At 50.9% G+C, this 42,408-nt stretch carries 36 protein-coding genes, 6 tRNA genes and 1 riboswitch (1 of these 43 only partly in view); of the genes, 32 read left to right on the forward strand and 10 right to left on the reverse strand.

Annotation, left to right across the window (positions count from 1 at the left end; all coding sequences use genetic code 11):
• From I2B62_RS07775 to ligA, 10 genes are all read left to right on the forward strand, one after another.
• A protein-coding gene (locus I2B62_RS07775) for an ABC transporter ATP-binding protein (protein WP_195268413.1) crosses the window boundary here: on the forward strand, window positions 1–1,387 show its 3' portion. Its footprint begins 356 nt before the window's first position; 1,387 of the gene's 1,743 nt are visible here — the last part of the coding sequence; the start codon falls outside the window, past its left edge; its stop codon occupies window positions 1,385–1,387.
• 450 nt (window positions 1,388–1,837) lie between these two features.
• Window positions 1,838–4,495 (forward strand): DNA polymerase I, encoded by a 2,658-nt coding sequence (polA, locus tag I2B62_RS07780; RefSeq protein ID WP_195268414.1) that lies wholly within the window; start codon window positions 1,838–1,840, stop codon window positions 4,493–4,495.
• A 61-nt stretch (window positions 4,496–4,556) separates the two neighbouring features.
• Window positions 4,557–5,171 (forward strand): dephospho-CoA kinase, encoded by a 615-nt coding sequence (gene coaE / locus I2B62_RS07785; RefSeq protein WP_195268415.1) that lies wholly within the window; start codon window positions 4,557–4,559, stop codon window positions 5,169–5,171.
• A gap of 55 nt (window positions 5,172–5,226) precedes the next feature.
• Window positions 5,227–5,316 (forward strand) — tRNA-Leu (locus tag I2B62_RS07790).
• A 264-nt stretch (window positions 5,317–5,580) separates the two neighbouring features.
• Window positions 5,581–7,683, forward strand: coding sequence for a hypothetical protein (locus I2B62_RS07795; protein WP_195268416.1), 2,103 nt, complete (start codon window positions 5,581–5,583; stop codon window positions 7,681–7,683).
• Window positions 7,684–7,685: 2 nt separating this feature from the next.
• Window positions 7,686–8,369, forward strand: coding sequence for a response regulator transcription factor (locus tag I2B62_RS07800; protein ID WP_195268417.1), 684 nt, complete (start codon window positions 7,686–7,688; stop codon window positions 8,367–8,369).
• The gene (locus I2B62_RS07805) at window positions 8,356–9,699 is read left to right on the forward strand and encodes an ATP-binding protein (protein WP_195268418.1); all 1,344 of its coding nucleotides are present in this window, start codon (window positions 8,356–8,358) and stop codon (window positions 9,697–9,699) included. Before I2B62_RS07800 ends, I2B62_RS07805 begins: the two co-directional genes overlap by 14 nt.
• A complete protein-coding gene (locus I2B62_RS07810) occupies window positions 9,696–10,835 on the forward strand; it encodes an iron-containing alcohol dehydrogenase (protein WP_195268419.1) in 1,140 nt (379 codons plus the stop codon). The genes I2B62_RS07805 and I2B62_RS07810 overlap by 4 nt, the downstream gene beginning before the upstream one ends.
• Before the next feature lie 20 nt (window positions 10,836–10,855).
• A complete protein-coding gene (gene pcrA / locus I2B62_RS07815) occupies window positions 10,856–13,060 on the forward strand; it encodes a DNA helicase PcrA (protein ID WP_195268420.1) in 2,205 nt (734 codons plus the stop codon).
• A gap of 30 nt (window positions 13,061–13,090) precedes the next feature.
• Window positions 13,091–15,091 carry an NAD-dependent DNA ligase LigA gene (ligA, locus tag I2B62_RS07820; RefSeq protein WP_195268421.1) on the forward strand — a complete coding sequence of 667 codons (2,001 nt, stop codon included), beginning with the start codon at window positions 13,091–13,093 and terminating at the stop codon, window positions 15,089–15,091.
• A 45-nt stretch (window positions 15,092–15,136) separates the two neighbouring features.
• On the opposite strand, the gene I2B62_RS07825 is transcribed toward ligA, so the two are convergent.
• Window positions 15,137–15,757 (reverse strand): class I SAM-dependent methyltransferase, encoded by a 621-nt coding sequence (locus tag I2B62_RS07825; protein ID WP_195268422.1) that lies wholly within the window; start codon window positions 15,755–15,757, stop codon window positions 15,137–15,139.
• 192 nt (window positions 15,758–15,949) lie between these two features.
• Between I2B62_RS07825 and gatC the strand changes: the two genes are divergently transcribed.
• From gatC to I2B62_RS07880, 11 genes are all read left to right on the forward strand, one after another.
• Window positions 15,950–16,237 carry an Asp-tRNA(Asn)/Glu-tRNA(Gln) amidotransferase subunit GatC gene (gatC, locus tag I2B62_RS07830; protein WP_013379276.1) on the forward strand — a complete coding sequence of 96 codons (288 nt, stop codon included), beginning with the start codon at window positions 15,950–15,952 and terminating at the stop codon, window positions 16,235–16,237.
• 10 nt (window positions 16,238–16,247) lie between these two features.
• Window positions 16,248–17,711 carry an Asp-tRNA(Asn)/Glu-tRNA(Gln) amidotransferase subunit GatA gene (gene gatA / locus I2B62_RS07835; protein ID WP_195268423.1) on the forward strand — a complete coding sequence of 488 codons (1,464 nt, stop codon included), beginning with the start codon at window positions 16,248–16,250 and terminating at the stop codon, window positions 17,709–17,711.
• Window positions 17,712–17,728: 17 nt separating this feature from the next.
• The gene (gatB, locus tag I2B62_RS07840; RefSeq protein ID WP_195268424.1) at window positions 17,729–19,168 is read left to right on the forward strand and encodes an Asp-tRNA(Asn)/Glu-tRNA(Gln) amidotransferase subunit GatB; all 1,440 of its coding nucleotides are present in this window, start codon (window positions 17,729–17,731) and stop codon (window positions 19,166–19,168) included.
• Between the two features lie 68 nt (window positions 19,169–19,236).
• Window positions 19,237–19,959, forward strand: coding sequence for a ribonuclease PH (gene rph, locus I2B62_RS07845; protein ID WP_195268425.1), 723 nt, complete (start codon window positions 19,237–19,239; stop codon window positions 19,957–19,959).
• Between the two features lie 20 nt (window positions 19,960–19,979).
• On the forward strand, window positions 19,980–20,579 hold the full coding sequence (locus I2B62_RS07850) for an XTP/dITP diphosphatase (protein ID WP_195268426.1): 600 nt from the start codon (window positions 19,980–19,982) through the stop codon (window positions 20,577–20,579).
• Window positions 20,580–20,597: 18 nt separating this feature from the next.
• A complete protein-coding gene (locus tag I2B62_RS07855) occupies window positions 20,598–21,098 on the forward strand; it encodes a metallophosphoesterase (protein ID WP_195268427.1) in 501 nt (166 codons plus the stop codon).
• A 155-nt stretch (window positions 21,099–21,253) separates the two neighbouring features.
• Window positions 21,254–21,327 (forward strand) — tRNA-Gly (locus I2B62_RS07860).
• A 14-nt stretch (window positions 21,328–21,341) separates the two neighbouring features.
• A tRNA-Arg gene (locus I2B62_RS07865) sits at window positions 21,342–21,418 on the forward strand.
• 20 nt (window positions 21,419–21,438) lie between these two features.
• A tRNA-His gene (locus I2B62_RS07870) sits at window positions 21,439–21,514 on the forward strand.
• A gap of 9 nt (window positions 21,515–21,523) precedes the next feature.
• Window positions 21,524–21,599: transfer RNA gene (locus tag I2B62_RS07875), tRNA-Gln, on the forward strand.
• Between the two features lie 167 nt (window positions 21,600–21,766).
• Window positions 21,767–21,842 (forward strand) — tRNA-Lys (locus tag I2B62_RS07880).
• Between the two features lie 363 nt (window positions 21,843–22,205).
• Here I2B62_RS07880 and I2B62_RS07885 read toward each other — a convergent pair.
• Window positions 22,206–22,919, reverse strand: coding sequence for a 4Fe-4S binding protein (locus I2B62_RS07885; RefSeq protein WP_195268460.1), 714 nt, complete (start codon window positions 22,917–22,919; stop codon window positions 22,206–22,208).
• A gap of 81 nt (window positions 22,920–23,000) precedes the next feature.
• The gene (locus I2B62_RS07890) at window positions 23,001–23,600 is read right to left on the reverse strand and encodes a nitroreductase family protein (RefSeq protein WP_195268428.1); all 600 of its coding nucleotides are present in this window, start codon (window positions 23,598–23,600) and stop codon (window positions 23,001–23,003) included.
• 170 nt (window positions 23,601–23,770) lie between these two features.
• On the opposite strand from I2B62_RS07890, the gene I2B62_RS07895 reads away from it, so the two are divergent.
• Complete coding sequence (locus tag I2B62_RS07895; RefSeq protein ID WP_195268429.1) at window positions 23,771–24,211, forward strand: hypothetical protein; 441 nt, start codon at window positions 23,771–23,773, stop codon at window positions 24,209–24,211.
• 51 nt (window positions 24,212–24,262) lie between these two features.
• Here I2B62_RS07895 and I2B62_RS07900 read toward each other — a convergent pair whose 3' ends face one another.
• The 3 genes from I2B62_RS07900 to I2B62_RS07910 form a co-directional block, all read right to left on the reverse strand.
• Complete coding sequence (locus I2B62_RS07900; protein ID WP_195268430.1) at window positions 24,263–24,763, reverse strand: hypothetical protein; 501 nt, start codon at window positions 24,761–24,763, stop codon at window positions 24,263–24,265.
• A gap of 165 nt (window positions 24,764–24,928) precedes the next feature.
• Window positions 24,929–25,594 (reverse strand): orotate phosphoribosyltransferase, encoded by a 666-nt coding sequence (gene pyrE / locus I2B62_RS07905; RefSeq protein WP_195268431.1) that lies wholly within the window; start codon window positions 25,592–25,594, stop codon window positions 24,929–24,931.
• Between the two features lie 66 nt (window positions 25,595–25,660).
• Complete coding sequence (locus I2B62_RS07910; RefSeq protein ID WP_207735966.1) at window positions 25,661–26,752, reverse strand: hypothetical protein; 1,092 nt, start codon at window positions 26,750–26,752, stop codon at window positions 25,661–25,663.
• A gap of 338 nt (window positions 26,753–27,090) precedes the next feature.
• Between I2B62_RS07910 and I2B62_RS07915 the strand changes: the two genes are divergently transcribed.
• The 8 genes from I2B62_RS07915 (at window position 27,091) to I2B62_RS07950 (ending at window position 33,772) form a co-directional block, all read left to right on the forward strand.
• A complete protein-coding gene (locus tag I2B62_RS07915; RefSeq protein ID WP_195268432.1) occupies window positions 27,091–28,125 on the forward strand; it encodes an ATP-binding cassette domain-containing protein in 1,035 nt (344 codons plus the stop codon).
• Window positions 28,115–28,774, forward strand: coding sequence for a methionine ABC transporter permease (locus I2B62_RS07920; RefSeq protein ID WP_195268433.1), 660 nt, complete (start codon window positions 28,115–28,117; stop codon window positions 28,772–28,774). The genes I2B62_RS07915 and I2B62_RS07920 overlap by 11 nt, the downstream gene beginning before the upstream one ends.
• A gap of 74 nt (window positions 28,775–28,848) precedes the next feature.
• Window positions 28,849–29,628: a MetQ/NlpA family ABC transporter substrate-binding protein gene (locus tag I2B62_RS07925; protein WP_224168793.1), complete on the forward strand. Its 780-nt coding sequence runs from the start codon at window positions 28,849–28,851 to the stop codon at window positions 29,626–29,628.
• Between the two features lie 167 nt (window positions 29,629–29,795).
• Window positions 29,796–30,650 (forward strand): shikimate dehydrogenase, encoded by an 855-nt coding sequence (locus tag I2B62_RS07930; RefSeq protein WP_195268435.1) that lies wholly within the window; start codon window positions 29,796–29,798, stop codon window positions 30,648–30,650.
• A gap of 13 nt (window positions 30,651–30,663) precedes the next feature.
• Window positions 30,664–31,245 carry an HDIG domain-containing metalloprotein gene (locus I2B62_RS07935; protein ID WP_195268436.1) on the forward strand — a complete coding sequence of 194 codons (582 nt, stop codon included), beginning with the start codon at window positions 30,664–30,666 and terminating at the stop codon, window positions 31,243–31,245.
• A gap of 91 nt (window positions 31,246–31,336) precedes the next feature.
• A complete protein-coding gene (cobT, locus tag I2B62_RS07940) occupies window positions 31,337–32,389 on the forward strand; it encodes a nicotinate-nucleotide--dimethylbenzimidazole phosphoribosyltransferase (RefSeq protein WP_195268437.1) in 1,053 nt (350 codons plus the stop codon).
• A 30-nt stretch (window positions 32,390–32,419) separates the two neighbouring features.
• Window positions 32,420–32,857 carry an ACT domain-containing protein gene (locus tag I2B62_RS07945; protein WP_195268438.1) on the forward strand — a complete coding sequence of 146 codons (438 nt, stop codon included), beginning with the start codon at window positions 32,420–32,422 and terminating at the stop codon, window positions 32,855–32,857.
• Between the two features lie 261 nt (window positions 32,858–33,118).
• Window positions 33,119–33,772 carry a TetR/AcrR family transcriptional regulator gene (locus tag I2B62_RS07950; protein WP_195268439.1) on the forward strand — a complete coding sequence of 218 codons (654 nt, stop codon included), beginning with the start codon at window positions 33,119–33,121 and terminating at the stop codon, window positions 33,770–33,772.
• Window positions 33,773–33,829: 57 nt separating this feature from the next.
• Here I2B62_RS07950 and nudC read toward each other — a convergent pair whose 3' ends face one another.
• The 4 genes from nudC to I2B62_RS07970 all read right to left on the reverse strand — a co-directional run bounded on the left by nudC (window position 33,830) and on the right by I2B62_RS07970 (window position 39,754).
• Window positions 33,830–34,657, reverse strand: coding sequence for an NAD(+) diphosphatase (gene nudC, locus I2B62_RS07955; protein ID WP_195268440.1), 828 nt, complete (start codon window positions 34,655–34,657; stop codon window positions 33,830–33,832).
• 217 nt (window positions 34,658–34,874) lie between these two features.
• A complete protein-coding gene (locus I2B62_RS07960) occupies window positions 34,875–36,293 on the reverse strand; it encodes a glutamate decarboxylase (protein WP_195268441.1) in 1,419 nt (472 codons plus the stop codon).
• Window positions 36,294–36,373: 80 nt separating this feature from the next.
• Entirely contained in the window at window positions 36,374–38,002 is a 1,629-nt protein-coding gene (gene gadC, locus I2B62_RS07965; protein WP_195268442.1) for a glutamate:gamma-aminobutyrate antiporter, read from the reverse strand.
• A 192-nt stretch (window positions 38,003–38,194) separates the two neighbouring features.
• On the reverse strand, window positions 38,195–39,754 hold the full coding sequence (locus I2B62_RS07970; protein ID WP_195268443.1) for a GGDEF domain-containing protein: 1,560 nt from the start codon (window positions 39,752–39,754) through the stop codon (window positions 38,195–38,197).
• A gap of 393 nt (window positions 39,755–40,147) precedes the next feature.
• On the opposite strand from I2B62_RS07970, the gene I2B62_RS07975 reads away from it, so the two are divergent.
• Window positions 40,148–41,080, forward strand: coding sequence for a magnesium transporter CorA family protein (locus I2B62_RS07975; RefSeq protein ID WP_195268444.1), 933 nt, complete (start codon window positions 40,148–40,150; stop codon window positions 41,078–41,080).
• Between the two features lie 71 nt (window positions 41,081–41,151).
• Window positions 41,152–41,282, forward strand: a riboswitch (FMN riboswitch).
• An 89-nt stretch (window positions 41,283–41,371) separates the two neighbouring features.
• Window positions 41,372–41,935 carry an ECF transporter S component gene (locus I2B62_RS07980; RefSeq protein ID WP_195268445.1) on the forward strand — a complete coding sequence of 188 codons (564 nt, stop codon included), beginning with the start codon at window positions 41,372–41,374 and terminating at the stop codon, window positions 41,933–41,935.
• Window positions 41,936–42,408: the final 473 nt, after the last annotated feature.

The following is a 42,408-nucleotide window of genomic DNA, read 5'->3' on the forward strand; positions in this document are numbered from 1 at the left end:
CGACCTGACCACCACCATCATGGCTGACTGCGCCGCCATGGAAACCGCCTTTTCCCACTACATTCCGGAATTTATCGCGGCGGTGGCCTCGGTTATTCTGGCCGGTATCGGGCTCATTATCATGGACTGGCGCATGGCCATGGCGCTGCTGTGGGTGCTGCCGGCAGTGCTCATCATCATGGCGCTGAGCAGAGCGCGGCAGCACAAGGTGGGCCGTGAGCACAACCGGGTAAAGCTGGACTGTGCCGACAGCATTCAGGAATGTATTGAAACCGTAAGGGAAATCAAGGCCAACAACCAGAGCAGCCGTTACCTGAAACAGCTCGATGACCTGCTGGACAAAAATGAGAAAATCCAGATCAAGGCCGAGCTCAACACAGCCATGTTCGTGGTGACCTCCCAGATGCTGCTGCGCGTGGGCATTGCCACCGTGGTGCTTGCGGGATCCGTGCTGCTGGTCAGCGGCCAGACCGATTTCCTGACCTTTCTGGTGTTTTTGATCGCCGCGACCCGCGTCTTCGACCCATTGTCCGGCGCGCTGGTAAACCTGGCGGCCATTTACGCGACCATGCTGACCGTGGAACGCATGAAGGAGATCGAGGAACAGCCCGTCCAGACGGGCGACGAGCAGGCAGACTACCAGGGCTACGACATTGCCTTTGACCAGGTGGGATTTGCCTATAACAGCGGCGAAACCGTGCTCCAGGACGTCTCCTTCACCGCCTGCCAGGGGCAGGTCACCGCACTGGTGGGGCCCTCCGGGGGCGGTAAGAGCACCGCGGCCAAGCTGGCCGCCCGCTTCTGGGATATCCAGAAAGGGCGGATCACCGTAGGCGGCACAGACATCAGCGCTGTCGAGCCTGAAACGCTGCTGAAAAACTTTTCCATTGTTTTTCAGGACGTGGTGCTTTTTAACAATACCGTGCTCGAAAACATCCGGATCGGCCGGAGAGACGCCACCGACGAGGAAGTACTGGAAGCAGCCCGGGCCGCCCAGTGCGACGCCTTTGTCATGAAGATGCCCGACGGCTACCAGACCAAAATCGGCGAGAACGGCTCCGTCCTGTCCGGCGGGGAGCGCCAGCGCATCTCCATCGCCCGGGCGCTTTTAAAAGACGCGCCGATTATCCTGCTGGACGAAGCCACCGCCTCACTGGACGTCGAAAATGAGTCTCAGATCCAGCGGGCCATCTCCAACCTGGTTAAAAACAAAACTGTACTCATCATCGCCCACCGCATGCGCACCGTGGCCGGAGCCGACAAAGTCGTCGTGCTGGAAAACGGCCGGGTCGCCCAGCAGGGAACGCCCAAAGCCCTCATGGAACAAGGCGGCCTGTACCGCCACATGGTCGAGCGCCAGCAGCAAAGCGAGGACTGGGCCATCTGAATAATTAAAGAAGGAAAAGTCCATTCGCCAAAGAATGGACTTTTTTTAGTCCCCAATCCCTGTACATTTAAGCCGCTTTTGGTATAATGAAGCTGAGTCCAAATTTCCAAAGGAAATTTGGCAGGGCAAGGGAGCGTAAGCGGTTGCCCGGCAACGAAGCGAACGCAGAGGACGAGGAAATTTTCCTGAAAGGAAAAAAGAATTTCCGAGGAGTCTGTGCTCCGAAGAACGAGTCCAAATTTCCAAAGGAAATTTGGCAGGGCAAAGGAGCGTAAGCAGTTGCCCGGCAACGAAGCGAACGCAGAGGACGAGGAAATTTTCCTGAAAGGAAAAAAGAATTTCCGAGGAGTCTGTGCTCCGAAGAACGAGTCCAAATTTCACCCCAACCCCTCAACCCGTATGGCAGCGATACGGGATCATCGACCAAAAATAAATCCATGGAGGATTCACGTGAATAAAAAAAGTATCTTAATCGACGGAAACAGTCTGGTCTACCGCATGTTTTACGGCGTGCGGGAAATGTCCAATTCCAAGGGCGTGCCGACCAACGCCATCTACGGCTTTGTCAACGTGCTGGTCAAAATCCAGAATGAGTACAAGCCCGACTATCTGGCCGTGGCCTTTGACCTGAGCACCCCGACCTTCAGGCACAAGGAGTATGCGGAATATAAGGGCGGCCGCGATAAAATGCCCGAGGATCTGCAGGTGCAGATGGACCTGCTCAAGGAGCTGCTCGGCAAAATGGGGATTCCCATGATCACAAAAGAGGGCTACGAGGCCGACGACATCATCGGCACCCTCTCCAAGCAGGGCGAAGCCAGAGAGACTAAAACCCAGATTATCACAGGGGATAAGGATTCCTTTCAGCTGGTGGATGACTACGTCAACGTGCTCTACACCGCTACCCGAAGCGGCACCCAGTTTGCCACCGTGGACGACGCCTACATTATGGAGCGCTACGGCGTGACGCCCAAGGAGCTTATTGATGTCAAGGCCCTCATGGGCGACCCCTCCGACAATATCCCGGGTGTGGCCGGCGTGGGCGAGAAGACGGCCATCAAGCTCATCAAGGAATACCACAACATCGACACCCTGTACGAACACATCGACGACCTCAAGGGCAAGCAGAAGGAAAAGCTGGAAACCGGCAAGGAATCGGCCTTTGCGAGCCGTTTTCTGGGCACCATCTGCCTGGATGTGCCCCTGGACCTGTGCCTTGACGATCTGGCCTTTAAGCCGATCTTTACCGAGGAGAGCGTCGAAATGCTCAAGGACCTGGAGTTTAAGTCCATCCTCAATAAAATTCTGCCTGATGACGGCGAGGGCGACGAAGCGGTGGCGGCCAGCGATATCCAGTACACCATCATCGGCACCACCACAGAGATGATCACGGTCATGAACCGCCTGGCCAGAGAGCTGAAGCTGACGGTTTACGCCTACCGCGAGGACGACCGCGTCTGGGTGGCCGCCTATATCGGCGGCGTGTATTACTTTGTGGAAAAGCCCGCCATGGTCTCGGCCTTTTTCAGCGGTCTCGGTGAAATCCCAGAGGCCGACAGCCTGCAGACCGTTGGGCATGACCTCAAGAACCTGACCCATATTTACCACAGCCAGTGCTCGGTCATTGTCAACTACACTTTTGACACCTACATCGGCGCCTATCTGCTGAACCCGTCCGACCAGCGCTATGATCTCCAGACCGTTGCCATGAAATACCTGGGTGACACCGTCCAGAGCGAGGAGGACTTCTTTGGTAAGGGCAAGACCCTGGTGCGGGCAGAGGACATGGAGAGCGCCCGGCTGGCCGCCTTTATGGTCAAAAACTGCGAGGTGATCCACCGGCTCGAAAAGCCCCTGGCCGATAAGATCGAAGCCGACGGCATGACCGGCCTGTTCCAGAACATCGAGCTGCCCCTGCTCAAAATCATGGCTTCCATGGAAGAACTGGGCTTTAAGGTGGATATCCACCAGCTTGAGGAACTGTCTGTTGAGTTTGAGAAAAAGATCGAGACCCTGACCGCGGAAATTTACGAGCTGGCCGAGGAGGACGACTTTAATATCAACTCTACCAAGCAGCTGGGTACGATCCTTTTTGACAAGCTCAAGCTGCCCGTGGTCAAAAAGACCAAGACGGGCTATTCCACCAACGCCGAGGTGTTAGACCAGCTGGTGCTGTTCCACCCCATTATCCAGAAAATCATTGATTACCGCATGATTTCCAAGCTGGATTCCACCTACGGCAAGGGCCTGATCAAGCTGGTAGACCCCAAAACCCACAAGATCTACTCCACCTTTAACCAGACGGTCACAGCCACCGGGCGTCTGAGTTCCTCCGACCCCAACCTCCAGAACATTCCAGTCAAGACCGAGATGGGCCGGGAAATCCGAAAGGTCTTTGTGCCCTCAGCGCAGGACCGGGTGCTGGTGGATGCCGACTACTCCCAGATCGAGCTGCGTGTGCTGGCCCACCTGTCCGGGGACGAAAACCTCATCGACACCTTTGTGAAAAACCAGGACATCCACACCCGCACGGCCTCCGAAATTTTTAACGTGCCCATGGACGCGGTGACCAGAGAGCAGCGCAGTCACGCCAAGGCCATCAATTTCGGCCTGATCTACGGCAAGCAGGCCTTCAGCCTGGGTAAGGACCTGGGCATCACCCGGAATGAGGCCCAGTCCTACATCGACCTGTATTTCTCCAGATACCCCAAGGTGCTGGAATACATGGAGAATATCAAAGCAGAGGCCAAGGAAAAGGGCTATGTGACCACCATCTGGGGGCGCAGGCGCTACATCACCGAGATTAATTCCCGGAACCGCATGCTGGTGCAGGCCGGGGAGCGCATGGCGCTGAACACCCCGATCCAGGGCGCCGCCGCCGACATCATCAAGATCGCCATGATCAAGGTCTACGACCGACTGGAGCGAGAGGGACTGAAATCTGAGCTGATCCTCCAGGTGCACGATGAGCTCATCATCGACACGCCAAAGGCTGAGCAGGAAACCGTTATGCAGCTGCTGGTAGAGGAAATGGAAAACGCTGTGGACCTCAAGGTGCCGCTGACCGTGGACGCCCATGCCGGGGATTCCTGGTACGCGGTTAAATAGAGCAAACAGAGCCAACCCGTACCGCGACGGTACGGGTTGGCTTTCTGAAAGGAGCAAGCCAATGAAAATTATCGGATTAACCGGAGGCATCGCCTCGGGAAAATCGACGGTCTCCGCCATTTTCAGGGAGGACTACAGCCTGCCGGTCATCGACGCCGACCTGCTTTCCAGAGAGGCCGTGCTGCCGGGCAGCCCCGGCATGCGGCAGATCGAGGCCGCCTTCGGGCCGGAGGTTATCCTGCCCGACGGCAGTCTGAACCGCAGCCGCATGGGCGGGCTTATCTGCGACGACGACGCGGCGCGGGACCGGCTGAACAGCATTCTGCACCCGGCCATCAAGGATCTGTACCACGCCAGCCTGGACCGGCTGAGGCAAAACGGAAGGCCGCTGGTCATCTACGACTGCCCGCTGCTCATCGAGGCCGGACAGCGCGGCGAGGTTGACGAAGTCCTGCTGGTGGTGACCGACGAGGAGACAAGGCTTAAGCGCATTATGCAGCGGGACGGCGTGGATCAGGGCCTGGCAAAAAAGAAAATCGACATCCAGATGCCGGATGAAAAAAAGATGAAGCTGGCGGACACCATTCTCTACAACAACGGCACCCTGGATGAGCTCAAAAGCTGTCTGGATTTTTATATCAAAGAAAAATTAAAAAATGCTTGCATTATGAGCTAAGACCGTTTATAATAAATAAGGTCACGGGCTGGTCGTTTAACCAGTCCATATCTATGCGAGGATGGCGGAATTGGCAGACGCGCAGGTTTGAGGGGCCTGTTGGAACTTATCTCCAGTGAGGGTTCAAGTCCCTTTCCTCGCACCATTTTAGAAAAGCATAAAACCATGGAAGCGTATTCCGTGGTTTTTTTATTTTGCAACCCGTACCGCCGCGGTACCCCTTGAAAATATTTTTCCTGTCAGAGAGAGTGTTTCTCTGGTTTTTTGAGCTTTGGCCAAATCTTCCCCACTTTTTCTCTACTTTATTTAAGGGTTTTATGATAAACTATAATGAACTATGCAAAGTGTTAGATATGGATGCAGGATTTTTATCAATAGATCTATTTCAATCGAAAGGAAGGGTGTTTTAATGAAGAATTGTTGTGAAAAATGCGGAAAAGAACTGGGGTTTTTTGAGCGTTCTTTAAAAATAAACAATTCACGGATTAACATACAATACGACGCGCTCTGCAGCGAATGCCACAAGACCATCAAGGAGGGCATTGACCAGATCGACGAAATGTACCAGCGTGTTATGGGAAACCTCAAGGAAAACTACCACGCCACCAACATGGCCGCCGTGGATATTGACACCTTGATCTTTCTGGCGGTCGAGGCGCTGCTGGTCATCGAGCCCAATTATTTTTCAGATAAGACCAGCCTGAACCAGACCATTATCAACCGGACCGACCGCGTTATCAACAAGCAGAACGACATGGCCAAGATTGTCTACAAGGTGCTGCTCTACGGCTTCTTCGACAATCTGGAAAACAACGGGCTGGACAAGAGCAAGAATTTTGTCAGCTACATGATGCAGAATACCCTGTACATGGAGCAGCTGTCCATGAACTGCAGCGAGGAAGTGCCGCGGACCTACGTCAACGCCTTTTTCTCCCGCAAGGGCTTTATCATGGAGCGCATTGAAAAGAAAACCCTGCTCTATGTCATGATCAAGGACGAAACCGTCATTGACTACGAAATGAAGCAGACCGAGGATTACTACCTGATCGACTTTAAAAATCTTTTCTATACCGGCGATCCGGGGAAAAATGTCCAGTGCTACGTGAACGGCGTGGAGAACGCCAGGACCATCACCAAAACCATTGACAATTTCAATACCAAGACCACCAAAAAAGAGGAGCGCCGCATACGCGACACCTTAAACATCATTAATGAAAAGGTCGTGAAGGACCTTAAGACCCTGAAGCCTGATGAAGCCATCGACACCATTCATCTGGACTGCGTGCTGCTCTGCATTGCCAAAAACCTGAGAAAAGACCCCGAGGGGCGCAAATCGCCCATACAGGCCCCGGACGGCCTGGCAGTGGATCTGCTCTGGAAAAAATATACGGCGAACCTGGCGCTCATGGGCATTGACAGCAAGGAAAAGGCCGCCGAGTACATTGCCAAGAACTGCCTGTACGCAGACGGCTTCCATGTAAAATACGGCAAAAAAGACCCGGAGACCGGCTGGGCTTTCTTTACCACCAAGGGCTACATTGTGGCCTTTGACCAGAGCAAGCGCCTGTTTTTTATGTACACCGACGACTATCCCAACGATTTGTACTTCCCGTGCAACGAGATGATGTACAACGGCAGACAGTACCTCCAGCTGCCAATGGAGGAGGAGGTGCCCAACGAGAACGAGCTGGACGGCATTCTTTTCTTCAGCCGCGATGTCAAGCTGATCATGGGTATCAGCCATTATTTTGAGCGCAACAACATGTTTTACCAGATGGAAAACTTCATCGAGGTTGAGGAGGCCGTCTACGGCGATCCCGAGCAGCTCATGGAGGTCAAGCGGATTTCGGACCACCTGTTCCGGGATTTCGGCTACATGCCCTTCTGCCTGTATGACGAGTGGTATGTGATCCAGAAGGAGCTGCGGCAGGACGATATACTCCTGAACCGCCTGATTCCTGAAAAGAGCGGCCTGCGCAAGCGCTACGCCACCGGCGACGTCATCTACGCGCCCAAGATTCTCGACGCCTTTAAAAACGGCGCCAAAGAGCTCCAGGACAATCTGGAGATCGGGGGCGAGAGCATTGCCAAGGGGCTGCTGTGGTGTTATTTCAAGGCCTCTCTTATCGACACCCTGTCCAAGGAGTGGGTCCGCATCGGCGGCGATATCCTGGCAGCAGGGGACGATCTGGTTACCGCTTTCTTTAAATATTCCAGCCTCAAGACCATCGAGCCGGAAAAGACCTACTATATCGGGCTGTTCATCTACTATCTGATGGATAAAAACATTCTGCCGGATACGGATTTCCTGGACAACTATGAACGGGCTGTGCAGACCTTCCTGGAATGTAAGCGGGAGGTTGACCGCACCCTGGCCGAGCAGCCAGAGGAACAGCCGGCAGAACCCATAACCCGGGAAATAAATACCGAAGCTGGGCAGCCCCGGCCCGTTCAGGATACGGAGCCGGTATTCCGCCCTGTGAACTGGGAAGACGACAAGCGGGGTGAATGAGTATGCGCGTTTTACTGGTAGAGGATGAGGTATCCCTGGCAACCGCCCTTGGGAAGATCCTCGAAAAAAATAAAATTCTGGTCGATGTGGTTCACGACGGCATTGAGGGCAAGCTGCTCAGTGAGAATGACGTTTACGACGTTATTGTCCTGGACATTATGCTGCCGGGCATGAGCGGGCTCGATATTCTCAAGTCCATCCGCGACCGCGGAAAGAACGTGCCTGTGCTGCTCCTGACCGCCAAGGACAGCACCGCCGATAAGGTAAAGGGTCTGGATATGGGCGCTGACGATTACCTCGTCAAGCCCTTTGTCACCGAGGAGCTGCTGGCGCGCATCCGCGCACTGGGCCGGCGCCCCTGGGAGGTCTACCAGGACAACGCCATGACCTTTTCCGATTTATCGCTCAATATCAACAACGGCGAGCTGCTCATCGACGGCGCGCCCATCAAGCTGACCTCCAAGGAGGCCCAGCTGCTGGAAATGTTTATCCGAAACCCGGGTATGACCATCTCAAAGGAACAGATCCTCGACCGGATCTGGGGCATTGAAAGCATGGCCATGGAGAACTCCGTGGAGATTTATGTCCACTACCTGCGGAAAAAACTGAAGAAATCCCGGACGGTCATCAAGACGATCCGTGGTCTGGGCTATGTGCTGAAGGAAGAGGACAATGCTCAGTCTTAATAAATTAAGATTAAACCTGACACTGATGAATACCGCGGTCCTGATAGGATTGTCGGTATTTGTCGCTGTTTCGCTCTATTTAACCATCAACATGGACATGGAGTCCAGCGTGAGCAACAACCTTGAGATCTACTGCTCCCAGCTGGCCAACAATGTTGAGCAGCTCCAGACACAGAGAAAGGGCGGCGAGGTTTCGGCAGAGGCCCAGAAAGGCTACCAGGAGTTTAAGGACACCCTGGTGCACAACAGCATCGCCTTTACCATCTGGGATGACACCTTTAACGTGATGGACCAGTCCGAGTCTCAGCCCTTGAATTCGGATCAGCTTTTCCGGCTCATCAACCTTTATTTCAACGGCAACCGGGACAAGTACCTGATCAGCGACTACGAGACCGACGACAACAATCTTAAAATCTGTACCTATGTTACCGTCAGCAAGGATGGTGAAATGCGGGTGGTGCAGGCCATGAAAAATATGGATACGGAGCGCGGCGTGCTGAAGAACGCGGTCCGCATGATCTTTATCGTGGTGCTGGCCGGTACGACCCTTTCCTTGCTGTGCGGTTATTTTCTGTCCGGCAGGGCGCTGGTGCCGGTGCGAAAGAGCATGGACCAGCAGCGGGAATTCCTCGCCGACGCGTCCCACGAGCTCAGGACACCCATTGCCGTGATCCAGACCAATCTGGAGGTGGTAAAGGCCAGCGGCGACGAAACCGTTGAGAGCCAGGCCGCCTGGCTGGATAACGCCTATGACGAGACCAAGCGCATGCACCACATTGTCGAGGACCTGATGTTCTTAGCCAGGGCCGATTCCGGCGACGTGCACTTTGAGCCCGCGCCGGTGGATATGGGCTACCTGATCATGGAGGTCACCGAGCGGTTTATCCCCATGGCGGCCCAGAAAGCCATTACCATTCTCAGCAAGGTGCCCATGGAGGAACTGAACGTGATGGGGGATGAAAAGCAGCTGACTCAGCTCATGGTTATCCTCATCGACAACGCCATCAAATACAGCGAGCCGGGCGGCGGCGAAAGGAATCAGACCATCGTTGTCCAGGCAGAGCGGATCGAGGAAGGCATTGAGGTCTGCGTGGCGGATAAGGGCATCGGCATATCCAGGGAGGAACAGGAAAAAATCTTCCAGCGCTTCTACCGTGTGGATAAGGTGCGCTCCCGGGCAGAGGGCGGCACAGGCCTTGGCCTGTCCATCGCCTACTGGATTGTTCAGAAGCACAAGGGCATGATACGGGTGGAAAGTGAAGAAAACGCGGGAACCAAAATGATCATCGTGTTCCCGGCTTATGAAGGACCAAAGGAGGCAAATGAATGAAAGAATTAAAGTTTAACGGCAATAAGCTGGTCACAGGACCAGGCGCCATTGATTATATTAAGAATCTGGAGGGACAACGCATCTTTGTGGTGACCGGAAAGTCCGCCATGTTCAAAAACGGAACCATCGGCCACATCAAGGAGACCTTCGCAGCGCAGGGAAAAGCTTGCGAGGTGTACAGCGGCATCGGCGGCAACCCTACCACCGACGAGGTGCTTTCCGGCCTTGCGGCCATGAAGGCCTTTGACCCGGACACCGTCATGGCAGTGGGCGGCGGCTCCTCCATCGACGCCACCAAGGTCATGACCCTGATGTGCGAGTACCCAGAGCTTACCCTGGAGGACATCCGCGGCGGCAAAGCGCCGGCTGCGCGCAGGAAGCTTCAGTTTATCGCCGCGCCGTCCACCTCCGGCACCGCCAGCGAGGTCACCCGGGCAGCGGTCATCACCTTTACCGAGGAAAACATCAAGGTGGGCTTAAAGACCACCGCCTTTATCCCTGACATCGCCATTCTCGACGGCAATCTGACCCTGTCCATGCCCAGACACGTCATGGTGGAAACCGGCATGGATGCTCTGACCCATGCGGTGGAGAGCTACATCAACAAAAACAACGACGATTTCTGCAAGTTCATGTCCAAGGGCGCAGTGGAGGGGCTGTGCACGTACCTGCCGCTCTCCTACGAAAAGGGCGATCTTGAGAGCCGCCAGAAGGTGCACAACTTCCAGTGCCTGGCCGGTCTGGCCTTCCAGAACTCCGGTCTGGGCATGGATCACGGCATCGCCCACGCCTTTGGGGGGCGCTTTGGCACCAGCCACGGCCTGCTCAACGCAGTGGCCCTGCCCTATGTGCTCAAATACAACGCCCGGGACGCGGCAGTCAGGGCAGACCTGGACGAGCTGTCAAGAATGACTGGGGCCGATATTATCGAAACCATCGAGGGCTTTAACGCGCAGTTCGGCGTCCCCAAAACCTTTAAGGAAATGGGGCTCACCGAGCAGGACTTTAACACCCATTACGAAAGCCTTCTGGACAATTCCATGAAAGGCTCGACCGCCCGTAATCCGGTGCCGATGACCCGTGAGGAAATGGACAAGGTCTTAAAAAGCATCTATTACGGCGATATTCTGTTTTAAAGAGAACAAGCGGAGGAACAATGAGTTTATTAGACGGACTGAACGAACAGCAAAGGGAAGCAGCAGCAACGACAAAAGGGCCGGTCCTGATTCTGGCCGGCGCAGGCTCCGGGAAAACCCGGACCATTATCCACAGAATCGCTTATATTATCGAGAGTAAAAAGGCCTGGCCGTCACAGATACTGGCCATCACCTTTACCAATAAAGCAGCGGGAGAAATGCGCGAGCGTATCGCGGCCATGAACGTGGAGGAAAGCGACCGCATCTGGATGTACACCTTCCACGCCATGTGCGCCCGCATCATGCGTATCCACAGCCAGTGGCTGGGCTACAGCGACAACTTTGTCATCTACGACACAGACGACCAGAAGCGCCTTTACAAGGCCCTGATCAAGGAGCTGGATTTTAACGACAAGATGTTTCCGTTCCAGTATGTTTCGGGCCAGATCTCAACTGCCAAGAACAACTTCTGGACGCCGGAGGACTACCTGAAGAACAACCCCGGCGAGTTCCGGGCCGAGAAGGTGGCCCAGTACTACCGCCTGTATCAGGACACCCTGAAAAAGAACAACGCCATGGACTTCGACGACCTTATCTACAATACCCTGGTGCTGTTTAAGGGCTTTCCCGAAATTTTGGAGCAGTACCAGAACCGGTTTAAGTACATTCTGGTCGATGAGTACCAGGATACCAACCACAGCCAGTACGAGCTGGTCAACCTGCTAGCCGCGGGGCACCGTAACCTGTGCGTGTGCGGGGACGACGACCAGAGTATCTACATGTGGCGCGGGGCCGACATCAACAATATCCTCGACTTTGAAAAGGACTATCCGGACGCCAAAGTGGTCAAGCTGGAGGAAAACTACCGTTCCACCAGCGTGATCCTGGACTGCGCCAACAAGGTCATCGCCAACAATACCGGCCGTAAGGACAAAAACCTCTGGACCAGAAATCCGGGCGATGACAAGATCATCGTCTCATCCTTTAACCAGGGCTATGACGAGGCCCGTTTTGTGGCCCAGGAAATCGAGAACCTCCGGGCCGAAAAGGGCTATACCTACGGCGACTTCGCAGTGCTCTACCGCACCAACGCCCAGTCCCGTCTCTTTGAAGAGTCCTTTATGCGCGAGGGTATGCCTTACCAGCTTATCGGGGGCACGGGCTTCTACTCACGTATGGAAATCAAGGACATCATTTCCTACCTCCATGTGCTCATCAACCCGCTGGACAACATCGGCTTCATGCGCATCGTGAACGTGCCCAAGCGCGGCATCGGCACCGCCACCCTGGAGAAAATCCGGGAATTCGCCGAGTTCAAGGGCTGGAGTCTCATGGAGACCTTCTACCACTGCGAGGAAGTGCCAGAGCTCAGCTCCAGCGTGCGCAACAAGGTGCGTGAGTTTGCCGTCGTCATGGAGGAGCTGCGGGACCGCTGCGAAACCGACTCAGTCAGCGAGCTCATTGACCATGTCATCAAGGACACCGGCTATCTTGAGATGCTGGAGCTCGGCAAGCTGGACCACAGTGAGAGCCGCATCGAAAACCTTGAGGAGCTGATCTCCTCCGCTGTGGAATTTGAAAAGAACAGCGACGACCAGAGCCTGACCGCCTACCTGGAAACCGTGGCCCTGACCGCCGAGACCGACAAGTACGACAGCGAGGAGGGAAAGATCCTGCTCATGACCCTGCACAACGCCAAGGGGCTCGAGTTCCCAGTGGTCTTCCTGCCAGGGGTGGAGGAGGGCATCTTCCCACACGGGCGCTCCATGGACAACCCCGAGGAGATGGAAGAGGAACGCCGGATCTGCTATGTGGGCATCACCCGCGCCAAGGAGCGGCTGTATATGTCGTGGGCGGCAGAACGCACCGTTTACGGACGCCGCCAGCCCCAGATGCAGTCCCGCTTCCTCAAGGAGCTGCCCACGGAATGTCTGGAGCTGAACGTCCAGAAATACGAGCGCAACGAGATCGTCGAGGAAGCCTCTGTGGAGAAAAAGACCTACAGCTTCTCCGACCATCTGCAGCATAAGCCCAATGTTTATAAATCCGCAGCGCCTAAAAAGGTCAAGGAGGAAAGCTCCGGCGCCTTTAATCTCAGCGATAAGGTCAAGCATAAAAAATTCGGCATTGGCACCATTGTCGAGGTAAAACCCAACCAGGTGTCAATCGCATTTCCGGGAGTGGGTATAAAGAAACTGGACCCGTCTTATGTAACAAAAGCCTAGGTCTAAATTTTGCGTTGAGGACAATGACTTATGAATGAAGAATTAAAACAGGCTGAAGCCAAAATCAGCCAGCTGAAAAAACAAATTGAAGAAAACAACGTCCGGTATTACGATAAAGACGCGCCCGTCATCTCAGACTACGAGTACGACCGCATGATGCAGGAGCTCATTGGTCTGGAGACCGCCTATCCGCAGCTTCTGACCCCTGACTCGCCCAGCCAGCGTGTGGGCGGCGCGCCGTCAGAGGCCTTTGAGAAGGTGAACTACACCACGCCCAAGCTCAGCCTCAGCAACGCCTTTAATGCCGGGGACCTAAGGGAGTTTGATACCCGTATCCGCAAGGCCTGTCCCGATGTGGAGTACTGCGTTGAGCATAAATTTGACGGCCTGACCGTGGTGCTGGACTACGAGAACGGCCTGTTAGTCCGCGGCTCGACCCGGGGCGACGGCGTGACCGGCGAAAATGTGACCCGGAACCTCAAAACCGTCAAGACCATTCCCCTGCGCCTCACAGAGCCGGTGACCCTGGAGGTCCGGGGGGAGGTGCTGATCTACAAGGCGGACTTTGAGAAACTGAACGCCGCGCGGGAGGAGCAGGGCGAGCCCCTGTTTGCCAATCCCAGAAACGCGGCCGCGGGCTCGATCCGCCAGCTTGACCCCAGGCTGGCGGCCGGGAGGCCCCTGGACATCTTTGTGTTTAACCTGGAATACTGTGAGGACCGGACCTTCGAGACCCACAAGGAAAGCTTTGATTTTCTCACACACTGCGGCTTTAAAACCAGCGAGGTGAAGCTCTACAGAAATATGGAGGACATCATCGCCTATATCGAAGAGATGGAGAACGGCGGCCGGGAGGCCCTGCCCTACGAGATCGACGGCATGGTTATCAAGGTCAATAGCCTGGCAGAGCGCGAGCGGCTGGGGGATACCTCCAAATCGCCAAGGTGGGCCATCGCCTACAAGTTCTCGCCGGAGCAGACCGTGACCACCGTGAAGGACATTACCGTGCAGGTGGGGCGCACCGGCGCGCTCACGCCAGTGGCGGAGCTTGAGCCCGTGCTGCTGGCCGGCTCGGTGATCGCCCGGGCGACCCTGCACAACGAGGACTATATCCTCGACAAGGATATCCGGATCGGCGACAAGGTCGTGATCCAGAAGGCCGGGGATGTTATCCCCGAGGTCGACCATTCCATTCCCGAGGAGCGCACTGGCGCGGAGGTCATTTTTACCATGCCCACCCACTGCCCGGTCTGCGGCTCCAAAACCTACCGGGTGCCCGGCGAGGCAGTGACCAAGTGCCTGAACATGGACTGTCCGGCCCAGGTGTTCCGCAAGATTGTTCATTTCGCCTCCAGAGACGCCATGAACATCGACGGCATGGGCCCTGCGGTGGTCAGACAGCTGCTGGATAACAAACTGATCGACACTATTGTGGATATCTTCCATGTTTCGGAGCGGCGTGAGGATCTGACCGGACTTGAAAAAATGGGTGAAAAATCTGTGGATAACCTCATAAACGCCATCGAGGATTCCAAAAGCAGACCCCTCTCCAAGGTGGTTTTTGCCCTGGGAATCCCGCTGGTGGGAGCCAACGGGGCTAAAATACTGGCCTCCCACTTCGGCAGCATGGACGCGCTCATGGAAGCCTCAGAGGAGGAGCTGACAGAAATATATGACATCGGCGGCAAAATGGCTGTGGAAATTGTGGATTTCTTCAGGACCGACGCCAACCGCCGCATTGTGGACGGCCTGCGCGGTGCTGGTGTCAATATGACGGAAAATACCGCCACCGCCACTGCGGAGCTGGCCGGGAAAACCTTTGTCCTGACTGGCACCCTGCCCACCATGGGCCGCCGCGAGGCCAAGGAGATTTTGGAAAGCCACGGCGCCAAGGTGTCCGGCTCGGTCAGCAAAAAAACCGACTATGTGCTGGCCGGAGAAAACCCGGGCTCCAAGGCCGAGAAAGCCCAAAGCCTGGACGTGCCCGTCATCGACGAGGAAGCCTTTAAAAAAATGGTCGGCCTGGAATAAAGAAAAAATCAAGGGGTATCGTGGCGGTACCCCTTGATTTTTAGATTAAGCCGCCGGCCTGGCAGCCACAAGGCAGTAGATATTGTTTTTGAGAAGCTCCACCATTTGGAGGTTCTCAAACCCGGCGATTTCGGCCACGCGGGCCAGATCCCCGGCGGTGTATTTCATAAAGCCCTGGCGGGTGACGGGCAGACGGTCCAGCCAGGCCTTTGTGTAAAAAGCGTTGGCAAAGACAGCGCCGGGCTTCAGCACCCGGTAGATTTCCAGGCAGCCCTTTAAGGGGTCCTCCCAGAAATAGATAGTGTTGACCGTGTAGACAAAGTCGAAAAATGCCGTTGGAAAAGGAATCTGGAGGGCGTTTCCCGGCCCAAGGGCCAGCCGGTCCTGCGCGATGAGCGCTTCGCCTCGGCGGGCGGCCAGCTCCAGCATATCGGCCGAGGTTTCAATCCCGTAGAACTGGCCGGGAAAACGCCGGGCGAACTGGCAGAGGAGCTGCCCGTTTCCAAAGCCGATATCCAGGCTCCGCTCTGGATTTACCTGTGTGAGCACAGATTCTATGCTTTTGTACTGGGGTATGTTGAGCCGGTTCATCAGAAAGGTGGATAACTGGCCCCCGAGCCCCCTTGGGTTGGCAAACTGTGTGCCTGTGTATTTGATGATGTTCATAATCGCCTCGCTAGAATTAATATATGAATAATTGTTCATATATAATTATATATGAAAGGCTCCGGGCTGTCAACCGGGCGTCAATCCGTACCGCCGCGGTACGGGTTGAATTTTACTGAAAATAATTTACATTTAAAGGGTTTTGAATTATAATGATATAATGAGAAAAATTTACCCGAAAGGAATGAAATCATGAGTATTACCAGAGAAGAAGTTACCTATGTCGCGGATCTGGCCCGCCTTGAATTCACCGAAACGGAAACGGACCGTCTGGCGGATGAGCTGGGCGCAGTCCTTGATTATGCGGCGACTTTGAATAAATTAGATACATCAGACGTAAAACCCACAGAACATATTCTGCCGGTGCAGAACGTTTTTAGAAAAGATGAAGTGAAGCCTTCACTGCCAATTGAAAAAGTCCTGGCCAACGCGCCGGAATCAGAAGCCGGCTGCTTTAAAGTGCCGAGAGTGCTGGAATAGGAGGATCGAATTGGAATTATCACAACTGACCGTCCATGAGATCAATGGGCTGATTGAAAAGAAAGAAGTGTCCGTCAAAGAGGTCACCCAGGCAGCGGTTGACCGTATCGATGTAGTCGAGGATAAGGTCGACGGCTATCTCTGCCTGACCACTGAGACCGCCATGAAAGAGGCCGGGGAGCTGGACGCGCTCATCGCGAAGGAAGGCAGGAAGGATGTGCTCGAGGGCATTCCCTACGCCTTAAAGGATAACATGTGTACCGACGGTATCCAGACCACCTGCGCGTCCAAAATTCTGGCCGATTTTGTGCCGCCCTACAACGCAGAGGTCTATGACCGCCTGCTGGCCCAGAAGGGCATCCTGCTCGGAAAGGCCAACATGGATGAGTTTGCCATGGGCTCCTCCACCGAAAACTCCGCCTTCAAGGTCACTAAAAACCCCTGGGATCTGTCTTGTGTGCCCGGCGGCTCCAGCGGCGGCTCCGCAGTGGTGGTGGCCTCCGATATGGCTTATTACTCACTGGGCTCCGACACTGGCGGGTCCATCCGCCAGCCCGCGGCCTTCTGCGGCGTGGTTGGTATGAAACCGACCTACGGCCTGGTTTCCCGCTACGGCCTGGTGGCTTTTGCGTCTTCCTTAGACCAGATCGGCCCCTTTACCAAGGACGTTGAGGACTGCGCCATCGTGTTAAACGCCATCGCAGGCCATGACCCTAAGGATTCAACCTCCCTCAAGGTTGATAAAAAGGACTATACACAAAACCTGAAGAACGGCGCCAAAGGCATGAAGATTGGCGTGGCTCAGGCATTTATGGGCGAAGGCCTTCAGCCAGAGGTGCGTGCGGCCATCGACAGCGCCATCGACACCTACCGCGCCATGGGCGCGGAAATCGTGGACGTCTCCTTTGAGTATCTGGATTACGCCCTTTCCGCCTATTACCTGATCTCCTCCGCAGAAGCCAGCTCGAACCTGGCCCGCTACGACGGTATCCGCTACGGCGTCCGCGCCGAGGAATACGCCGATCTGGTGGATATGTACCGCAAAACCAGAACCCAGGGCTTTGGCGATGAGGTCAAGCGCCGCATCATGCTGGGAACCTATGCTTTAAGCTCGGGCTATTACGACGCCTATTACAAAAAAGCCATGCAGGTTCGTACCCTGATCATGGAGGACTTCAAAAGTGTTTTTGATTCCTGTGACGTCCTGCTGACGCCAACCACGGCCAAGACCGCCTTTGGTATCGGCGAAAAGACCGGTAATCCGCTGGAAATGTACCTGACGGATATTTACACCGTTCCGGTGAACATCGCTGGTATTCCGGGGATTTCGATCCCATGCGGCTTTGATGGGGACGGCATGCCCATCGGCATGCAGCTGCTGGGACCAGTACTGAGCGAAGAAAAGATTCTGCAGGCAGCCTACGCCTTTGAACGTGAAACCGCGTTTAAAGACCAGAAGCCAAAGCTTGTATAGGTAAAGGAGGAATAAAGATGGAATACGATATTGTCATCGGGATGGAAATCCATGCCGAGTTAGCCACAAAGTCTAAAATTTTCTGCTCCTGCTCTACCCAGTTTGGTGCAGATGAAAATACACACACCTGCCCGGTATGCCTCGGTATGCCCGGGGTGCTGCCGGTACTCAACGAAAAGGTTGTTGAGTATGCCGCAAGAGCCGGACTGGCCCTGAACTGCCATATTGCGAATTTCAGCAAAATGGACCGTAAAAACTACTTCTACCCCGACCTGCCAAAGGCCTATCAGACCTCCCAGTTTGACCTGCCCATCTGTACCGGCGGGGTGGTGGATATCGAAGTGGAAGGCGAAAAAAAGGAAATCGGCATCACCCGTATCCACATCGAGGAGGACGCCGGCAAGCTGCTTCACGAATCCGCCGACGGCACCCTGGTCGATGTGAACCGCTGCGGCGTGCCGCTCATCGAGATCGTCACTGAGCCGGATATCCGCGGAGCGGAGGAAGCCCGCGTCTTTGCGGAAAAAATCCGCAATATTTTGGAATACGTGGGCGTTTCTGACTGTAAAATGGAGGAGGGCTCCATCCGTTTCGACGTCAACCTCTCGGTCAAGGAAAAGGGCAGTGATGTGCTGGGAACCCGTACAGAGATGAAGAACCTGAACTCCTTCCGAGCCCTGGTGCGCGCGGTCCAGTACGAGAGCAAACGCCAGATCATCGAGCTTAAAAAAGGCCACCGCATTATCCAGGAAACCCGTAAGTGGGACGATGTCAAAGGTGTCAGCTCCTCCATGCGAAGCAAGGAAGAAGCCCACGACTACCGCTATTTCCCGGAACCGGACCTGGTGCCCATCGTCGTTACCGACGAGACCATCGAGCAGATCAAGTCTGGACTGCCGGAACTGCCGGAGGCCAAGCGCGCCCGCTACGTGGCAGAGTACAAGCTGCCGGACTACGACGCCGGTGTTCTGACTGCCTCCAAGGTGACCGCTAAATTCTTCGAGGAAACCGTTGTGCTGTACGACGAGCCCAAGCAGATCTCCAACTGGCTGATGGTGGATATCCCGGCCATGCTCAAGGAAAAAGAACTGTCAATGGAAGATATTCCCTTCACTCCAGCCGAGCTGGCTGAGCTGTTAAAGCTCATCAAGGACGGGACCATCAGCGGGACCATCGGCAAAAAGGTTCTGGTGAAGATGTTTGAAGAGGACAAAAACCCCAAGGCCATTGTCGAAGAAAACAACTGGGCCCAGATGAGCGATACCAGTGAGCTGGAGAGCATCATCGCCCAGATTATTGAAGACAACCCGAAATCCATCGAGGATATCGGAGCCGGTAACCAGAAGGCTTACGGCTTCCTGACCGGTCAGGTCATGAAGGCCACCAAGGGGCAGGCAAACCCACAGGTCGCCAACAAGATCATCCGCGAGCTGGTCGCCAAAAAACTGGAAAGCTGAATACTATGACAGAATACAACGGGCGGTCCTCAGATCGTCCGTTGTTGTGATTAATAAAGGAGAAAATTTTGAATCGAATTGACGGAAGAACAAATGCGGGCCTGAGACCTGTGAGCATCACCCGGCATTTTACAAGAAACGCCCAGGGCTCGGTGCTCATCGAGGTGGGGAATACCAAGGTCATCTGCACCGCCATGGTGGAGGACAAGGTACCGCCCTTTTTAAGAGGTGAAAAAAAGGGCTGGGTCACCGCTGAATATGAAATGCTCCCAAGCTCCACCGGCTCCCGGAAGGGGCGGGACCGCAGCCGCGGCAAAATTGACGGCAGAACCGTTGAAATCCAGCGCTTGATTGGCCGGAGCCTGCGCTCTGTGATCGACATGGAAAAGCTCGGCGAACGCACCATATGGATCGACTGTGACGTGATCCAGGCCGACGGCGGCACCCGCACGGCCTCCATCACCGGAGCCTTTGTTGCCCTGTACGACGCAGTCAGCTGGCTCATGGAGGAAAGTGTCATTGACGCGTGGCCCATTAACGGCTACGTGGCGGCCACCAGTGTCGGGATCAACCAGAATGAGCCCATTCTTGACCTCTGCTATGAGGAGGACTCCACCGCCGAGGTCGATATGAACATCGTCATGACCGACAAGGGCGAGATCGTGGAAATCCAGGGAACCGGAGAGGAACGCCCCTTTACCAAGGATGAGTTTCAAAAGCTCCTAGCTCTGGGGGAAGACGGCGTGAACAAACTGATAAGCATTCAGAAAGAGGCGCTGGGAATAAACTGAGCGCCCGGAAAGGGATTGTGATGAAAACCATCGTGCTTGCAACCGGAAATAAAGACAAGGCCCGTGAAATCAAGGCCATGCTGGACCATAAATTTGAAGTAAAGACCATGAAGGACATGGGAATCGACGTCGAGATCATCGAGGACGGCGACACCTTTGAGGACAATGCCCTGATCAAGGTGAGAGCCATTCAGCCCTTTGTGGAGGACTCTGAAATGATCATCATGGGGGATGACTCCGGCCTGTCGGTGGACGCGCTGGACGGCGCGCCGGGCATCTACTCCGCCCGCTATGCCGGGGAGGACGTAACCTACCGTGATAACAATGAGAAGCTTTTAAAAGAAATGCAGGATGTACCTGAGGAAAAACGCGGCGCCGAATTTGTCAGCGTGATCGCCATGATTCTGCCGGACGGCCAGGAGCTGACTGTCAGAGGAACCGTCAGAGGCCGGATTTCCTTCGACTTTATGGGTGAGGAGGGCTTTGGTTACGACCCGCTCTTTATCGTGGAAGAAACAGGCAAAAGCTATGCGCAGATGGCGCCAGAGGAAAAGAATGATATCAGCCACCGTGCCAGAGCGGTAGCGCGCGCAAAGCAGATTTTAGAAAAATACCAGTAGCGGAAAGGAAAAGGGAATATGCGGATCGGATTAGTCAGCGACAGCCACGGCAATCTGGACGACCTGGAACGCGCGGTCAGCCAGATGGGCCAGGTGGAGGCGATTTTTCATATGGGCGATTACGTGGACGATGCCCGGCAGATTAAGCGCTGGACAGCGGCGCCGGTGTTTGCGGCCAAGGGCAACATGGATGTCTACTCCCAGGAAGGGCATCTTTTTATCAAGACCAAACTGGGCGGCAAGGTCATTCTGGCCTGTCACGGCCACACGCTCCATGTCAAAAGTGAGTACAGCACCCTGCGCTATAAGGCGTTGGAGGAGGGCGCGGATATTGTGCTTTTCGGGCACACGCATATCCCGATGATTGATCAGGACGATTGTCTTTTAATGATCAATCCTGGCAGCGTATCCCTTCCCCATTTTGGCAAAGAAAAAACCTTTGGCGTTCTGACCATTGAAAATGAAAAAGCCAGCGGTGAGATTATTGCGCTTATGCCAGCGGAAAATATAGACCTGTAAAAAATCATATATTTTCACGCGTTTTTGTGAAAAAAGTGTTGACATTCGTCTTTTTTTGCAGTATACTAACACTTGTCCTCAGCGAGAAAGTGCTGTGAACAAGGCGATATCAACACTTTTTAACCAATGTGGACAACAATAAATTTCAGCAATATGCGGGTGTAGCTCAGTGGTAGAGCCCTGGCCTTCCAAGCCAGTCGCGAGGGTCCGATTCCCTTCACCCGCTCCATTTACGCAAAAATTGCGCCAATAGCTCAGTTGGATAGAGCAACGGCCTTCTAAGCCGTGTGCCCGGGGTTCGAATCCCTGTTGGCGCGCCATATCTTTTCCTTTAAACTTGGTGGACGTAGTTCAGTTGGTAGAGCGCCAGATTGTGGTTCTGGTTGTCGAGGGTTCGAGTCCCTTCGTCCACCCCATTTTTTTACAGGGGTATAGCCAAGTCGGTAAGGCACCAGACTTTGACTCTGGCATGCGTAGGTTCGAGTCCTGCTACCCCTGCCACTTTGTTATAACAAGCGGGAAAAGTCGATAATGAAGGATAATACATAACCCATTAGCGAAGTTGCAAGTTACGAGTAGGGGCGAGTAACGCTCTCAATGGAATTGCGGAGCAATTTCAGCATAAGACAAGCATCATTGCGAAGTGGGAGAAAAAGAATATAGTCTATGACCCATTAGCTCAGTTGGTAGAGCATCTGACTTTTAATCAGGGTGTCGGGCGTTCAAGTCGCCCATGGGTCACCATTTTAGAAGATACAGCAGCTGTAAAACAGTTGCTTTTTTATTTAGAGAAGAAGCCAGACGGCTTGAACGCTAAGAGGCAAGTCGGGAGCAAGTGCGACCGGCGCTCTGGATGAAATTGCTAATGCAATTTCGAACATAAATAGCTGGTGCCAGAGGCATTCAAACGCACTGCGTTTGAAAAGCGAGCGTTGCCGAAGACGACGCGGCAGCAGAGGATGAGGCAGGCAATTGCGAAGCCATTGCAGTCGCCCATGGGTCACCATTTTGGAAGATACAGCAGCTGTAAAACAGTTGCTTTTTTTATTTAAATACAAAAAAACCCCCAATCCGTATCGCGGTGATACCGGTTGGGGTGTTTTCATATTAAATATCTAAAATTCTGCCATCGGTCGAGACCGTTGTCACCGACCAGGGGATAATCTTGCCACTGTCTTTTAGAGCGGTTTTAACTGCATTGACAATGCCGCCGCAGCACGGAACCTCCATTCTCACGACCGTCAGCGAACGGATATTGTTGTTCGCCAGAATATCGGTCAGCTTGCCGGCGTAGTCCACATCGTCCAGCTTTGGGCAGCCGATGAGCGTGATCCGATTTTTAATGAATTCATTGTGGAAATCACCATAAGCGTAGGCTGTGCAGTCCGCGGCAATGAGCAGGTCCGCGTTGTCGAAGTAGGGCGCTTTTGGCGGCGCCAGCTTGATCTGCACCGGCCACTGGTTTAAGCGGGACTGCACAGGGGCAGCATGGTGGTTTTCGCCCGCTGCCTTTGTATGGTGCTCAATTTTGCGGGAGCTGGTTCCAGGGCAGCCGCAGGCCAGCGTCTTGGGCTGAACCCTTTCGGCCTCCATTTTGGCCTGTACAGCGGCTTCGTCATAGGCGGCGGCCTCCCGTTCTTCAAAATGAATGGCATCCTCAGGACATACCGGCAGACAATCCCCCAGACCATCGCAGTAATCGTCCCTTAGCAGCGTGGCAACGCCGTCGGCCAGGCCGATGGCCCCTTCGTGACAGGCGTCGACACACAGGCCGCAGCCGTTGCATTTTTCTTTATCGATTTTAATGATTTTACGTATCATCATAGTTCCTCCAGTTCAGGTGTTGACAACAGTATAACACATTTATCAGAGGAATTCTGTTGCATCAGCAACAAAAGGATTTTAATAAAAAACCTTTAAGCGTTCAGATAAAGGCTGGAAATCCTTGTCGCCAGGCATGGCAGTAGGTTCGCCGAAGGGCATCTGCGCTCTTAAACGCCAGGAATCCGGAACCTGCCACTCTTTTTTAACGGCTTCATCGATGAGTGGGTTATAGTGCTGCAGGTTTGCGCCTAAGCCTTCAATTTCCAGGGAATTCCATACAGAGAACTGCAGCATACCGTTGGCCTGCTCTGCCCATACGGGGAAGTTGTCCGCGTACAGTGGGAACTGTTCGACCAGACTGTCTGTAACGGTATCGTCAATGAAATACAAAACGGTTCCATGGCCGGCCTTAAAGCCGTTAATCTTATCCTCGGTCTGCTGGAATTTGTTTGCAGGCACCTTCTGGCGCAGTGTCTCCATGACGATATCCCAGAGCTTATCGTGCTGCTCGCCGAAAAGCAGAATGACCTTTGAGCTTTGGCTGTTAAAAGCAGAAGGAGTATGCTTGATGGCATGGCCGATCACTTCCTCGATTTTATTATCGGAGATGGGGCTTTTTTTGCTGATGGCATAGAAACTGCGGCGGTTTAAAATCGCACTGTAAAAATCTTTTGACATAATGTAGTCTCCTTTTAATTTAAATTTATATACGAAATAATATTTTAGAATAATTATTATTTAAAATTATACCCGGCTTATTTAAAAAATAACATCAAGGAGAAGAAATATAATGTGATTTTAAAAAAATTGTGCTACAATGGGTCAGGAAAAGTATGGAGGTGGCAGCTATGGAAGCAGCAGGAAGAAAAATTCTAAAGGTTGGCGGCATTTTAATGGCCATCATCGGCGTCTTTGGGGCGGTTATCGCCATTTCCGGCATCATCGGCTACAATAATATGGACGCGTCGATGGCAGCGGATATGGAAAAAATTATGGGTGTGACCATCAAAGACCTCTCGGTCAACCTGATGGTGAGTACGGTGATCTGTGTCTTTGAGCTTGTGGTGGGAATTCTGGGTATCGCCTTTTCCAAAAAAGCGGAGAAGGGTGCCCTGTGCTTTATTCTCGGCATCATCATTATTGTGTTCCAGGTGGGCTCTGTCATTTACGGCAGCCTGCAGACAGGCTTTACAGCAGACATGATCCTAACCCTGGTGGCTGGGCTGATCATTCCCGGGGTTTATACCCTTGGCGCCTGGAAAAATATGCGGTCAGCACAGCAGGCATAAAAAAACGTCCCTTAGGGGACGTTTTTTTGTAAATAGGAATTGGCCGTCTGATTATACCAAGTATTCTTCTTCCTGGTTGTTGCGCATGGAGAACAGGAAGAACGGCTGGGTGATCGCAAAAATAATGCTGAGCACCAGGAATAACACAGCGTTTTCCGGTTTATACATGCGGTAGAGACGGTATAATGCGCCGTAATAGTAAACGCCGTAAGCGATAGGGAACAGCCAGCCAATGAATGGAATCATGGAAAGCAGTCCGCTTGCAAACGGAAGCAGCGGCAGAAATACATGGGCGTATGGAATAACCCATGAGCCAAAAGCCACCTTTTCGTTAATGATTTTGCCCATCAGATAAGTTTTCGCGATGGGAATCCAGGCCAGCCAGGGGCTGTCCAGTCCGCGGTTTTTGGCCATCTGATACAGGCTGAGGGAGTTAAAAACATAACAGACGATACCAACAATTAAAATGATAACAAAATAGGCGGCCAGGAAAGACAAAATAATGGCGGCAACGCCCGCGTCTGTTGAAGAGTAATAGAAACTATCGGACATGTTGTTTCTCCTTTCATATATTTTAGAGAAGCTCTAATTAATTTTATTGTAGCATTTTAGATGAATAGAAGCAATGTTTTTTTAAAAAATGAATATTATGATATTTATATTGGATTTAATGAAACGTATAATAAAAGCTCCGGAAAACTCCGGAGCTTTTATTGTTTAGATACCGTTTTTATCAAGATGGTCTTCCATGCGTTTTTTCATGTCATCGTCAATTACGATCTTTCCATCAATTTCGTAGTTATAGAGATGGGCGATGATATCTCTGACCGTCACGATCGGGTAGGTGGTAATGCCGAACGCTTCCCTGACTTCCTGGATTGCGCTTTTGTCATTGCTGCCCTTTTCCATCCGGTCAACAGAAATGATGAGCGCGGTAATGTCGACATCGGCAATGCCCTTGAGCAGCGGAACGCTCTCGCGGACCGAGGAGCCGGCAGTGATAACATCCTCGATGATGATGGCTTTGTCACCGTCCTGAGGCTTGTAGCCGATAATGCTGCCACCCTCGCCGTGGTCCTTGGCTTCCTTGCGGTTAAAGCAGTAGGGAATATTGACGCCGTGGTCTCTGTAAAGGGAAACCGCAGAGGTAATGACAAGTGGTATACCCTTGTAGGCAGGACCATACATAAAATCCATTTCTCCGATGTTTTCCCTGATGCAGGCCGCGTAGTATTCGCCCAGCTTTGAAATCTGCTCGGCGGTTTTATAGTTGCCGGTATTGATGAAATAAGGTGTTTTACGGCCGCTTTTGGTCACGAAATCGCCAAAGGTCAAGACGCCGGAGCGCACCATAAAATCGATAAAGTCTTCTTTGTAACCCATAGTATCCTCCAGATAATTGTTTTCTAAATAAAATTATATACGATATCCGTCCAGGTGGCAAACAGTTTATCCATTACCGAGCAGATGGCGTTCCAGATTCACGACAAAGTCCTGGATATTGGTGATAAAGGATTCGCTGCTCAGGCTGCCGCGGTCCTTAAGCTTGTTGACCACAAACTCTGAGATGTCAACCGTGTAGAAGTAAACCGGCCGCACCACACCGCCCACCAGCTGGTAGGAGGGGGTCATATTGCCGGTCGCGATGGTGTGGAGCTGGGTCGCGAGGCAGATGACAGTGGTCGCTCTGCGGGTGTAGGCCCGCATGGCGTCCTGTGCCTGGTAGACGTCGGAATAGACGCCGGGCAGCGGGCCGTCGTCGCGGATTGAGCCGGCCAGCACCATGGGAATATCCTTTTTTAGACAGGCATGGACAATACCGTCGCGGATGTTATAGTCGCGGATCAGATTCTTGAGCGACCCGGAGGATCGTGCTCGGTTGATGGTTTCGATATGGTGGTAATGCCCGTTTTTGCAGCTGCATTTTGAATAAATATCCTGCCCCAGGGCCGTGTGGAAAAAGCTCGCCTCCAGGTCATGGGTCGCCAGGGCGTTGCCGGCAAAAAGCGCGTCGACATAGCCGGCTTTTATGAGCGCGGACATGGCGTTGCGGGAATCATAGTCAAAGGCCACGGCCGGCCCCAGCACCCAGACCACATAGCCATGGTCCTTTTCATAGCGCAGCAGGTCGTAGAGCCGGTCATAATCGCTGGAAAAAGCCGTTTCTCTGGAGTTGTTCATCCGAAAGGCAAAGTTGTCCGTGTTGTCCTGAAAATTCCGATTAAAAGCGTTCTGGTGGACGTAAACGCCGGTGTCGCCATTATCGCTCCGGCCTACCACCACCGCGTCCCCTTTCTTGACGTTTCGGAATTCGACCGCGTGGGGAAGGCCGTCCTCGATGACGACAACACAGTCCATCCGGCTTTCACGGATCAGGATCCAGTGGCCGCCGATTTTAAAATACTCCGGAAAAATGGAGGTCGCGTAGAAATTTTCAGGAACGACGCCGTCCATGGGGGCTGGTTCGGTATGAACGTCCGGAGAGCCGGCAAAATGCTCGGTGTGAAAGTCCGGTGGGATGTACTCAGGTAATTTAAACATAATTCTAATTCACTCCTAATTGATAGCCATAAAATAGTTTTCCTTTTAAAGCCCATTATAGCACTTTAAAATCAGGGATTCAACGCAGGACAAAAGGCACGGACGGATATTTTTCGAAAAGTATTGACAAAAGAAAAAAGATTCTCTATAATACAAAAGCATATAAAACATATATGAGTAAATAAGATTTGAATTTTACAGGTTTGGCTCTTGAACGCTGTATACCTTGACAAAGGCTTTAAATCTAGAATATAATTGTAAAAGTGTATCCTTTCAATACCATATGAAAGAGCACGAAATTATATTTGAGAAATCAAGCTTTTTGAGAGGAGGTAGAAATGGAAACACCAATAAACGAACAGGCGCAGCCCATCATTGAGATCCGGTCTCTGGGAAAAACCTTCCATACAAAAAGTGGCGATGTGAAGGCTCTGGACGATATTAATATTACCATAAACAAAGGCGATATCTTTGGCATCATCGGCATGAGCGGCGCAGGAAAAAGCACGCTTGTGCGCTGTATGAACCTGCTGGAAAAACCAACCGAGGGCAGCGTGTTAGTCGACGGTGAGGATATTTCGGAAATACCGGAAAAGGATCTTCGGAAAGTACGTTATTCCATGGGGATGATCTTTCAGCAGTTCAACCTTTTGGAACAGCGGACTGCCGAAAAGAATATTTTATTTGCGCTTGAGATCGCAGGGTATGACAAGTCCAAGGCCAAAGGGCGCGCAGCAGAGCTTCTGGAGCTCGTCGGCCTCAGCGACCGGGCGCAGTCCTATCCTTCCCAGCTTTCGGGCGGGCAGAAGCAGCGCGTCGCCATTGCGCGGGCGCTGGCCAATAACCCCAAGGTGCTGCTGTGTGACGAAGCCACCTCAGCCCTCGACCCCACTACCACACGGTCCATCCTTACGCTTTTAAAGGATATAAACAAGCGGCTGGGCATTACCATTGTGGTGATTACCCATGAGATGAGCGTTGTAGAGGAGATCTGCAGCCATGTGGCCATCATTGACAAGAGCCATATTGCCGAGCAGGGCAGCGTGGAGGAAATCTTCACCAATCCCAAAACCGCCATCGCGAGAAGGATGATCTTTCCGGATGGTGAAAATCTCACGGGGCATGTTGGCCAAAATTGCTGCCGCATTGTCTTTGACGGAAGCTCGTCCTACGACCCGGTGATAGCCCGCATGATTCTGGAATGCAAGGCGCTGATCAACATAATGTACGCAGATATGAAAAATATCGACGGCATTGCCCGGGGACAGATGGTCATTCAGCTGCCCGAGGACAGCACAACTGCCAGCAAGGTGCTCAATTATCTGAGATCCAACGGACTGACTGTGGAGGAGGTGCCGGACTATGTGGGATAGCACGATGATCAGTATGATCTGGTGGGGTCTGCTCCAGACCCTGTACATGACCCTGGCATCAACCCTGATTTCCTATGTGCTGGGAATCCCGATGGGGGTTATTCTGGTGGCCTGTGACAAGGACGGCGTCAAGCCCCTGCCTGTTGTTCATAAAATTTTAGACATTATTGTTAATATTACCCGCTCCATTCCGTTTTTGATCCTGCTGATCGCGGTTATCCCGATTACGCGCTTCATTACCGGTACCACCATCGGCTCTAACGCGACCATTGTGCCGCTGGTTATGGCGGCCGCGCCGTTTATCGCGCGTATGGTGGAGTCCTCGCTCCGTGAGGTGGATAAGGGACTGATCGAGGCATCGCTTTCCATGGGAGCCAGCCCCTTCCAGGTAATCTGCAAGGTGCTTCTGCCGGAAGCCAAGCCTTCGCTGATCGTGGGCGCGGCCATTTCGACCACCACCATCCTGGGCTATTCGGCCATGGCTGGTATTGTGGGCGGCGGCGGCCTCGGCGATATCGCCATCCGTTACGGGTATTACCGTTACGAAAACGGCGTGATGATTGTGACTGTTGTACTGCTGGTTCTGGTGGTTCAGGTATTCCAGGAAATTGGGATGAAGATCGCTGAAAAGCAGGATAAGAGAAAATAATTTCCAGGAGGAAAAGAAAGATGAAATTTAAAAAAGTAGTGTCTGTACTGGTAGCGTTAGGCCTTGTAACGGTTATGGCCGCAGGCTGCAGCTCTTCCGGCGGGGGATCAGCCTCTGGCTCGGATGATAAAACCATCGTGGTGGGCGCATCGCCGACCCCCCATGCTGAAATTTTAAAGGCAGCGGAAAATGTTCTGAAGGAAAAAGGCTATACCCTTGAAATCAAGGAATTTACCGATTACGTACAGCCGAATATGACCCTTGAAAATAAAGAGCTGGATGCCAATTACTTCCAGCACAAGCCGTATCTGGATGATTTTAATCAGAAAAACAACACAAAGCTGGTATCTGCAGGAGCCATTCATTATGAACCATTGGGATTATATGCAGGCAAAACCAAAGCGCTTGCAGACCTGAAAGACGGTGCCACCATTGCAGTTCCAAATGATACAACCAATGAAGCGCGTGCTTTATTGCTGCTTGAAACCAATGGGTTAATCAAATTGAACCCGGATGCCGGCTTAGCCGCTACGCCAAAAGACATCACTGAAAATCCGAAGAACCTGAACATTCAGGAACTCGAAGCCGCACAGCTGGGCCGCTCATTACAGGATGTCGATATGGCTGTCATCAACGGTAACTATGCATTGCAGGCAGACCTGAAGGTTTCTGACGCGCTGGCAAAAGAAGAAAAAGATTCTGTTGCCGCCCAGACCTATGCCAATGTTGTGGCCGTCCGTGAAGGCGATGAAAACTCAGACAAAACCAAAGCCTTAATGGAAGCCTTGAAGAGCGACGATGTGAAAAAATTCATCGAAGACACCTACCAGGGCTCTGTTGTATCAATTTTCTAAAGATCAAATCGGGACAGGAGACACGCCAGGAGCGGTCTCCTGTTTTTTATAGGATTTATCCAAAGGGTATCGCGATGATACCCTTTGAATTTTATCTAGTCCATCCAGTTTCTGAAATTTGTGCTATAATAGCAGTAACGATTTTATAAAAGTGAGGAATAAGCGAGATGGTAGAGATTACAGGTACGACAAAACTCATCTGTCTGCTGGGAAGCCCTGTGGCCCACAGCGTGTCACCGGCAATGCACAATATGGCTTTTTCACTTCTGGGTCTGGATTACGCCTACCTTGCCTTTGAGGTTGGCGAGCCGCAGCTGGCAGAAGCCGTAAAAGGGCTGAAGCTTTTAAACGCTAGGGGCTGGAACCTGACCATGCCGAACAAGACAAAAATGTGCGAGCTGGTCGATGAGCTCTCACCGGCTTCACAGCTCATGGAGGCAGTGAACACCGTCGTCAATGAGGATGGCGTTTTAAAGGGCTACACTACCGACGGCAGCGGCTATATGCGGATGCTGCGTGAATTTGACGTGGATATCATTCATAAAAAAATGGTACTTGCCGGAGCCGGCGGCGCGGCCCGGGCCATCGCCATACAGGCGGCTCTGGACGGTGTAGCGGAAATTGTGATCTTTAACCGGAGCCTGGATAAGGCGGTTAAAATCGCCGACGACATTAACCGCCATACGGACTGCGCCGCTTCGGCTTACAATATTGCCGATACAGCGCAGCTTGGCCGAGCGCTTGAGGACGCCGCGCTGTTTACCAACGCCACCCAGATCGGCATGGAGCCCAATCCCGGGCAATCGGTAATCAAGGACAAGGGTCTGCTCCATCCTGGCCTTGTGGTGTCCGATATTGTGTACAACCCCAGAGAGACAAAGCTGTTAAAAATGGCCGGAGAGCAGGGCTGTAAGACCGTCGGCGGCCTGGGCATGCTGCTCTGGCAGGGGGCCGATGCCTTTAAGCTGTGGACTGGATGCGAAATGCCGGCCGGAGACATACAAAATAAATATTTTAAATAACAGGAGGCAGAACATGTCAAAAACCTTAACCCGAGATGAAGCCCTGGCGCTTCTGGAAGAATACAACGAGAGCGACGCTCTGGTAAAACACGGCCTGGCCGTGGAAGGCGTCATGCGCCATTTTGCCCGGAAATATGGTGAGGACGAAGAAAAATGGGGAATCGTCGGGCTCCTTCATGACCTGGATTACGAAAAGTATCCGGAGCAGCACTGTGTGAAGGTTCAGGAAATTATGCAGGAGCGTGACCTTGATCCGGAAATCATCCGGGCAGTGGCCAGCCACGGCTATGGGCTGTGTGTGGATATTGAGCCCCAGTCGCAGATGGAGAAGGTTCTCTACACCATTGATGAGCTGACCGGCCTGGTTAACGCCACTGTCATTATGCGGCCGTCTAAAAGCGTGCTGGATCTGGAGACCAAGTCTGTTAAAAAGAAATTCAAGAGCAAAGGGTTTGCCGCAGGCGTCAACCGCGAGGTCATTAAAAATGGCTGTGAACGGCTGGGCATGGACCTTGGCGACGTGATCGAGGAGGTCATTCTGGGGATGCGTGAGGTCTGTGACGCCATTGATCTCAGAGGCGAGGTCGAAAATTAACCCGAATTCGCATGAAATCATCTTTTATCGCACAAGCGGTAATGCTATAATACTATATTAGAAAAAGAAATTTACTTGAGAGGCAAATAAAATGAGTTTATTACAGGAAACTCTGGATAAAATCCAGAAAATTGACGAAGCGGCCAAGAAGCAGTCGAGAGAACGTATTGACATCCTTTTGAAACCCGTAGGGAGCCTGGGCGTTCTGGAAAATATCGCCGAGCAGCTTTCTGCTATTACCGGAGAGGTAATCCCAGACATTAAGAAAAAAGCAGTGCTCTGCTTTGCCGGCGACCACGGCGTTTGCGACGAAGGCGTGTCTGCCGCGCCGCAGGTATTCACCGAGCTGATGACCCCGATGATCGCGGCCTACAGAACCGGTGTCGGCGTGCTCAGCCGCCTGGCAGGCGCCGATGTTTTTGTCTATGATGTGGGCATGATTCCAGACCTTCCGGCAGACTGTGACGCCGTGGATAAGAAAATCCGCCGCGGTACCGCCAATATGCGCAAGGAACCCGCAATGACCCGCGAAGAAGCGGTCAAAGCCCTGGAAATCGGCATTGAAGCCGCTAATGAAGCCATCGGCAAGGGTTATAGGGTTCTGGGAACCGGCGAGATGGGCATTGGCAACACGACCCCGAGCACTGCGATCTTCGCTGTTTTGGGCGGTGTTGATCCAGAGGAAATCACCGGTGTTGGCGCCAACCTTTCCGAAGACCTGACCAAGAACAAGGCACAGGTAATCCGCGACGCCATCGCGTTAAACCAGCCGGATAAAAACGATCCCGTTGATATCATGGCAAAGGTCGGCGGCCTGGAAATCGCCGCGATGACAGGCGTTATGCTCGCAGGCGCTGCCAGCCATGTACCGGTGGTTGTCGACGGCTATATCTCCACCGCGTCCGCGGCCATTGCCATCGCTTTGAAACCTGAGGTCAAGGATTACCTGATCTGCTCGCACGCTTCGGATGAAAAGGGCGCAAAATTTGGCTCAGAGCTGTTAAATTTTGCACCGTTTTTACACATGGATATGCGTTTAGGCGAAGGCAGCGGGGCCGCGCTGGCTTTCTATCTGCTGGACGCCGCAGTCGCCATGAACCGCGATATGGCCACCTACGCAGACGTGAACATGGACGTTGTTTAAACAGAAAAACAGAGACACAGGAGGCAGAATATGATTCGACAGGTATCTGTATTTATACAAAACAGTGAAGGCCGTCTGAGTGAAATGCTCAAGGTACTAAAGGCCGAAGATGTAAATATCCGTTCCTTAACCATAGCGGAAACCGCTGACTACGGCGTGGTCCGTCTGATTTTACAGAACACGGATAAAGGACTGGAAGCGCTCAGAGAGGCGCATATCATGGCAAACGAGACGAATGTCATGGCGGTTGAGATTCCGGATCGTCCGGGCGGAATGAGCGACATGGTCGAGCTGCTGACAGAGGGCGGTATCAACATCGAGTATGCTTACTCCTTTCTGCCGCAGAACACCTCCAACGCCATCATCATTTTCAAAATTGATGAGGACGACGTTGAGAAGGTACGGGAGGCGTTCGGCAAGGAACCTCACGCCAACCTCCTGGAAAGCGATGAGCTGCTCATGAAATAAAGCAGAATCTGAAAAATGGCATCTCCCCGGGAGATGCCGTTTTTTATTGGAGCGGCGCCGGATTCGGGCTCCGGTTGGCAGCGGGATGAGCGGTCCTGGTATAAAAAGTATGAAAAAGTCTCGTAAAATAAAGACTTTTATATTTTTTAATAGACTTTTTGGTGAAATATAGTATAATAAAGTCATTATCCAATTTTGATAGTGAATAAATAATTTTTTCAGTAAAAACCCCACCCCAAATTAACGAGAAAGGAACTGTTAATGGTAGCTAAATCAAAAAAAGGGACGCTCACCAAACAGAACATTATTAATGCAGCCAAGCAGCTTTTTTATGAAAATGGCTATAATAAAACAGGTATCCAGGATATAGCGGATTATGCTAATGTAAAGCTGGGAACAATCACCTATTATTTTAAGAAAAAAGATGATATGATTTCTGATATTTACAATACCTTTTTTATGGCGCTTTATGATTATGTTTCGGAAGCGTCAGAAAAGGATTTGAACCTTTACACCAAGTACTGCTTTGCACTGGTACTGTACTACAATGCAATTTTATCTGCCCCCCACAACGCTCTTCTGTATTACGAGGTGCTGGTTAAGAACGTAGACAATGGCGGACGCCTGTCCATCACCAAAACGCTCAACCGCTCCTGCCTGGATTTTTTAAACAAATCCTATACAGACGAGGACTTGGATGTCATTGCAATGGCTGAGTTTGGTTCCCGAAAAGAACTGTTCATCAATTATTATGAACGCGAAATCGAATTTGAAAAAGACCAGATGTGCTTTTACTTTGTGAAAACACTCTTCCGGCTGATGGACCTGGACGGCGATATGATCCAGAACACCATCAAGCAGGCCTTTGATTTTTTAAGGGATAAAAATCCGGAGCACATCCGGTTTCTGGTTTAAACCAAAAGCAACCCGTACCATGGCGATACGGGTTGCTTTTTTATGCGAAGAAGCCTTTTAACAAAGGCCGTTTTTAAACTGCATCATCATTTCATTGGTGAGGCTGAAGCCGTCGGCCTCGACAGGCATTTCCTCCCGCGTGAACCATTTGGCGACAGCCAGTTCATTTTCATCCAGGGTGATGGTGTCGTTGCCGTCCAGGTCTGCAAAGAAACCGAACAGGAGCGAGTCCGAAAAGGGCCAGGGCTGGCTTTTATAATAACGGATATTCTTCACCTTAAGGCCGACCTCCTCCATCACCTCGCGCTTAACGGTTTCCTCGATGGTTTCGCCGATTTCGGCAAAGCCGGCCAGCAGGGCATATTTTTTAAAGGCCCGCCCGGCGTATTTGGACATGAGGATACGGTCGCCGTCCATTACCGCGACGATAACGGCAGGAGAGATTTTGGGGTACTCCAGATTGCCGCATTCCGGACAGTAGAGCATGCGCTCATTGGCGGCAGGCTTCATGGGAGCACCACAGCGCCCGCAGAAACGGCGGTTCCGGTACCAGTTGTAAAGCTGGTAGCCCACCAGCCCGGCGTAGGTCAGGTAACGGGGGCTTGTGCGGCGCAGGGCCTGCATGCTTTCAAGGTAAAAATCCTCGCCGAAAGCAGCCTCAGGGGCTTCGGAAAGATAAAAAGTATCTCCGCCGACAGAGAAGAGATAGGCATAGCGCCCGGCCATATCCGGCGGAATGTCAGAAAAACGGGGGAAGGAGATGGCTTCATCACTGTGTCTGAGAAGAATGTCATTATCCTTATACCACAAAATATAAGCATCCTTTTCCGGCGGCGTGGGTTCGTATTCGTTTGCCAGCCGGTAAGGTTCAATGTCCTGTATCATGATTTTACTCCTTTGGTGCTGTGAAATGACGCTGGGCTTAAGCGCCAGCGTCTGCTACTAACTATACCATAACAGCGCCCAAACAACAATGCGCGGGCCATTAAAAAACATCCCGTATCGTGACGATACGGGATGCTGTGGATTACAGGAGAGGATAGGAGACACTCCTGTTCTATTGGTTAGGAGAGGAAAACATCAACAGATTTTGATGTTTTTATTAGTGGGTAAAACCATATACGCCCTTGTCGTTAACCTGGTCGCCGCCGTGTGGCAGAATGTGTGCTTCGTCCAGTTCCTTGATCGCACGGTTCATGTCTTCCATGAGCAGAACGCCAAGCTGTTCGCTTAAGTCCGCACGGACAACGACTCTCTGGATAATGTCGTCCTGTAAGTTTTCCGGCAGTGGATAAGCCGGTACCTGCCAGCCCTTCATACGGATACGGTCTGCAAGGTCATATAAGTTCCATTCTTTGTTCGCGTCTTTTTTCATCTTCCAGCAGACGATCGGTAAGTTGGAGCCATCGTTGTAGATTTCAAATAAGCCGGTTTTTTCCAGTTCTTTAGAGATGTACATGGCAACGTCTCTGGTTCTTTCGTGGATTTTCTTGTAGCCTTCATAGCCGTAGCGTAAGAAGTTGTAATACTGTCCGATAATCTGGCTTGCAGAACGGGAGAAGTTGATGGCCATGGTTGGTAAGCTGCCGCCCAGGTAGCTGACGCTGAAGATTAATTCCTTCGGTAACCATTTTTCATCTCTCCATAATACCCAGCCGATACCAGGATAGACCAGGCCATATTTATGACCGGAGGTATTGATGGATACAACATTTTTCAGTCGGAAATCCCATTCCAGGTCAGGTTCGATGAATGGGGCGAACATACCGCCGGAAGCACCGTCAACATGGATATAGATTGGGAATTTAGGGTTTTTCTGGTTGTAGTCTTCGACTAAAGCGTCCAGAGCCTTGATGTCATCGAATTTACCGGTGTAGGTAATGCCCATGATCCCAACGATACCGATGGTATACTCATCGACAAAGTCCATGACTGTGTCCATGTTCATGCTCATATGCTGTTCGTCCAATGGCACGAGTCGCATTTCGATGTCCCAGTACACACAGAATTTTTCCCAGCATACCTGATAGCCAGAGGAAATAACCAGGTTTGGTTTCTTAGCCTTAACGTCTAAGCCCTGTTTGATCGCGTTATTACGCCATCTGAATTTCATCGCCATACCACCGAGCATACAAGCTTCGGAAGAACCTACGGTAGAGGTGCCTAAGAATTTTTCATTATCCGGTGCATGCCACAGATCAGCAATCATATTAACACAGCGGTTTTCAAGTTCTGTTGTCTGAGGATACTCAGATTTATCAATCGCGTTTTTTTCAAGGGTTTCGGCCATGATCTTTGTAGCTTCTGGTTCCATGTAGGTCTGGCAGAAGGTTGAAAGGTTCAGTCTTGCGCTCCCTTCGTCGAGTAAGTCATCTTTAATTAAGCGATAGGCGACTTCCGGTTCTACGGGATCCTTGCGAAGTTTGTATTTTGGTAAAGGTTCATCACTGGCTTCAGTGCCAAAGATTGGGGTTAAATAACGGTCCTTTAATTTGTCCTGATCATCTTTTGAATATAACATTTTGATTACCTCCTAAAATGTATAAGTTAAATATATTTATGTCAAGCCAATAAATATTGACGACACAGCATGGGATTAAATTATTTTTTTGTGGACAGCTTGTCCGGGTGTTCGGTTTGCGCTGCTGCCGCGGCTTCCTGAGCCGGATCTGCAACGGGCGCCGTATCCTGATTCATGTAATCTTCAGGATCAGGGTTGATATGATGTTCACCACGGCCTCTCAGACTGATAAAGTTGAAGTGACCTGGTCGGTCCGCCATGGTAACATGCTGAGGTTCTTTGATTTTCTTACCCTTCTTATCATGCAGTGCGTAGATGATAAATGGTACGATAACAGCTAAAATAAAGCTGATCATCAGAACGGTTTCATATTTTCCATCGTTTGTCGCTGCAAGCTGAGATGGTGGGAAGAAAGAAATAATAAAGGTAGCAACAGACATAATCAGGCCGATGCCTGCCAGAATGGTTTTACCGACTGTACCGCCAGGTACCTGATAAGCGCGTTTGAGGTCTTTGTGTTTGTAGACCAGAACAAAGTAGCCGATAAAGAAGAGAATATAACCGACCAGATAAAGCACAACGGTCAGTGAGATTGCCGTTAAGAATGAAATGTTCGCGCCGCCGCCGCCAAAGGTCAGCACTGCTGCCCAGATCGTAACGATGACACCCTGTACCATAATGAGTGGAACAGGAACATTGTGTTTGTTGACTTTTTTGAAGACGCCAGGTAAGATACCCTTTTGTGCGGTTGTGTAAAGGCCTCTTGACGGACCGACAACCCAGGCGCTTACTTCACCCATAACGCCGACAGCGATCATGCAGGCAATGATTTTAACCAGCCATCCAAGATGTGGATTAACATGATTCATCAGTGCGGCAAAGGCCTGGACAACACCAGAGTTCATGCTCAATTCGCTTGCCGGAACAGAAGCTGCGACAGCCATACCGCCGATGGTGTTTAATATAATGGCCATAATAACCAGCATAAACATGGCCAGCGGATAGTTCTTGTTGGCATTCTGGAGCTCATTGACATGGGAAGCCGAGGCTTCAACCCCCATAAAGGCCAGGACGAATGAAGCGAAGATTACCAGCGTATTGATCTTAGAAAAATCAGGAATAAATGCTTTTGCGCTGATTTCGACATTCAGCGGACCGCCGGTTGTAAAGTATGCAATCGCCAGACCGAAAAGAATAACAGCCGGAATAATGATCCCGACGATCAGGCCGACCTTTGAGATAATCGCGGTGTATTTGGTTCCGCCGAGCTGAGAGAAGGTCAAAGCCCAGAAGACGACTAATACGCCAATAAACTGTATGGTTGGATTACTGCTGAGTGCAGGGAAGTCAAACACATACGAGAATGCGCCGAGTATGAAATAAATCATGGTGACAAAGCCGACGGTTATTTGGAACCATTGAAAAAAGATTGCCGCGAAACCCCATCGTTCACCAAGTGTATTTCCGACCCAGGCAAAAATACCACCGTCCTGCCAGCCGTCTACCGTCGCCATTTCAGCGGCACAGAGAGCAACAGGAATGAACCATAAAAATCCACCAAGTAATAAGAAAAATACAAGCTGGAAACCAGATGATGCAAAGGTTGGATATTCATAGACCGTCATAACCATTGAAGCAGTAATGGCAAAGAAGCCAAACAAGGTCAGGGTCTTTTTAGGTCCAGTGCTTTGCGAACTTGGTTTATTCATGTGAGAAACACCTCCTAAAAAATGTTCTTTTGGTTTACGGTTAATTACTTACCCGGCAAAATTTTGGTTTAAACAAAAAAGGAGAAAAAAGTAAAAATAAATATATTTGTTTTAAGAATGCCTGAAAAACGACAAAGATCCTTAAAAATCGCCCTGGGAGCGATTTTTAAGGATCTTTATGGGTACCACAGCTCAATCTTCGTGAAACAGATCAAATTCTTTTTCATAAATGGCATAGGCGGACGATTCGTCATGCTTGGCATCGTACATCGCCTCGTCGGCCTGGCGTATCCACTGACTGCGGTTGATGGTCTCGTCCTTGAGAAAGGTAATACCCAGACTCGCAGAGAGATTGACCGGGTGTTCCCTCAGATTTTTAATATTTTCGATATTGCGCAGAATACTTTCCGCTAAATCCACAACATCCTTTGGATTCGAATAGTTGTTGATAAACACCAGAAACTCATCTCCGCCCAAACGTGCGGGGAAGATATTGTCGCTGGCAACGCCCTTCAAAATCTTGGCGACCGCATTGAGCGCGGCATCACCCATATGATGTCCAAAGGTGTCGTTAATGGCTTTAAAGCCATTAAGATCAAAAAGGAAAAGCGCCTGATTATTGTATTTTCTGAACAAGGTATCCATCGTGTGATAGATGGACTTACGGTTCGGGATATTGGTCAGGCCGTCAATATAAGCCGATTTCTTTAAGAGCTCGTTGGTTTTCACCAGCTCGTGCTTGCTGACTTCCAGGGTTTCGGTCATCTGGTTGATGTTGTCAGCCAGCTCGTGAAATTCGTCATCCCCAGGGATTTCACAGCGCACGGAAAAATTTTCATGCTGAATCTGCTTGATTTTTTCAGTCAGATAGGTGAGCGGGTTCGTGATGGTTTTGGCAAGCTGGATTCCAATCAATAAAGCGACCAGCGTGATGGTCAGCGTTGTGAGCAGCAGCATGGTCTGCAGGGTGTTGGCCTCTTTAAAGACCTCCGTTTGAGTCATACAGACAACCACCACCCAGCCCGAGGTTGGGATCTTTTCATAGCTGGCAATAACGGGAGTGCCATCATAATTATAGGTAAAGAATCCGGTGTCACTCTTTAAACGGTTGTTTTCAACATCAGAGATAAACTTTTTCAGATCAGCGTCATCGTTGAGCGCGTTTTCCTGGCTCTCTTCGGAGGAGAGCCCTTCTTCCATAATCGTAGAAAGCTGCTTGGCCTTGGAGTCCAGAATATAAACATAGCCGCTGTCACCCACCTTGCGCTGGCTGATCTGCTGGTTGATGCTTCCAATACTGACGTTTCGGTTCAAAATGCCAATGGGCCTTTGAGAAGAGTCGTAAATCTTAATCGCCAGCGAAAGGCATTTATTGGCGTTGGCCGATGTGTCGACTACTTCATTATAAGAATTTTTATTCTGTTCGATCAGTGTCTTGAACATACTGGAATCCCGTACGTTGGTCCCCTGATAGTTGGGATCAGATGAAGCGATAACATTTCCCGACAGGTCGATGATCGAATTGCGATTGACAACACTGTTTGTTTTGGCGCTGATATTTAAAAGCTGCTGCGCGGGCTCCAGAAGCACAGGATTTGAGGGATCGCTCAGACTCTCGGCGAAAGCGGGAATCTGCGCTGTGAATTCCAGATCATCCATCTGTGTTTTATAGAACTCTTCCAAATAGTTGGCGATTGATTCAGAAACATCCGACAGGGACTGCTTGCGCATCTCCAGGGAGCTTCTTGACATATAAATGCTTATAATGGAAGATAATATTAAAAGCGGTATCACCACTAACAAAATCATTAAAAGGGGGAGCTTTCTCTTTACTTTCAAAATATGTGTCACCTCCAGGAGATTTCTACCCAACTCTGTTCTATTTTAACACAAGATTAACGATAGTAAAAATAAAAAAAGATTGACATTATTCTCCCGAACACGTATAGTAGGTAGAGGGCACAATCCTGAGAAGTACCTTCATATTCTAAGTGAAGGTTTTTTCTTTGTGGTAAACCCTTTAAGATATAAAAAGGAGTGATATTATGGACGCAGACCCTGGAGAGAAGCGCTTAATAAAATTAAATAATCAAGCGGTCATAATATCAGTACATATTTTGGCCGCTTCCTAACGAGGAGGTCAGGATGATCAATATTTACAAAACCATTGATGGAAAAATTGTAGAAATTGATGAAATTGAAAAACACGCATGGATTAACATGGTAGATCCTACAGAGGAAGAGCTGCTGTCAATTTCAGATCAATTAAATGTAGAGGAAGATTTTCTTCGCGCCGCACTGGATGAAGAAGAAATCTCACGTGTCGAGCTTGATGAGGATATGAATCAGGCTTTAATAACCATCGACGTTCCCATTGTTGATAAAACCTCACAGATGGTTTTATACAGCACCATACCGGTTGGGATTATCGAAACCCATGAAAACATCATAACCGTTTGCCTGCAAAGCAATACCATTATTGATGATTTTGCAAAGGGCAGGGTGAAGCATGTCTTCACAAATCTGAAAACCCGGTTTATTTTTCAGATGCTCTACCGCGTTGCGACCCGCTTTTTGGTTTACCTGAGGCATATTAACCGCATGAGCACCGAAATTGAAAAAGAGCTGCACCGCTCGATGAAGAACAAAGAGCTTATTCAGCTGCTGGATCTGGAAAAAAGTTTGGTATTCTTTTCTACTTCTTTAAAAGCAAACCAGTCCGTACTGGAAAAGCTGCAGCGCGGACGTGTCATCAAACTCTATGAAGATGACCGTGAGCTGTTAGAGGATGTTCTCATTGAGGTCGAACAGGCCATCGAAATGTCCAATATCTACAGTAACATTTTGAGCGGCACGATGGACGCCTTCGCATCCATCATTTCAAATAATCTAAACATTGTAATGAAGGTTTTAACGTCTATCACCATCTTGATGGCCATACCGACAATGGTTTCGAGCTTTTATGGAATGAACGTTTCAGGACTGCCTTTTGCCAATTTTGGCGCAGTGATCATTATCGTTGCAATATTAACAGCCTTGGTAGCAATCATACTTTTTAAAAAAAATATGTTTTCATAGCGATAAAGTGTTCAAGCCGCTTGACAATCGTATTGAATGGCGCTATAATGTATACAGAAAATTAAATGATATGTCTGTTTCAGGGCGAGGTGTAATTCCTCACTGGTAGTGATGTGTGTAAAAGCAATAAGTCTACGAGCCGAAAGGCCGAGCTGGTTAGAATCCAGAACCAACGGTATAGTCCGGATGAAAGAAATTAGCACAGTTGATGCGCTTAGTATTGAGCCCTTAGGTTATACAGACCTAGGGGCTATTTTAATGCGACCTGACAGACCCACAGGAGGTATCATCATGAACGTCAAAACGAAGACGATCACCCAAATGGCGGTATTGGCAGCGATGTCGATACTATTGGTCTACCTGATTCATTTTCCTATCTTTCCGGCAGCTCCGTTTTTAGAGTATGATCCGGCAGATATCCCCATTTTGATCGGTACATTTATGTTTGGTCCGTTAGGCGGTCTGGTTTTAACGGCAGTTGTTTGTGTTTTGCAGGGGCTGACCGTAAGCTCAGCCAGTGGTTTTATTGGAATTATGATGCATTTCTTTGCAACCGGAAGTTTTGTTCTGGTAGCAGGTAATATTTACAAGAAGCACCGTACACGTAAGGGCGCCATTGTCGGTTTGTTCTTTGGAGCACTTGCAATGACCATCACAATGGTTATCTGGAACCTGATCTTTACCCCGCTGTTCATGGGGACCCCGATTGAAGCGGTTATGGCAATGCTTATCCCGGTCATTATTCCGTTTAATCTCATCAAAACAGGCGTCAATGCCCTTATCACCTTCATTGTTTATAAGTCTGTGTCAAAGGTATTAGGCATGGAAATCAAAGAAACAAAGCTGGCGGAATAACCTTTAATAAGTCATTTAGAAGCGAAATCCTCACGGATTTCGTTTTTTTTATAAAAAAGTTCAGATATCCTATTGACAGTTCATAAAAAAGCTGATAAACTATGTCAAGTCGTCAGCGATAAGGCACGGTTAATTTTGAGTAAAAGCTTTAAAAAAAGGTTTTGAAAAAAGTTAAAAAGTGCTTGACAACAGCCTGCAAGATATTGTATCATATACAAGCTGTCAACGACGGCAGATGAATTTCTTCATTAAAACTAATGAAAGAAAAAAGGGTCATAGAAAAGAGAATAGTACCATAAAACCTGAAATTCCAGCTGATGCAAATCAGCAAAGGATAAAAAACGCAAGTGGGATGAACACTTCAAAAAAATCATCACATGAACCAGATCAAGAAGCCGAAAGGCTAACGATAAACTTTTATTGAGAGTTTGATCCTGGCTCAGGACGAACGCTGGCGGTATGCTTAACACATG

The sequence above is a fragment of the Eubacterium sp. 1001713B170207_170306_E7 genome, assembly GCF_015547515.1.
Taxonomy (GTDB): Bacteria; Bacillota; Clostridia; order Eubacteriales; family Eubacteriaceae; genus Eubacterium.

Bases quoted from the DNA above. Each gene is read 5' to 3' on its own strand.
- coaE (WP_195268415.1), top strand. From the start codon at position 4,557: ATGAAAATTATCGGATTAACCGGAGGCATCGCCTCGGGAAAATCGACG.
- I2B62_RS07795 (WP_195268416.1), top strand. From the start codon at position 5,581: ATGAAGAATTGTTGTGAAAAATGCGGAAAAGAACTGGGGTTTTTTGAG.
- I2B62_RS07800 (WP_195268417.1), top strand. From the start codon at position 7,686: ATGCGCGTTTTACTGGTAGAGGATGAGGTATCCCTGGCAACCGCCCTT.
- I2B62_RS07805 (WP_195268418.1), top strand. From the start codon at position 8,356: ATGCTCAGTCTTAATAAATTAAGATTAAACCTGACACTGATGAATACC.
- I2B62_RS07810 (WP_195268419.1), top strand. From the start codon at position 9,696: ATGAAAGAATTAAAGTTTAACGGCAATAAGCTGGTCACAGGACCAGGC.
- pcrA (WP_195268420.1), top strand. From the start codon at position 10,856: ATGAGTTTATTAGACGGACTGAACGAACAGCAAAGGGAAGCAGCAGCA.
- ligA (WP_195268421.1), top strand. From the start codon at position 13,091: ATGAATGAAGAATTAAAACAGGCTGAAGCCAAAATCAGCCAGCTGAAA.
- I2B62_RS07825 (WP_195268422.1), bottom strand. From the start codon at position 15,757: ATGAACATCATCAAATACACAGGCACACAGTTTGCCAACCCAAGGGGG.
- gatC (WP_013379276.1), top strand. From the start codon at position 15,950: ATGAGTATTACCAGAGAAGAAGTTACCTATGTCGCGGATCTGGCCCGC.
- gatB (WP_195268424.1), top strand. From the start codon at position 17,729: ATGGAATACGATATTGTCATCGGGATGGAAATCCATGCCGAGTTAGCC.
- I2B62_RS07850 (WP_195268426.1), top strand. From the start codon at position 19,980: ATGAAAACCATCGTGCTTGCAACCGGAAATAAAGACAAGGCCCGTGAA.
- I2B62_RS07855 (WP_195268427.1), top strand. From the start codon at position 20,598: ATGCGGATCGGATTAGTCAGCGACAGCCACGGCAATCTGGACGACCTG.
- I2B62_RS07885 (WP_195268460.1), bottom strand. From the start codon at position 22,919: ATGATACGTAAAATCATTAAAATCGATAAAGAAAAATGCAACGGCTGC.
- I2B62_RS07890 (WP_195268428.1), bottom strand. From the start codon at position 23,600: ATGTCAAAAGATTTTTACAGTGCGATTTTAAACCGCCGCAGTTTCTAT.
- I2B62_RS07895 (WP_195268429.1), top strand. From the start codon at position 23,771: ATGGAAGCAGCAGGAAGAAAAATTCTAAAGGTTGGCGGCATTTTAATG.
- I2B62_RS07900 (WP_195268430.1), bottom strand. From the start codon at position 24,763: ATGTCCGATAGTTTCTATTACTCTTCAACAGACGCGGGCGTTGCCGCC.
- pyrE (WP_195268431.1), bottom strand. From the start codon at position 25,594: ATGGGTTACAAAGAAGACTTTATCGATTTTATGGTGCGCTCCGGCGTC.
- I2B62_RS07910 (WP_207735966.1), bottom strand. From the start codon at position 26,752: ATGTTTAAATTACCTGAGTACATCCCACCGGACTTTCACACCGAGCAT.
- I2B62_RS07915 (WP_195268432.1), top strand. From the start codon at position 27,091: ATGGAAACACCAATAAACGAACAGGCGCAGCCCATCATTGAGATCCGG.
- I2B62_RS07920 (WP_195268433.1), top strand. From the start codon at position 28,115: ATGTGGGATAGCACGATGATCAGTATGATCTGGTGGGGTCTGCTCCAG.
- I2B62_RS07925 (WP_224168793.1), top strand. From the start codon at position 28,849: ATGGCCGCAGGCTGCAGCTCTTCCGGCGGGGGATCAGCCTCTGGCTCG.
- I2B62_RS07930 (WP_195268435.1), top strand. From the start codon at position 29,796: ATGGTAGAGATTACAGGTACGACAAAACTCATCTGTCTGCTGGGAAGC.
- I2B62_RS07935 (WP_195268436.1), top strand. From the start codon at position 30,664: ATGTCAAAAACCTTAACCCGAGATGAAGCCCTGGCGCTTCTGGAAGAA.
- cobT (WP_195268437.1), top strand. From the start codon at position 31,337: ATGAGTTTATTACAGGAAACTCTGGATAAAATCCAGAAAATTGACGAA.
- I2B62_RS07945 (WP_195268438.1), top strand. From the start codon at position 32,420: ATGATTCGACAGGTATCTGTATTTATACAAAACAGTGAAGGCCGTCTG.
- I2B62_RS07950 (WP_195268439.1), top strand. From the start codon at position 33,119: ATGGTAGCTAAATCAAAAAAAGGGACGCTCACCAAACAGAACATTATT.
- nudC (WP_195268440.1), bottom strand. From the start codon at position 34,657: ATGATACAGGACATTGAACCTTACCGGCTGGCAAACGAATACGAACCC.
- I2B62_RS07960 (WP_195268441.1), bottom strand. From the start codon at position 36,293: ATGTTATATTCAAAAGATGATCAGGACAAATTAAAGGACCGTTATTTA.
- gadC (WP_195268442.1), bottom strand. From the start codon at position 38,002: ATGAATAAACCAAGTTCGCAAAGCACTGGACCTAAAAAGACCCTGACC.
- I2B62_RS07970 (WP_195268443.1), bottom strand. From the start codon at position 39,754: ATGTCAAGAAGCTCCCTGGAGATGCGCAAGCAGTCCCTGTCGGATGTT.
- I2B62_RS07975 (WP_195268444.1), top strand. From the start codon at position 40,148: ATGATCAATATTTACAAAACCATTGATGGAAAAATTGTAGAAATTGAT.
- I2B62_RS07980 (WP_195268445.1), top strand. From the start codon at position 41,372: ATGAACGTCAAAACGAAGACGATCACCCAAATGGCGGTATTGGCAGCG.